Origin of the sequence: Flavobacterium sp. LC2016-23 (genome assembly GCF_009674775.1) — a bacterium.
In the GTDB taxonomy this organism is placed as follows: Bacteria; Bacteroidota; Bacteroidia; order Flavobacteriales; family Flavobacteriaceae; genus Flavobacterium.
In genome coordinates, this window is record NZ_WKKE01000003.1 from 173,014 (window position 1) to 230,684 (window position 57,671).

52 protein-coding genes (2 of these 52 only partly in view) are annotated in these 57,671 nt (G+C 38.4%); 15 read left to right on the top strand and 37 right to left on the bottom strand.

Annotated features, from left to right (window positions below; all coding sequences use genetic code 11):
• A protein-coding gene (locus GJU43_RS03660) for a TonB-dependent receptor domain-containing protein (protein WP_154339474.1) crosses the window boundary here: on the top strand, positions 1-1,827 show its 3' portion. It extends 345 nt beyond the left edge of the window; 1,827 of the gene's 2,172 nt are visible here — the last part of the coding sequence; the start codon falls outside the window, past its left edge; the stop codon is at positions 1,825-1,827.
• Between the two features lie 4 nt (positions 1,828-1,831).
• Positions 1,832-2,626 carry a cation transporter gene (locus tag GJU43_RS03665; protein ID WP_154339475.1) on the top strand — a complete coding sequence of 265 codons (795 nt, stop codon included), beginning with the start codon at positions 1,832-1,834 and terminating at the stop codon, positions 2,624-2,626.
• 318 nt (positions 2,627-2,944) lie between these two features.
• On the opposite strand, the gene GJU43_RS03670 is transcribed toward GJU43_RS03665, so the two are convergent.
• The 14 genes from GJU43_RS03670 to GJU43_RS03735 form a co-directional block, all read right to left on the bottom strand.
• Complete coding sequence (locus GJU43_RS03670) at positions 2,945-3,451, bottom strand: sigma factor-like helix-turn-helix DNA-binding protein (protein ID WP_195760014.1); 507 nt, start codon at positions 3,449-3,451, stop codon at positions 2,945-2,947.
• A gap of 125 nt (positions 3,452-3,576) precedes the next feature.
• A complete protein-coding gene (locus GJU43_RS03675) occupies positions 3,577-4,029 on the bottom strand; it encodes a response regulator transcription factor (protein ID WP_154339477.1) in 453 nt (150 codons plus the stop codon).
• Positions 4,030-4,558: 529 nt separating this feature from the next.
• Positions 4,559-4,999 carry a DUF3872 domain-containing protein gene (locus GJU43_RS03680; RefSeq protein ID WP_154339478.1) on the bottom strand — a complete coding sequence of 147 codons (441 nt, stop codon included), beginning with the start codon at positions 4,997-4,999 and terminating at the stop codon, positions 4,559-4,561.
• An 11-nt stretch (positions 5,000-5,010) separates the two neighbouring features.
• Positions 5,011-5,571, bottom strand: a complete 561-nt coding sequence (locus GJU43_RS03685; RefSeq protein WP_154339479.1) for a conjugal transfer protein TraO — start codon at positions 5,569-5,571, stop codon at positions 5,011-5,013.
• Positions 5,572-5,592: 21 nt separating this feature from the next.
• Entirely contained in the window at positions 5,593-6,486 is an 894-nt protein-coding gene (traN, locus tag GJU43_RS03690; protein WP_154339480.1) for a conjugative transposon protein TraN, read from the bottom strand.
• Positions 6,487-6,509: 23 nt separating this feature from the next.
• On the bottom strand, positions 6,510-7,832 hold the full coding sequence (gene traM, locus GJU43_RS03695; RefSeq protein WP_154339481.1) for a conjugative transposon protein TraM: 1,323 nt from the start codon (positions 7,830-7,832) through the stop codon (positions 6,510-6,512).
• A complete protein-coding gene (locus GJU43_RS03700; protein ID WP_035649981.1) occupies positions 7,819-8,103 on the bottom strand; it encodes a hypothetical protein in 285 nt (94 codons plus the stop codon). The genes traM and GJU43_RS03700 overlap by 14 nt, the downstream gene beginning before the upstream one ends.
• A gap of 20 nt (positions 8,104-8,123) precedes the next feature.
• Complete coding sequence (locus GJU43_RS03705) at positions 8,124-8,561, bottom strand: hypothetical protein (protein ID WP_154339482.1); 438 nt, start codon at positions 8,559-8,561, stop codon at positions 8,124-8,126.
• Positions 8,562-8,573: 12 nt separating this feature from the next.
• Positions 8,574-9,197, bottom strand: coding sequence for a conjugative transposon protein TraK (traK, locus tag GJU43_RS03710; protein WP_154339483.1), 624 nt, complete (start codon positions 9,195-9,197; stop codon positions 8,574-8,576).
• Positions 9,198-9,208: 11 nt separating this feature from the next.
• Positions 9,209-10,213, bottom strand: coding sequence for a conjugative transposon protein TraJ (gene traJ / locus GJU43_RS03715; protein WP_154339484.1), 1,005 nt, complete (start codon positions 10,211-10,213; stop codon positions 9,209-9,211).
• A gap of 3 nt (positions 10,214-10,216) precedes the next feature.
• Positions 10,217-10,849 carry a DUF4141 domain-containing protein gene (locus tag GJU43_RS03720; RefSeq protein WP_154339485.1) on the bottom strand — a complete coding sequence of 211 codons (633 nt, stop codon included), beginning with the start codon at positions 10,847-10,849 and terminating at the stop codon, positions 10,217-10,219.
• Positions 10,850-10,878: 29 nt separating this feature from the next.
• Entirely contained in the window at positions 10,879-13,383 is a 2,505-nt protein-coding gene (locus tag GJU43_RS03725) for a TraG family conjugative transposon ATPase (RefSeq protein WP_154339486.1), read from the bottom strand.
• Entirely contained in the window at positions 13,380-13,712 is a 333-nt protein-coding gene (locus GJU43_RS03730; RefSeq protein ID WP_154339487.1) for a DUF4133 domain-containing protein, read from the bottom strand. Before GJU43_RS03730 ends, GJU43_RS03725 begins: the two co-directional genes overlap by 4 nt.
• 12 nt (positions 13,713-13,724) lie before the next feature.
• Entirely contained in the window at positions 13,725-14,030 is a 306-nt protein-coding gene (locus tag GJU43_RS03735; RefSeq protein ID WP_154339488.1) for a DUF4134 domain-containing protein, read from the bottom strand.
• A gap of 197 nt (positions 14,031-14,227) precedes the next feature.
• Here GJU43_RS03735 and GJU43_RS03740 point away from each other — a divergent pair, with 197 nt between their 5' ends.
• The gene (locus GJU43_RS03740; RefSeq protein WP_229654995.1) at positions 14,228-17,293 is read left to right on the top strand and encodes an AAA domain-containing protein; all 3,066 of its coding nucleotides are present in this window, start codon (positions 14,228-14,230) and stop codon (positions 17,291-17,293) included.
• Between the two features lie 35 nt (positions 17,294-17,328).
• Here GJU43_RS03740 and GJU43_RS03745 read toward each other — a convergent pair whose 3' ends face one another.
• Genes GJU43_RS03745 through GJU43_RS03755 form a run of 3 tightly spaced genes read right to left on the bottom strand, consistent with a single transcriptional unit; the run spans position 17,329 to position 19,151 of the window.
• Complete coding sequence (locus GJU43_RS03745) at positions 17,329-17,964, bottom strand: conjugal transfer protein TraD (protein WP_154339489.1); 636 nt, start codon at positions 17,962-17,964, stop codon at positions 17,329-17,331.
• Positions 17,965-17,967: 3 nt separating this feature from the next.
• The gene (locus GJU43_RS03750) at positions 17,968-18,372 is read right to left on the bottom strand and encodes a DUF3408 domain-containing protein (protein WP_026726958.1); all 405 of its coding nucleotides are present in this window, start codon (positions 18,370-18,372) and stop codon (positions 17,968-17,970) included.
• Positions 18,373-18,383: 11 nt separating this feature from the next.
• A complete protein-coding gene (locus GJU43_RS03755; protein WP_154339490.1) occupies positions 18,384-19,151 on the bottom strand; it encodes a ParA family protein in 768 nt (255 codons plus the stop codon).
• Between the two features lie 698 nt (positions 19,152-19,849).
• Here GJU43_RS03755 and mobA point away from each other — a divergent pair.
• The 6 genes from mobA (at position 19,850) to GJU43_RS03785 (ending at position 26,861) form a co-directional block, all read left to right on the top strand.
• Positions 19,850-20,287, top strand: coding sequence for a conjugal transfer protein MobA (mobA, locus tag GJU43_RS03760; protein ID WP_154339491.1), 438 nt, complete (start codon positions 19,850-19,852; stop codon positions 20,285-20,287).
• A 2-nt stretch (positions 20,288-20,289) separates the two neighbouring features.
• The gene (gene mobB / locus GJU43_RS03765) at positions 20,290-21,579 is read left to right on the top strand and encodes a conjugal transfer protein MobB (RefSeq protein ID WP_154339492.1); all 1,290 of its coding nucleotides are present in this window, start codon (positions 20,290-20,292) and stop codon (positions 21,577-21,579) included.
• Positions 21,580-21,680: 101 nt separating this feature from the next.
• Positions 21,681-23,699 (top strand): conjugal transfer protein MobC, encoded by a 2,019-nt coding sequence (mobC, locus tag GJU43_RS03770; RefSeq protein ID WP_154339493.1) that lies wholly within the window; start codon positions 21,681-21,683, stop codon positions 23,697-23,699.
• A gap of 221 nt (positions 23,700-23,920) precedes the next feature.
• On the top strand, positions 23,921-25,075 hold the full coding sequence (locus GJU43_RS03775; protein ID WP_229654996.1) for a PD-(D/E)XK nuclease family protein: 1,155 nt from the start codon (positions 23,921-23,923) through the stop codon (positions 25,073-25,075).
• A 154-nt stretch (positions 25,076-25,229) separates the two neighbouring features.
• Positions 25,230-26,021, top strand: a complete 792-nt coding sequence (locus tag GJU43_RS03780) for a phospholipase D-like domain-containing protein (protein WP_154339494.1) — start codon at positions 25,230-25,232, stop codon at positions 26,019-26,021.
• A gap of 90 nt (positions 26,022-26,111) precedes the next feature.
• On the top strand, positions 26,112-26,861 hold the full coding sequence (locus tag GJU43_RS03785) for a hypothetical protein (RefSeq protein ID WP_154339495.1): 750 nt from the start codon (positions 26,112-26,114) through the stop codon (positions 26,859-26,861).
• Between the two features lie 115 nt (positions 26,862-26,976).
• Here the strand turns inward: GJU43_RS03785 and GJU43_RS03790 are convergent, their stop codons facing one another.
• A complete protein-coding gene (locus GJU43_RS03790; protein WP_154339496.1) occupies positions 26,977-32,346 on the bottom strand; it encodes an N-6 DNA methylase in 5,370 nt (1,789 codons plus the stop codon).
• Positions 32,333-32,770, bottom strand: coding sequence for a DUF1896 domain-containing protein (locus tag GJU43_RS03795; protein ID WP_154339497.1), 438 nt, complete (start codon positions 32,768-32,770; stop codon positions 32,333-32,335). The genes GJU43_RS03790 and GJU43_RS03795 overlap by 14 nt, the downstream gene beginning before the upstream one ends.
• 479 nt (positions 32,771-33,249) lie before the next feature.
• Between GJU43_RS03795 and GJU43_RS03800 the strand changes: the two genes are divergently transcribed.
• Together GJU43_RS03800 and GJU43_RS03805 are read left to right on the top strand one after the other, a co-directional pair.
• On the top strand, positions 33,250-34,080 hold the full coding sequence (locus tag GJU43_RS03800; RefSeq protein WP_154339498.1) for a bifunctional 2-polyprenyl-6-hydroxyphenol methylase/3-demethylubiquinol 3-O-methyltransferase UbiG: 831 nt from the start codon (positions 33,250-33,252) through the stop codon (positions 34,078-34,080).
• Positions 34,077-34,280 carry a hypothetical protein gene (locus tag GJU43_RS03805; RefSeq protein WP_154339499.1) on the top strand — a complete coding sequence of 68 codons (204 nt, stop codon included), beginning with the start codon at positions 34,077-34,079 and terminating at the stop codon, positions 34,278-34,280. The genes GJU43_RS03800 and GJU43_RS03805 overlap by 4 nt, the downstream gene beginning before the upstream one ends.
• Before the next feature lie 148 nt (positions 34,281-34,428).
• On the opposite strand, the gene GJU43_RS03810 is transcribed toward GJU43_RS03805, so the two are convergent.
• From GJU43_RS03810 to GJU43_RS03840, 7 genes are all read right to left on the bottom strand, one after another.
• Positions 34,429-35,310, bottom strand: a complete 882-nt coding sequence (locus tag GJU43_RS03810) for an ORF6N domain-containing protein (RefSeq protein WP_154339500.1) — start codon at positions 35,308-35,310, stop codon at positions 34,429-34,431.
• Positions 35,310-37,394, bottom strand: coding sequence for a type IA DNA topoisomerase (locus GJU43_RS03815; protein ID WP_154339501.1), 2,085 nt, complete (start codon positions 37,392-37,394; stop codon positions 35,310-35,312). Before GJU43_RS03815 ends, GJU43_RS03810 begins: the two co-directional genes overlap by 1 nt.
• 5 nt (positions 37,395-37,399) lie before the next feature.
• On the bottom strand, positions 37,400-38,851 hold the full coding sequence (locus GJU43_RS03820) for a DUF3945 domain-containing protein (RefSeq protein WP_154339502.1): 1,452 nt from the start codon (positions 38,849-38,851) through the stop codon (positions 37,400-37,402).
• 76 nt (positions 38,852-38,927) lie between these two features.
• A complete protein-coding gene (locus GJU43_RS03825) occupies positions 38,928-39,242 on the bottom strand; it encodes a helix-turn-helix domain-containing protein (RefSeq protein WP_026726936.1) in 315 nt (104 codons plus the stop codon).
• Between the two features lie 245 nt (positions 39,243-39,487).
• A complete protein-coding gene (locus tag GJU43_RS03830) occupies positions 39,488-40,330 on the bottom strand; it encodes an RteC domain-containing protein (protein ID WP_154339503.1) in 843 nt (280 codons plus the stop codon).
• A gap of 174 nt (positions 40,331-40,504) precedes the next feature.
• The gene (locus GJU43_RS03835; RefSeq protein WP_154339504.1) at positions 40,505-41,353 is read right to left on the bottom strand and encodes an AraC family transcriptional regulator; all 849 of its coding nucleotides are present in this window, start codon (positions 41,351-41,353) and stop codon (positions 40,505-40,507) included.
• A gap of 310 nt (positions 41,354-41,663) precedes the next feature.
• Complete coding sequence (locus GJU43_RS03840; RefSeq protein WP_154339505.1) at positions 41,664-42,386, bottom strand: hypothetical protein; 723 nt, start codon at positions 42,384-42,386, stop codon at positions 41,664-41,666.
• Positions 42,387-42,800: 414 nt separating this feature from the next.
• Here GJU43_RS03840 and GJU43_RS03845 point away from each other — a divergent pair, with 414 nt between their 5' ends.
• Positions 42,801-44,414, top strand: coding sequence for a helix-turn-helix domain-containing protein (locus GJU43_RS03845; RefSeq protein ID WP_195760015.1), 1,614 nt, complete (start codon positions 42,801-42,803; stop codon positions 44,412-44,414).
• Between the two features lie 26 nt (positions 44,415-44,440).
• On the opposite strand, the gene GJU43_RS03850 is transcribed toward GJU43_RS03845, so the two are convergent.
• The 11 genes from GJU43_RS03850 to GJU43_RS03900 all read right to left on the bottom strand — a co-directional run bounded on the left by GJU43_RS03850 (position 44,441) and on the right by GJU43_RS03900 (position 51,444).
• Positions 44,441-45,151 (bottom strand): Cthe_2314 family HEPN domain-containing protein, encoded by a 711-nt coding sequence (locus GJU43_RS03850; protein WP_154339507.1) that lies wholly within the window; start codon positions 45,149-45,151, stop codon positions 44,441-44,443.
• An 82-nt stretch (positions 45,152-45,233) separates the two neighbouring features.
• Positions 45,234-46,037 (bottom strand): hypothetical protein, encoded by an 804-nt coding sequence (locus GJU43_RS03855; RefSeq protein ID WP_026726930.1) that lies wholly within the window; start codon positions 46,035-46,037, stop codon positions 45,234-45,236.
• Between the two features lie 51 nt (positions 46,038-46,088).
• Positions 46,089-46,898: a M12 family metallopeptidase gene (locus tag GJU43_RS03860; protein WP_154339508.1), complete on the bottom strand. Its 810-nt coding sequence runs from the start codon at positions 46,896-46,898 to the stop codon at positions 46,089-46,091.
• A 30-nt stretch (positions 46,899-46,928) separates the two neighbouring features.
• Positions 46,929-47,534, bottom strand: coding sequence for a GNAT family N-acetyltransferase (locus GJU43_RS03865; RefSeq protein ID WP_154339509.1), 606 nt, complete (start codon positions 47,532-47,534; stop codon positions 46,929-46,931).
• Between the two features lie 39 nt (positions 47,535-47,573).
• A complete protein-coding gene (locus GJU43_RS03870; protein ID WP_026726927.1) occupies positions 47,574-48,017 on the bottom strand; it encodes a hypothetical protein in 444 nt (147 codons plus the stop codon).
• Between the two features lie 180 nt (positions 48,018-48,197).
• Positions 48,198-49,229 carry a phospholipase D-like domain-containing protein gene (locus GJU43_RS03875; protein ID WP_051234336.1) on the bottom strand — a complete coding sequence of 344 codons (1,032 nt, stop codon included), beginning with the start codon at positions 49,227-49,229 and terminating at the stop codon, positions 48,198-48,200.
• Between the two features lie 134 nt (positions 49,230-49,363).
• Positions 49,364-49,834 (bottom strand): hypothetical protein, encoded by a 471-nt coding sequence (locus GJU43_RS03880; protein ID WP_026726926.1) that lies wholly within the window; start codon positions 49,832-49,834, stop codon positions 49,364-49,366.
• Positions 49,835-49,909: 75 nt separating this feature from the next.
• Positions 49,910-50,158 (bottom strand): hypothetical protein, encoded by a 249-nt coding sequence (locus tag GJU43_RS03885; protein WP_124020479.1) that lies wholly within the window; start codon positions 50,156-50,158, stop codon positions 49,910-49,912.
• A 20-nt stretch (positions 50,159-50,178) separates the two neighbouring features.
• Positions 50,179-50,421, bottom strand: coding sequence for a hypothetical protein (locus tag GJU43_RS03890; RefSeq protein WP_035108209.1), 243 nt, complete (start codon positions 50,419-50,421; stop codon positions 50,179-50,181).
• Positions 50,422-50,561: 140 nt separating this feature from the next.
• On the bottom strand, positions 50,562-50,909 hold the full coding sequence (locus tag GJU43_RS03895; protein ID WP_026726924.1) for a hypothetical protein: 348 nt from the start codon (positions 50,907-50,909) through the stop codon (positions 50,562-50,564).
• A gap of 202 nt (positions 50,910-51,111) precedes the next feature.
• Positions 51,112-51,444, bottom strand: a complete 333-nt coding sequence (locus tag GJU43_RS03900) for a hypothetical protein (protein WP_154339510.1) — start codon at positions 51,442-51,444, stop codon at positions 51,112-51,114.
• 654 nt (positions 51,445-52,098) lie between these two features.
• Here GJU43_RS03900 and GJU43_RS03905 point away from each other — a divergent pair.
• The 3 genes in view from GJU43_RS03905 to GJU43_RS03915 are tightly spaced (at most 12 nt apart) and all read left to right on the top strand, a layout consistent with a single transcriptional unit that may run on beyond the window.
• Positions 52,099-55,128, top strand: coding sequence for a SusC/RagA family TonB-linked outer membrane protein (locus tag GJU43_RS03905; protein ID WP_154339511.1), 3,030 nt, complete (start codon positions 52,099-52,101; stop codon positions 55,126-55,128).
• A 12-nt stretch (positions 55,129-55,140) separates the two neighbouring features.
• The gene (locus GJU43_RS03910; protein WP_026726922.1) at positions 55,141-56,535 is read left to right on the top strand and encodes a RagB/SusD family nutrient uptake outer membrane protein; all 1,395 of its coding nucleotides are present in this window, start codon (positions 55,141-55,143) and stop codon (positions 56,533-56,535) included.
• A gap of 2 nt (positions 56,536-56,537) precedes the next feature.
• On the top strand, positions 56,538-57,671 hold the start of the coding sequence (locus GJU43_RS03915; protein ID WP_154339512.1) for a prolyl oligopeptidase family serine peptidase. Its footprint extends 1,446 nt past the window's final position; 1,134 of the gene's 2,580 nt are visible here — the first part of the coding sequence; it begins with the start codon at positions 56,538-56,540; its stop codon lies off the right edge, out of view.

The window sequence follows — 57,671 nt, forward strand, 5'->3', positions numbered from 1 at the left end:
ACAAGGAGCATACAAAATATTCCTACCCGGATTGAATTTATAGGAAGTGAAGAATTGGTGGAGAAGGGCAATATGAAACCTGGAGATATTCGTATGCTTTTAGCAGAAAGCACAGGTATTCATGTACAGACCACATCGCCAACAAGTGCGAATGCAAGTATTCGTATTCAAGGGCTTGACGGTAGATATACGCAAATCCTTAAGGACGGTTTTCCCATTTATTCTGGTGCATCAAGCGGATTGGGTCTTTTACAGATACCGCCACTTGACCTTAAACAGGTTGAGGTCATCAAAGGTTCGGCATCCACTCTATATGGTGGCGGAGCGATCGCTGGATTGGTAAACCTGATCTCTAAAACGCCAACTGAAGAAAGAGATTTACGTTTTCAAATCAACGGAACATCAGGCAGAGGTTTGGATATTAACGGTTTTTACGGGCAACGGTTCAATAAAATAGGAACTACTATATTTGCTTCGCACAATCGCAACGGAGCTTACGACCCTGCTCAAATTGGCTTTTCTGCCATTCCACAATTTGAACGCTACGTACTGAATCCTAAATTATTTGTTTATTTCAATGATAAAACGAAAATGAATTTTGGCATCAATACAACCATTGAAAACCGTTTAGGAGGAGATATGCTTTACATTAAAGGTAAGGGAGATAACCTCCATCAATATTTTGAGAAAAACAAAACACAACGCTATTCAACACAATTTGTATTAGACCATTTGATTACTCAAAACAGTTCTTTTCAAATCAAAAACAGTGTAAGTTATTTCAATAGAAATATAACCATTCCTGACTATGAGTTTGAGGGATCGCAAATAGCCACTTTTACCGAAGCCAATTATACCAGCAGTACAGAAAAATCGGAATGGGTAGCAGGAATTAATATATGGACAGATAATTTTAAGGAAAAAGAGTTCACTGCTTTTCCGTTAAGAGATTACAACCAAAGTACAATCGGAGCTTTTGTACAAAACTCATGGAAAGCTACAGATTGGCTTAATTTAGAAGCAGGTATCCGTACAGACTACGTTGTGGATTATGGGGCAGTATTCTTACCGAGAGTTTCAGCTCTTTTCCAAATTGCCGAGGGTCTAACATCAAGAATTGGAGGCGGATTTGGCTACAAAACACCTACTATATTTACGGAAGAAAGCGAACGTATACAATATCAAAACGTATTGCCTATCGACGATAAAACCAATAAATTGGAAAAAAGCTACGGTGCAAATGCAGATATTAATTATCGCATTCGTATTGGAGAGGAATGGTCATTCAGCATAAACCAATTGTTCTTTTATACATACTTGGATAATCCTTTATTACTTGAAAAACCATCTACAAATCTGTATCAGTTCGTAAATTCACCGGGCTACATTCATACCAAAGGAACAGAAACTAATATTAAAATCGGTTATGATGACCTGAAATTGTTTTTAGGTTACACTTATACAGATGCCCGACTAAAGCAATACGGAACAAATACCGAAAGTCCGCTAACACCTAGACACCGCATTAATTCTGTACTGATGTATGAAATAGAAGATAAGTGGAAAGTTGGTTTGGAAGCCTATTATTTCAGTCCTCAAAAACTAAATGACGGGACTATGGGAAAGGATTATGTTATTTGCGGATTGATGGCTGAAAAGATTTGGGAGAGATTTTCTCTATATGCCAATTTTGAAAACTTCCTTGATACACGACAAACTCGCTTTGACAGTATCTATACCGGAACAATAAGCAATCCCGTTTTTAAAGACATCTATGCCCCATTGGACGGGTTTGTAGTTAACATAGGTATAAAATTAAAACTCTAAGCAGATGAATAAAACCATATTCAATATAACTAAAATGGATTGCCCTAGCGAGGAGCAATTGATTCGTATGAAATTGCAAAATTTAGATACGGTAAAATCATTGGAATTTGATATTCCCAATAGAAAACTGGACGTTTATCACAATGAAAACCCAGGAACAATTTTATCCGCTTTGGAAGCACTGAACCTAAATACAACATTGATTTCTACTGAAGAAAGCCAAGCAGTCTTTGCAACAGATACAAACAATAAGCAACGGAAACTGCTTTGGACAGTACTGCTTATAAACTTCCTCTTTTTCGGATTCGAAATGTCGTTTGGTATTCTTTCTAATTCAATGGGATTGGTAGCGGATAGCTTGGATATGCTTGCCGATAGTATTGTTTATGCCCTGGCATTATTTGCCGTTGGTGGCACGATAGAAAGAAAAGGCAACATCGCCAAATTTGCGGGTTACTTTCAAATTCTATTAGCTGTTATAGGATTTATTGAAGTTATCAGACGTTTTATAGGAATAGAACAAATGCCCGATTTTAAAACAATGATTATCGTTTCTGTTCTGGCGTTGATAGCAAATGTATTATGTCTTTACCTATTACAAAAGAGCAAAAGCAAGGAAGCGCACATGCAGGCTTCCATGATTTTTACATCGAACGATGTCATTATTAATTCAGGTGTTATCATTGCAGCTATTTTAGTTAAGTTGCTAAATTCAAGTTATCCCGATCTTATTATTGGAGCGGTTGTATTCCTAATTGTGGCAAAAGGTGCGTATCGCATTCTAAAACTTGCAAAATAATAATGAAGGTTAACAGAATTGTTCGTGAGAAAGCATAACACTGCGGATGAATTTCTTATTGAGAATTCATCTTGTTTTGCATATTTATTATTGGGTAGCATATAAAACAGCTACCCTTTTTTCATTTTATTACATGGTTATTGTTTCTGTTGTAGTACTCTGATTGTGATAATTTGGGCAATAAGACGTATTTGATTTCCATAGGATAAGCTCTTTAAAGCAAAATCTATCTCACTTTTCCTCACTTAGATTATATTATACAAACATAGGAGAAGCAAAAGAACGCCGCAATTCGGACAGCTTTTTATAATTGTTATCCTATTTAACTGGGACTGTTTTCCAAACAGAAAAACCCTTAAAAAGATGTTCAATGTGTTCAAACTCAATAAAAGCGATCAGTTCATTTTTACACTTCCCTTTAAATCCCCTGAAACACTGAAAATCCTTGAGGGGGATATTTGCAAGTTCCCCTATGGTAGTAATCCCTAAAGCCTCGATTATAGTGAACATTCTCTTGCTGAAAGGAAAATGGGTATCATATAGCAATTTATTCAGGTCAGTTTCAGCTTTACTTCTTCTTTTTTTAATCCGCCCTGTTTCGTATTCAAAGTCCTCTTTTAACTGCTCTAATTTCTGTTTATAGTGGTCTATATCGTCAAGCAGTTCAGTAACACACTTCACTTTTTCAAATGTCCTTTCATATAATCTACGGACACTCTCGCCGGTGACCCCGTAATTGTCACCCAACTCCTTAAGGGTCATTTTATCTATCAAAAGTTTCTGGAGTATATCATATTCCTTTTCAGAAAGTACCTTTCTGGACATTTCGATATAAAATCTATTGGTACGGTCTATCAGTGTATTAGTTAACATCATTCGTAAGATTGTAGTTAAGTGTCGTCACAAAGTATATATAGTGCCGCACATTAAATTTGTAGCGTGCATCTGAATTAAGCCAAATCGCTGTTTCCTGCTAAGTAGGTTAAGGCAGTTTTACTTATTGTCTCGCTGAAATAATACTCTCCCTGATCCAGCTTGATTACAGCTTTTTTTAGTTTTTCAGGAGCAGAACCTTTCAGTACGTAGCCCCGAACGCCAAGGCTAAGCATTTCGATTATACTTTTCTTATTGTCAAGACTGCTGAAAACCAATATCTTGATCTCTGGGTATCTTTCTGCCATCTGCCTGGCTGTCTGGTAACCATCCATAACAGGCATGCTGATATCAAGAATACAAATGTCCGGCAGTACTTCCTGCATCTGCAAACCCTCGATTGCTTCCTGACCGTTAGCAGCCTGAAGCACCACTTTAAAATTACTATATTCCAAAAAATTTTGAAGGGATATTCTAAGACCTTCATGGTCATCAATTAAGGCAATCGTAATCTGATTCTCTTTTTCCATTATTCCTTATTTAATGTTGAACAAATTATAGAAAATAATGACCCATAATTTGTCGCCATAGGACTTTCGTCCTATATGTAGTGATTAAAGACTTTATTAATACTTCAGAGTAATAATAAAAGGTCTTTATAAATTACTTGTCGATAACTGAAAATATGTTCCTGCTTAGTTAAGTAGCCGTAATCGCCGTTCTATAAAAAATATGGCGCAGACCACTACACTTATCGGAACTGAGGCACTGGTATACCCGACCACGAATAAGCGAGCGCCCACGCCAATGGCATGAGCGTCCTTACTTATTTGTCTCGCGGTCTTTAAAAATTACCAGTTTTCAGTTACCGAGCCCTAAGCAAAAACACTAAATGAGTTTTCTATATTTTGTCCAAAGATAGTAACGTTTGTGAAGTTATCCAATGTTTCTTTAACAGAATCCATTAATAATTGACAATAAAACAACCCGAAGATGATCTCCGGGTTGTGCTTAAAAAAATCTAAATTTTACTGTTTATATTAAACTAATATTGTACTCTTAATCGCTACTGTTAAATTCAAAACTCAATTGTTTTTCATTCCCAAAGTTATCTGAAATCCACACTTCAAAAGACTGGGAAACGGTGGAGTTTGAAGTGTAATACAGTCTGAACTGTTCTGTTGGTATCGAATATAAATCATTTGGCTGGTAAGCCGGTTCATTGTAATAACGTAATGTGCCCTGTCCGTCGAATTGAAAATAGCGAATAAAATAGTGCGTACCTGTGTAATTACCTGTAGGCTCTATTGTTAACCTTATTTCTACGGTATCTCCAATGGCAATTTCCTTGGGTACGGGCATAACATTTACCTCAAATGGGAACTCATGCTGTATTTCCAGTTCTTCCTTATCACAGGATAAGAGTGTAGCAGAACTTAGCAGGACTGCCAGCAATATCGGCAGTAACCCTATTCTCAACTTATTAAAAAATGCTGTCATCGTTTTTCGTTTTAAAAATTAAATCTTAATCCCACACCTGCGGATGGACGGAGCTGTTTCAGGTCAGTACCCCACAAAACTTTTGTACGCCCTTGCAGGACTAGTACAAATCGGTCAGATAGGTATGTTTCAAAAGACAGCCGTCCGCCAGCACCGTAAATGAAATTGTCTTCACTTACAATTTTCGCCCCGTCAAATAAAAGCTCTTCGCCTCGATTGATACTTTCATACCCGACTACACCTGTTATGGCTGCATTGAATATAATGTTCTTACGGGTATCACCCAGCAGCAAGAAACTGTAGCCGCCTTCTGCGGTATAGGTCTCCTGCGGAATGCGGAGGTCTTTATATTGATAATATTGGTGTGCATATTCTAAAGCCCAAAGCTGGTAATTCCCGTTTTTACCATTTACGATCATAGCCGCATTAATGTAAAAATCATTGCCGATTTTGTCATTGGATAATACACCTGAATTTACTTCCAGTCCTTTTTGTTTAGGCAGCATACGTTGTGCCTGTGCAATTGTGATACTCATCAAAACGAGCATTACTGTATAGATATACTTTTTCATTTTCTATTGCTTAATGGATTACTAAAACTTCAGATGCATGTCGCTAATTAATCGGGCTTTTATCAAATCCGAATTTTCCACCTGAAGCGTCTGATGCCTTCCGCCGTTCTTCTCAAAAATCTCAATCAGCAATACCTTATCATCGGCAATGGTAAACTGGTCCAAAAGGAATACGTTTTTTTCGACTTCTTTACCGCCAATCACACCCAATGGCTTGTAACTGCGAAGCGGTATCATCGGTCTTTCCTGTATCACGGTGCGTTTGGCTATTTTCTTATCTACCACCTTGAAATTCATAAATTCAATCTGGAAGGGAACATTCGTGCGATTATCCAGTTCGGTATGGAAATAGTATTTACCGTTATGGATGTAAATTCCTTTGAGAATAAACTGAATACCGAAACTTTTTGCCCCAATATGTTTTACAAAACGTTTATCCTTTTTATAGATCGTTTCCAGTATCAAACCTGCCAGGGATGGCGAGTTGTTCCCCAGCTCTTCAAATAGCACATCTTGTCCGGCGGATCTGTCCACCGCCTTTTGCATTGCCAGAAGGTTGTAACTCAATGTAGATGGGCAGGCACTATAATAGGCGTTGAAGCTGTAAAAACGGCCGTCGTCGGTAATCACCGAAAAATTAGTTTCAGGCTCAAAGTCCTTTACCGAGGCTTTTACGCGAAGCACATTTTCTGCGTCTTCTGCTTTTCCTGCAATTATGTACTCACTTCCCAGATCCACGTAACGTATTGCGCTTGGGAAAATCAGATGAGAAGTCTTGTCGTAAGTAACCTGCATTTCGTACGATTCTATCCTGCCCAGGGCAAGCGAAGTTTTTGCAGTTTCCTGCGCAAAAGAGGCGGCGGAAAAGCCGATCATAAGGGCACCTGCCCAAAAGGTTTTTAAATAATTTTTCATTGTTAATTTATTTTAGTTTATTATTATTTTTTAGAGACAAGAAATACCTGATAGCCAGCTTTCAGGGTAACTTTTGGCGTTTTTACTTTTTTGGAGAAATAGCCTGAAATGCCCTGTACAACACCTCTGCTCAAATCTGCCGCAACCTGCTGTCCTGCTGATTGGGTCAGCATCAGGCTCGTTCCTGAAGTCTGGCTCATATTACCGGCCATCTCAGTAAGGGCATTCATTTCAGGAGAATACGGGACGTACAAACCCTGCTGACCGTCAAGGTCATAAATGGTTATGTCTACCGGGATAATATTACCATCGAGTTCTATGGAAGTAATTTTCATCTGTAAACGACCTCCCTGAAATTTAGCGATTGCCGTTAAGAGCGTTCCCTGCGGGATGGTGCGGTTAGGTGTTTGGGCAGGTTCCAATAAACGCAGGCGCACGCCGCTTTCACCAATAATGGTCTGCGTTTCCTGTATGCAGGCTTTCACACTGTTTTTGGGTTGTGCAATCTGCTGTACAGATCCCGGAGTATAAAAATTCCTGTTTTTATTTGCGCTCCAATCCGCTAAAAAAGTACTATCTGAAGGCTCTCTGTACAAAGCCGAAACGGCTTTTTTTCCTGCAGGGGCAAATGCCACAAAATACTCTTTCTGCGTACTGGCAGAAGCTGTACTGCCTTTGTTGGGGGAAGCTTCACCATTATTTGTACCTGTCGGAAGATATTTTGCAGCCATCTGATAGGACTTTTCCATGAGTGCCAGCTGGTCATCTACAGTCACGCTTTTGGGAACGTCTTTATCAGCCAGCTTTTCTTTCAGCTCATCAAGCTGTCTGCGGAGTTCTTGCGTTTCATTATTGTCATCCTTATAAAAGGAGCCAAGCGCACTTTGAGAATTGTGGTAACTGTTTAATGCCGGATTAGATGATCTTCCCGGATTATTACCGTAACCCATGCTTTGATCTTCCTGCTCAGCGAGTGTATCCTGATTGTCTTTAGATGAACTGTCCTCATTCCAGTAATCGGAAAGCGTGGTCAAGGCATTACGTTTTTCCTGGTCTTTCTGCTCCAGCATTTCCTGCTCATATGCTTTCTGTTTGTCGGCCTGCATGCCGGCTTCGCTGGCCTGCGGGACGGCATCGTTCAGCCCGATATTCTCGATTTCCTTCTTGTCTGAAGACGGTTTAAATATCAGGTACATACATCCGAGAAAAACGATTCCCATAAGTATGAATATTACCGGTTTTTTAAGCTGTTCTTTGCTGCTCTTTTTATCATCGGGCAGATTGGATGCTCTGGATTGGTCAGCTTCTTCAACCAGAACGCTGACCCTTTTTTCATTTTCTTTCATAAATCTTTTCTTTTAATTTTGTTGATAATGTGTCCAGTTGGGAGGCAGGACTTTCTTTTTTACGGACAGGGTTGTCAATATGCTCGATGACCATCCTGTTATCAGATTTTGCCATGTCGTAGCACACTTTTAAAATAACCACGACGGTAAGCAGCAGGTACGCTAAAAAAAGGCACAGCGTATATCTTCGCTGTCTGTCTAAGGATAAGGCCCGCCAGCTTTTATCCTGCTTGTCAAACCACTTGTCAATATTTATTCTTATTGTTTTCATACTTTAAAGATTATGGGTTATCACATTCTAAACCCTCTTTTTCGCGGAGCAATCTCTTCTTTAGGTTTTTCTGACACCTGGGCAATAGCCTCCTTTATTGTCGGAACCGAACTTGCTGTAAGGTTTGTCAGTTTAAATTCCTTCATTAATTGCCCGTAGCGGTCTGTTCTTTTTATATACATTTCTGTATCCCCTAAATCGAATTTCCCGTTCTCGTATCTTACCCGCATATTGCACTCAACCTTTGGCATGTCTTCGCCATTCCATTCGAGGTAGGTAGATAAATGCAGATAATTCGCTGATGATGGAGCATTAGTACCATTTTCCCAAGTCTGTAAAAATCCACTGATGCTATCCTTTAGTTTGCCTGGACAACAGCTCTCAGTGTGGAAATAACCGTCATATCCCTTATCTGTCAGGGATTTTGCGAATGCGTCTAAATCAAGTAAGAGTTTCATATCACTTAATTCTTAGCGTTCAATGACTTCAATGTCCTTATTTTCCACCACGGAAAATTTTTCGATATTAAAGCCCTGCGGGTTATTGTCCGAACGGACGGAGTTAACAAGGAAACAGGACGTAATGAGGTTACGTTTTGTCACATTGCTCGAACGGATGATAAACTGTTTGGCATAGGTGCGTACGGCATATGGATAATTCTCAAAATTGCAGGCTACGCTGTCAATTTCGATACGCTGCTGCACATTGCCCGATATGATACGGTTGTAATACCCTTTTTCCGAAAGGTCTTTGTAATAATCAAAGGCACTTTTATCGGCAAGATTAAATGCCCTTTTCATGTTGCTTTCAATGGCATTTTTGTCCGGAGCGAGCGTAAAGAACAGTTCATGGAACCGCCTTACATGTTCCCTTGCTTCCACAGGACGGTTGATGGACGCATCCTGTGCAAGTGCCAGCATGAGTGATTTGCCATTGTCCAATACATAAATTTTCTGCCTCTGCTGCTGCGCAAAACTGTAAGATTTCCATATGGCATATCCTGCAATGCCTGTGCAGAGCACAGCAAACACGATAGCATATAATCTTATCTGCCTGAAACTGTTTTCGATATTTCTTAGCGTTTTAAATTCCATTTTCTTTAGTATTAGTTATTTTGTTTGCTCATCAGCCTGCCGCCGATATTTCCTGCTGCTGAACCGGCTCCTGCTCCGGTAACATTTCCTGCTTTCATCGCTGTCTGATTGACATTGCGGGTAAAGTTCCCTGCTCCGCCGGCCTGGATAATCCAGCCTGTCACTGTTGGAATAGTGAAGTAACCCACGATTCCGATAATCATAAATATGATATACACGGTATTTGAAGTGTCGGGAATGAATGTCGGATCAGAGAGCATTTCGATGTCACGTTCCAGTATCAGGGATTGAATCCTAGCGAGCATCGAGCTGAAGAGGTCCGCTACAGGAAGCCAGAGGTAGACACTTATATATCGTGTGAACCACTGATTAAGCGTAGACTGAAAACCATCCCACACAGAAATAGCAAAGGCAATCGGGCCAAGTATGGAAAGGACGATAAGAAAAAATGTCCTGATGGTATCGATCACCAATGCCGCCGCCTGAAACAGTACTTCCAAAAGATTACGGAACCATTCTTTCATGGCCTTCTCAATCTTATACTCCTGACGATCCATGTACATACCTGCCATTGTCCCGATGTCTGAGGGCGACCAGCCGAGTTCATCCAGCTTCTTGTCGAACTCTTCATCCGAAACCATATAGGCAGTTTCTGGATTTCGTACCATTGCTTCGTATTCCAATTGGTCTTTCTGCTGCTGTAGTTTGTTCAGGTCCAGCACCTGGTCTTCGAGTATAGCATGTGTTCCTGTAACTATAGGGCTTAGTACCGCATTTACGGTTCCAAGGACAATCGTGGGAAAAAACATGATACACAATCCCAAGGCAAAAGGCCGCAGGAGTGGAAACATATCAATAGGTTCGGCACGGCTTAACGCCTGCCATACCTTTAATGCTACATAGAACAGCGCGCCCAGTCCGGCCAGACCTTTAGCTACTCCTGCCATATCACCTGCAAGCGGCATCATGTCATCGTAGAGCGAACGCAGGACTTCGTGAAGATTATTCCATTCCATCCTTTACCAGTATTTTTGGTTGGAGGTCCCATAGAGTTCAAGTACACGCTTAGCGTCATTTTTCTTTTTTGCTCTCAGGTAGCTGACAGAAATATTCTTGCTGGTATAGTAGCGGACAAGACTGTGATACTCTTTAACTTCTTTATAAACGCGGTCGATAACGTCCATACGCTCTTTGTCATTTAGAGAAAGATTCGATGCATTTACTATCTGCTTGAGTTCCTTCAGAAGTTCGGTACTCTCATTGAGCAGTGCTGAATAACCGTTTCCAATAGCCGCAAGTTCCTGCGGTGTAAAATTGGGGTCGTTCATCATCTTGCCGAAGTTGGTAACATACATCTCCGACACGTCGCCAACCAAAAGCACGGTCTGCTGCACTTTACGGGCATCTTTCACAAGGTTGCTTACGGCTTTGAGTTTGTCGTAATACTCTTTTCCCTGATTGTACACTTTCTCCACCTCCTTGAAATTTTTAACTACATTGGATACCGTAGATGAAGTCTGTACGATTTCATTAGCGCTGTTGAGGATACCTGAAGCCAGATTGGTAGGATCTGTAACCACCCACTGGGCTTTTACCGAGGGCGCTGCGGCAAGCATAATTGCGGCATACACCATGAACATTAGTTTTTTCATTTTTCTTAAATTTAAACTGTTAATTATTATTACTGATTTGCTTTCTCGCGTCTCTGCATAGCAATATGCTTAATGGCGAGTTCCACATTGCCGTCCAATTCTGATGCGAGCTGCATCACTTCCATTTTTTCTGTTTCTTCAGTGGTATAGGCGAGGTACTCCTCAAGGCTCACTTCTGTAGCATATACTGCTGAATCCGTACCACCCAGGCCTATCCATACTTCCTTGTAAAGGCGCGAAGCATCATTATTCATATTGATAGAAAGTACCTGTGCTTTTTCCTTATCGGTTAGACCGAGCATCGCCTGAATGTCATCGAACTTGTTCATGTACTTGCGCTGGTCGAGCAGGATTTTACAATCGGAGTTGTTGATGATACTTTCTTTTACAATCGGAGACTGGATGATGTCATCCACTTCTTGCGTAACGACTATTGCCTCGCCAAAGAACTTTCTCACAGTCTTAAACAAATACTTGATGTATTCTGCCATTCCTTCCTTGGCAATGGCTTTCCAGGCCTCTTCAATGAGGATAAGCTTACGGATACCTTTGAGCCTTCTCATCTTGTTGATAAAGACCTCCATAATGATGATGGTCACGATGGGAAAAAGAATTTTGTGGTCTTTAATGGCATCAATCTCAAAAACGATGAATCGCTTGGAAAGCAGGTCTAACTGCTTATCGGAATTGAGCAGGTAATCATACTCTCCGCCTTTGTAATAAGGTTCCAGTACATTAAGGAAATTGGCAATATCAAAATCTTTTTCCCTAACCTGTTTTTCCTGAAGCACCTGGCGGTAATCGCCCTGAACATATTCATAAAAGCCATTGAAAGACGGATATACCTCATCATGCTTAATGCGTTCGATATAGCCGCTGACGGCATTGGACAGAGCCACTTCTTCAGATCTTGTGGGCGGCTCGTCATCCCGTTTCCAAAGGGTAAGAATGAGCGTTTTGACACTTTCCCTTTTTTCAATGTCAAATACGCCATCATCGGTATAGAAAGGGTTAAAGGCAATGGGATTGTTTTCGGTGTAAGTAAAATATACCCCGTCTTCACCTTTGGTTTTGCCTTTAATGAGTTCGCACAAACCCTGATAGGAATTACCAGTATCGACCAGCAACACATGTGCGCCCTGTTCATAATACTGCCGTACCATATGGTTAGTGAAAAAAGATTTACCGCTTCCCGAAGGCCCTAGTATAAACTTGTTCCGGTTGGTGATAATCCCACGCTTCATGGGCAAGTCTGAAATATCCAGATGGATGGGTTTGCCTGTGAGCCTGTCCGCCATTTTGATACCGAACGGAGAGGGCGAGTTATGGTAATTCGTTTCTTCAGTAAAGAAGCACAGCGCCGGTTCAATGAAGGTGTAAAAACTTTCCTCGCTTGGAAAATCACCGGCATTGCCCGGCATTCCAGCCCAATACAGCGTAGCTACATCGGTAGTGTTGTGTCGTGGCTTGCATTCCATAAGTGCGAGTGCACTTCCGCTGTCATTCTTTAGCTGTTTCAGTTCTGCCGGATCATCCGACCACGCCATGATGTTGAAATGTGCGCGAATTGACGACAACCCAAAAGAATGGGCCTCGTTCAGATATTTTTCTATCCACTCTTTGTTGATCTGGTTGGCACGGCTGTAACGCGCCAAAGAGTGCATATTTCTTGCTGATTTTTCAAACTTTTGCAGGCTCTCTTCGCTGTTATCCAAAAAAAGGTATTGATTGTAAATGTGATTGCAGCTTAGCAAGAGTCCAACAGGTGCAGCAAATGATAGTCGGCAATCGCTTCGGTCTGTAGAAAGTTTTTCATAGCGTGTATCTGCCGAAACGGTTCCGGGCAGGTCATCCGTATCGGACAAGGTGTGCAGGCACAGCCTTTTGTTTCCGACACGCACCTCTTCGGCGCCGAGCACAATGTCCTGCATCGGTGTCGCGGCTTCCCTCGATAGTGTAAGGTATTGTTCCAGTAATCCCTGTTTTCCTTCCGCGCCAACAATGTCTTCTTCACTAAGGCGGTTCAGCTTGATAAAACCGCTGTCGTTTATGATGCGCTCAAACTGTGCGACGGCTTCCATAAAACGGTGGATCGCTTCCTTGTCCCTGATTTCCTTTGGAATGAGCGAACCTTTGCATAGCGAAGAAAAATTGCTCTGCATGCGTATCCTTTCCTTAGTGGTCTTGGTCAGGAACAGGTAGCAGTAATGATTCAGGAACGGACGCTCATTAAAATGACGCTGATAGGATTTCGCCAAAAAACTTTGGTCATCCTTTGCCAAATCAGGGGCGTAGTTTTCCTTGATATACCAATCCTGTTTGTGGATTACCGTAAAATCAGGCAAAGTCTTGATAGCCTTATGCCAGGCGGAATGAATGGCTTCATATTCCGCAGATGCAACTGTAAAAAGTTCCGGCAAACGCACTTCAAAGCAGGCCGTAATATCCGCATCCTTTGACAGGATGCAGTTGTTCTCTACTGCCAGCAATGGAAATTTATTTTCCAGTGTTGTTGTCTTTGCTGTGTTTCTCATAAGGCATCGGGTTTTGTAGTGATTCTTAGGTAGCGTTGTACAGTCTTGCGGCAGATGATGTAGCGCGGATGTCTTTTCTTCGCGCCCACTTTCATAAGTCCGTGCTCACCGTACTTTTTATTTAGGGAGAAAGTCTGCCAAACGATAAGAGAAGCACCGCCGGCTCCCAGAAACAGGCAGATAAAGGAGTTAACTCCAGCCATGTATAGTATCATGACTAGGATAAGGGTCCCGAGCAATCCGCCGGCAAAAATGAAGAGGTATTGTGCTTTCAGCCCCTTAAACTCCACGGTTCTCCCAATGCCCTTGTTGATGTTATAATTACTCATAAGAACCAAGAATTAAAGGAAGAAGGAACGCAGGATGGTCGCAGCAACAATTAAGAAGATACAGGCACCGAACCAGCTTGCTGCGGTCTTGCTTGTATCGGGATCGCCGCTGCTGAATTTGTTATATACCTTAACACCTCCGATAAGGCCTACCACCGCTCCGATGGCGTAAATTAATTGGGTTGCGGGGTCGAAATAAGACGTTACCATTTGGGTAGCCTCATTGATACCTGCCGAACCGTTTCCCTGTGCGAACGCACCAATTCCTGACAGAATTGCCACTGCTACCAGCACGATTTGTTTTGTTTGTTTTTCCATGATTTGAATGAATTAGATTATTACTTTTTCCTGCTTTGTTCAGGTTTTTAAGCAAATCTATTGGAGAACTAAAGACATTATAATGACCTGTCTTTAAGTGGAATAATTTGGCCGGAAGTGGCCGTTGAAAAGTCAAAATGTAGTATATTAGCTGCTTTAGCTCACTCAAAAAATATATGGGAGAGAATAAAAAATAATTGAGTGAAAAATTGAAAAAACAAGATATACTACAATTTTGGAGGAATGTCGAAATATTTAACCTTCCTGATTTTAATAAAGATGCTGCCCTCATAAACAATGGGGACGCACTGCCTTGGCAACCCGAAATAAAGCCAGCTAAGAAAAATTACAAATGGCGTTATACATTGGTTTTCGGAAGAATTGAGAAAAAGCTAATTCTTGACCATCTTAACACTTTACTCAAAGCGGAGACATCAAATGATTGGGAAGAACCAATACAGGGGTTCAGTTGTCTTTCTGCATTAATTTTAGATGCAGAGGGCCGTCCCCAGCATGATAGTTATGTTACAGCAAGCTACACATTTGGTATTAAAGCTTTAGAAAGCAAAAAGAATCTTTCCTCAGTATCTGCAGATTTAGAACAAGCAAGAACGGATTTTTTAGAGCGATACAACATTCCAGAGATTATACTTGATGATGACGTTCCTGCTAAAGGAGATGTTGTCTATTGGAATCATCTGAATAGAGAAATCAGTTATATAAAACAACTTAGCCAATGGTGGAAGGAAGAGATTAGAGTTTATCTCTTAATAGAAGAAGTGCCTAAGGATAGTGAACCAAATTCAAGTTTTTTAAATAGTTTTTATTTAGAAGACTTAAATTATTTATCTAATCTCGAAGAAAAGAATTTTGGTACCTCTTTACGGCAATACCTGACACTGGAACCCGTTATAGCGAAGCGTAGAGATTTAATCCAAAACAAACAATATTTTTTTGATACTTTTAATCCAAACCAAATTACCGCTGGTAGATGGCCATCTAACGTAAAAAATGGACTGTATGCGGCACAAGCCGGGGCTGTAAATACTATATTTTCCAACTTGCGAAATGCTGATGGACTGCAAGGAGTGAATGGACCACCTGGCACAGGAAAAACAACTCTTCTATTGGATGTAATTGCAGAAATTATTGTCGAGCGCGCTAAAATAATCTCTGAACTTGGATGTGAGAATTTATTTCAAAAAGGATTTAAAAAAATTGAAAAAGAATCCGGTTATACACTATATACCTACAATCTTGTACCCTCACTCCAAAGAAATTTTGGGATTGTAGTCGCCAGCAATAATAATGCAGCTGTTGAGAATATTAGTAAGGAACTGCCATTCAAAGGCAAAATAGATGTCGCCGTTTTTCCTGAAGCGGATTATTTTTCAGAATGTGCCACTACACTTATAGATAAAGAATGTTGGGGGATATTAGCTGCCGCTTTAGGAAATTCAAAAAATAGAAATACTTTTAGAAAAGCATTCTGGCAACCGGAAAAAGACAAAGGTATTATTGGGTTTCATGACTTCCTTTACGAAGTTTATAAAGATTCAGAAAACGATAAAACTCATATTCACTATGCTTCATTTGAACATCAAAATAAGAATTTTAAATCCTTGATAAAGGAATTTGAAGAATTCAAAAAAACAGCAAGTTCATTTCATGAGCAGTTGCCGATCTTTATTGAAAACGAAAGAAAAAATGTTCTGATAAAAGCTGAAGCAAAACAAATAGAAAAAAAATTATCCCTTTTATCTAAAGAAAAGGATATCGTTGATGATAAAGAAAACAAAATTAAAAACGATGCAGATCGAGTAGTATCTCTATTACATTTGCATACTCAACGTAAACCTTCCTTTTTCTTCTTTCAAAAATTATTTAAGACTAGTAGTTTTATGGAGTGGAGTATGGAAGCAGAAAAAATTTCGATTAATCTTAAGTCTATTAATGCTGACTTGGAAGAAATCAGAACACAGATAGACAAGAATCAAAAAGAGACCCAAGTTCTTCAATCGAAACAGAGTGAATCTAAAAGTACTTTATCCCAGATAGCTAATTTTTTTGTCGCATATCAGAGGCTTCAAGATGAATTGACAAAGAAGTATGCAATTGAGCCAGAAAATCTTTTTAATACTACATTTTACCAAAAAGACTTAACAGGTGTTCATCTTCTAACCCCTTATCATTCCCCTAAAATTGCTAAACTTAGGAGTGATATATTAATAACAGCTTTGCATTTACATCGAGATGCTATCTTAGCAAATGCCAAGAATATTAAAAACAACTTAAATGCCTATTTTGAAATGACTGCCGGCTGGGTCAAAGTAGATGCAACTATCGCCCAGAATTTATGGGACACCTTTTTCCTTTGCGTACCTGTGGTTTCTACTACCTTGGCGTCAGCAAGCCGACTTTTCCCGAGTACCGACCAGCAACAAATAGGCTGGTTATTGATAGATGAAGCTGGACAGGCGACTCCACAATCTGCAGCAGGATTGATCCATCGGGCTAAACGTTGTGTTATCGTAGGTGATCCTTTGCAGGTTGAGCCTGTCGTTACAATGCCCGAAAAATTAGTTACAAAATTGAGAAATGAACATTCCGTTTCAGTTGATTGGTCGCCTTATAGAACATCCGTACAACAATTAGCCGATAGAGTTTCACTTTCTGGAACCTATATGAATATAGGTGATACTGATGAAAAGATTTGGACAGGATTTCCTTTAAGAACACATAGGCGCTGTGATGACCCGATGTTTTCTATTGCAAACAAAATAGCTTATAGTGATCAAATGGTAAAAGCCATTGACACAAACTCTACAGAAACATTCATTGGACCATCTTGCTGGTTTACTGTTAGTACAGCTCCTACAATAATCAATAAGCATGTCATAAAAGAGGAAATTGATCTTTTAAAGCTAAAAATTACAGAGCTGAGAAATATAGGATACGAGGGAGAGATTTATGTAATTTCACCATTCAAATCAATAGCTTCCTACTGTAATGAAATATTGAGAGGTCAGCCCAAAATATCGTGTGGTACTATCCATACTTTTCAAGGTAAAGAAGCGGATATTGTCTTTCTTGTACTAGGAAGCGATCCTAAATCTTCAGGAGCAAGAAACTGGGCATCACAAAAACCGAATATGATAAATGTTGCGCTTACCAGAGCTAAGAAAAGATTTTATGTGATCGGAAATAAGAAACTCTGGGCTTCGTGTAACTATTATAGTACAATGGCTAAATTATTAAATTAGAAAAAAGTTAGGAAATTTACTCTTTCCTAACTTTTTCACACAAACTCCCAAATATCAAAATCACCCAAATCATTTTTCCGCAAAGTTGAAGAACTGGAATCAGTTTCAGAGAGACTGCTGTCCAACAGCATGGCTATTTTTCTAGAAGCACCCTCTATGGAATTTTCCAAAAGGCTGAATAATTCAGTACCCTGTATTTTTTGAACTATTACAATTGCCGTTTCTTTTTGGGCCTGCTCCAATTTTTCTTTCTGGAGTAACACCCCTACGGAGCTTAGTTCATCATAGGTAACCCCCTGGGCAAGACTGTCATCACCTGCGGATATTCCGTACCTGTTCCATTCTTCTTCTTCCTGTTCAAAATCAGGCATATTACTGAAAACTTCGTCCAGCTCTTCCTGCGGAATTTGAATACCTACGTTTTCATTTTTGTCGTATTCAATGTCTAAATTATAGGGATTTATCTCAGTTTCCTCAATTTGGCTCTCAGTGGCATTGTTTGGAATTGAAAGTCTTCTTACAGGCTTGGGCTGACCCATAATATCCGGCAGGTTTGGGTTAACTTTTTCCTCTTTCGGCTGCTGTTGCTCCGACCTTTTCTTAATGACAATCTTGTCCTGCAAAAGCAGGACAATGACTATCAGCAGGCATATCACAATTACATTTTCCATAGCTTATAAAATGGGTTTAAAACGTTCGTTGAAATAATCAGTAATATCATCTCCAAACTCCTTAAAGTGATGTTCAAGGATGTTATCAATATATGAGTACAGTGTTGTCTTTTCTTCCCTCGTTAATTGCACAATGCGGATTAACCTTTCGTGATATTCGGGACGTATGTAAACAACCTTTCCATTACGACCTGAAGGAAACCGATTGACCATAAATATCTCCTCATAATCCACCTTCTTTGAAGAAGCAGTGCGGACTTTTTCTTTTGGTTTTGGTTCCTTTAGTATTTCTTTTTGCTGATTAGCTTCGGGTACAGTAGAAGACTTATTACCACTCATGATGTTCATGATTAACTCCTCATCAACAGCAGGTTTATCAAAGTCTTTTCTTCTTTTATCTATGGACATCCTTAAGTGTTTTAGAGATTAACAATTTTTAAAAACTCCTCGACAAACAAATCTATTCTAGTTGCTTTCATAAGCTGTGGTTCGGCAGGTAGCAAACTTGACCGAAATACACTGTTGAGTGTATCATCCGTTTCTTTCCTAAAACGTTTACTATCCATTATTTTTGAGGTCATTACAGATAAATCAAGCTCGTTAATAACACTTTGATAAGCCTCGTATATTCCTGTCTTTTCTCGACCATCTACCTGGTTCCAAAACATCCACATTTTTTGATCCTTATTACTCTCATCTGTTTCGGGTAAACCAAGGAATGCTTTAGTAAAGCTCAATGTACTTTCCATAACTAGACGGTCAGCACTGATTGGAGAAAAAATAAAATCCATTCTTCTTAAGGTAGTAAGCACACCTTTTGTATTGGCTGTACCAGGAAGGTCAAAAAAAATTATATCAGGCTCTATTGCAGATTCATTTATGTATTCCAAAGCCTTTGACAAGGCATCCTCCGCTTTACAACTGATAATCGGATATGCCTTTTTATTGATACTTTGATACAACTTCATTGCAGCTCTTTTATGGTAGTTATTCTGCATAATCGTTTTCAAATCTCTCTCTCTCATATTGGCTAAACTGTGTTGTGGAAAATCACAATCTATTACAACTACATTAAATCCTAAACGATAATGCAATACACTTGAAAGTAGTGCAGTCATAGTAGATTTTCCAACACCGCCCTTAGGCGTTGAAAAACTGATTTTTAAGGTTTTCATTTTTCTTTCCATTTTTTAAATGTTTATTGTTACACATTTTATTTATTTGGTAGGTTTAAATATTGGTGTATTTGAATAGTACCTATTTTCCGTATGCCTGTATTCCCTTTTTGAAAATTTCCTTGATTGTTGTTTGCTTTCATTACAGCTTGGTGAGTAATAATTTTTAGCAAATGGTAAACGTTGCAATCGGTAAATTGCTTTACCACTTTTATGCTTTTACATTTTTAAAGTTCTACGCTTTTAAAACCTTATGCTTTTATTCCAAAATATCTGTATTCAAATACTCCTTTCTCATTTACCTGTACACATTTTTTATAACCTGCATTAAAACTATAAAGCAAATAAAGCGATTGAATTAGCTCCTTATTGTTGTGTGGTAGTGTTTGGCAATCAAAGGCAGAGTTTGTCTAGTGATTACATTACAATATTCTTACAGACAGATCTTTACTTTGTAAAATGATTTTTATTAACAGATTTATGCGAAGCATCTTGACAGAAAGGAAACTAAACAGAACGGCATCGAGCCGTTTTTCCCTGTTACACTTAATCCGTCCCGAAGGGCGGATTTTTGTGTTCAACGGAACACGGCAAGTTGTGTTTTGAGGCACTCGAAACCGAGTTCGTGCCTCAAAACAACTTGCCCTGCCGAGAGCTGAAAAACACCTTCCGAAGTCAGGGTTTTGTGTAAGGATTAAAATGGACAGGTTATGGACGAAAACAATAACAACAAACGCAATAAGGGTGGACGTTCGCCAAAAGACGACCCAAGCATCCACCGCCACGTATTTCGACTGACGGATGAAGAAAATGCCAAACTTTTATCGCTTTTTGAAACATCGGGAATGCCCAATAAAGCAAAATTTATCATTTCGCTGCTTTTCAGCAAGGAGATGAAATCGGTTAAAATTGACAAAGGGACAGTTGATTTTTATATGCGATTGACTTCATTTCACAGCCAGTTTCGCTCGGTAGGTGTAAATTATAACCAGATTGTAAAGCTGTTGTACCGTCATTTTTCCGAGAAAAAGGCGGCAGCTTTTCTCTATAAATTGGAAAAACAGACTGCTGAGATGGCGCTATTATGCCAAAAAATCATTCAGATAACCGAAGAATTTGAAGCAAAATATGTGAAAAAAAATTCTTAGAAATGATAGCAAAAATCGGAAGAAGCGGAAATTTATACGGGGCATTGGCATACAATCAGCTAAAAGTAGAGAATGAAAACGGGCAGATTTTGTTTGGCAATAAGATGATTGAAACCGCAAGCGGTCATTATTCCGTTGCGCAATTAGCTCAATCTTTTGCCCCTTATCTAATAGCCAATCGCAATACCGAGAAACATACTTTGCATATTTCGCTCAATCCTGACCCGAAAGATAAAGTAAGTGATGACAGGTACAGGGAAATGGCGGAAGAATATATGAGGGAAATGGGCTATGGCCAGCAGCCTTTTGTGGTGTTCAAGCATACCGATATTGACCGTAGCCATATTCATATTGTATCGGTTTGCGTGGATGAGCAGGGCAAAAAGATTCCAGACAGTTTTGAGAAAATGCGCTCTATGAATGTCTGTCGTGAACTGGAAAAAAAACATGGATTGATACCCGCAACTGATAAAGAGTATAGACAGAACGACAAGGTTTTCCGTCCGGTAGATTATCGCTCAGGTGATGTCAAAAGTCAGATAGCCTCAGTAGTGCGTCACCTGCCGAACTATTATCAATACCAAACTTTGGGAGAATATAATGCTTTGCTTTCTCTTTTTAATGTTACCACCGAAAAAGTGCAGGGCGAGTTGAAGGGAAAAATGCAGCAGGGTTTATTATATATCCCCTTAAATGCAAAAGGCGAAAGAGCCGGACATCCGTTCAAGGCGTCTTTATTCGGAAAGAATGCTGGACTACCGACTTTGGAATTAAACTACGCGAAATGCAAAGAGACTTTAAAAGACCACCCGGCAAAGCCAACCATTAAAGCTGCAGTTACCATTGCTTTACAATCAGCAAATGATGAGCTGGCTTTTAAAAAACAGTTAGGCGAACAGGGAATTAACGTAGTAGTACGCAGAAATGATACAGGACGTATTTACGGAATCACCTTTATAGACCATAATTCTAAAACAGTATGGAACGGTTCACGATTGGGAAAAGAGCTTTCTGCTAATACCTTTAATGATTACTGGAACAATAATATCAAACCGGAAATTATAGAGCCTGTGGAAGTGCAGTCAAAAATGACAAAATCAAAAGATGCAGATCTTCCTGAAGAGGAACCTCATCATTTATTCGACTTCCTGATTACCGCTGAAAAACACGAAGACGGTTTGATTGAAGCACTAGGCGGTTTGCTCCCTGAAGCACAGGGCGAAGATTCCCAGGAACAGGATTTTGCCAACAGAATGAAGAAGAAAAGAAATCGCCAAAGAGGTCAGAAATAGAAATCAGCCAAACACTGCCCCGCAACGCCATTGACTTCCACATTCTTATAGTCAACCTGCACAGCTTTTAAATTCACGCCCGAACATTAAAAATTAAAATAATGCAGGGAGAAGATGATTTAAGAGGATTAGCCAAAATTATGGCTTTTATGCGGGCAGTAAGTATCCTATTGGTATTGATGCACCTTTATTGGTTTTGCTACGGTTACTTTATAGATCGCGGATGGACTTTAGAGCTAATCAACAAAATATTAGGCAATTTTCAGCGTACCGCGGGATTGTTTTCGCATACTTTATATACCAAAGTATTTGCCCTGGTATTATTGGCACTAAGCTGTTTGGGTTCAAAGGGAGTTAAACACCAGAAGATAACCTGGACCAAAATTTATACTGCTTTGGCGATTGGGTTTGCATTTTTTTTTCTGAATACACCTTTATTAAAGCTATCAGTAACTACCGCCACAATTCTTTATATTCTTACCACTGGTTTAGGGTATATTTCTTTAATGGTAGCCGGAGTCTGGATGAGCCGATTGCTTCGTAACAATCTCATGGACGACGTTTTCAACAATGAGAACGAAAGTTTTATGCAGGAAACTACATTGATGGAAAACGAATATTCTGTCAACCTTCCCACGAAGTTTTATTACAAAGGAAAATGGAACAATGGCTGGATTAATATAGTTAATCCTTTTCGGGCAACGATTGTGCTGGGTACTCCGGGTTCGGGAAAATCTTATGCAATCGTAAACAATTATATCAAACAACAGATCGAGAAAGGTTTTAGTATGTACATCTATGATTTCAAATTTGATGATCTTTCTACCATTGCCTTCAATCATTTAATGAAACATCGGGATAAGTACAAAGTGCAGCCTAAATTCTACGTTATCAACTTTGATGACCCACGCAAGAGCCACCGTTGCAATCCCCTTAATCCCGATTTCATGACAGATATCTCAGATGCTTACGAAGCTGCTTATACAATTATGCTGAACCTCAACAGGTCGTGGATACAGAAGCAAGGCGATTTCTTCGTCGAGAGCCCGATAATCCTTTTGGCAGCCATAATATGGTATCTGAAAATCTATGATGACGGCAAGTATTGTACATTCCCACACGCTATTGAACTCCTGAATAAAAAATATTCTGACGTATTTACCATTTTAACCTCATATCCCGATTTGGAAAACTATTTGTCGCCTTTTATGGATGCATGGCAGGGAGGCGCACAAGATCAATTACAGGGACAGATTGCATCTGCAAAAATTCCTCTATCAAGAATGATTTCGCCACAACTATATTGGGTCATGACAGGCGACGATTTTTCATTGGACATCAACAACCCTAAAGAGCCTAAGATATTATGCGTAGGTAATAATCCTGACCGCCAAAATATCTACTCTGCTGCACTGGGATTGTACAATTCACGTATCGTAAAACTCATTAACAAAAAGGGTCAATTGAAGAGTTCGGTTATCATAGACGAGCTGCCCACCATCTACTTTAGAGGGTTGGATAACCTTATTGCAACTGCCAGAAGTAATAAGGTGGCAGTATGTTTGGGCTTTCAGGATTATTCTCAGTTGACAAGGGATTATGGCGACAAAGAGAGCAAGGTAATTCAGAACACTGTAGGTAATATTTTTAGTGGCCAAGTGGTCGGCGAAACTGCAAAAAGCCTTTCGGAGCGATTCGGGAAAGTTTTACAGAAAAGGCAGAGTATGAGCATCAATCGCAACGACACATCGACTTCAATATCTACCCAATTGGACAGTCTTATACCGGCTTCCAAAATATCCACCTTGACACAAGGTTTTTTTGTTGGATCTGTATCGGACAATTTTGATGAACGTATCGAGCAGAAAATCTTCCATGCTGAAATTGTCGTGGATAATGAAAAGGTTGCCTCCGAAACTAAAGGATATCAAAAAATACCGGAAATCTTATCTTTTATTGACGAAAACGGGAAAGACAATATGAAGGAGGCAATCGAGGGCAATTACAGGCAGATAAAAACTGATATTGTACTGGTAATCGAAACCGAATTGGAACGTATAAAGAATGATCCCAATTTAAAGCATTTAGTACCAAAGGATGGTCATAAAGGAGATAAATAAAGCAAATATATGCACAGGTTATAAGCTGGCGAAGCAACCTTCTTATATTACAACCTTTTCAATGATTTATAAAAAGGGTATATTTACCACTAAAATAAACATAAAAAATTATTGAACAAATCCAACACGAATTAGTTGTATTTGTGACATTTAGTGAACATTACATACAAGTTCTGCGACATCCACTTAGACAGTGCAGCATATGGGTCAATAAATTTTACATGAAAAAAGATAATTCTATGGATATAGTAAACTTGCTAAATCAAGTCACGATTATAAACAAAAAAAATACAGAAATTTTAGACGCAACTGGTGGTCGATTTAATATGTTTCGGATATGTGGCGTTAATCATTATGAAAATACTCATTCTGCAATTATTTCTGAGTTTTTAAATCCTGTTGGAACACATGGATTAAAATCGAATTTATTAAAGTGCTTTATTGAATCACTTGGCGATTTTTTTGCAGTTAAAAATTTCAACGTTGAAAGCGCAAGAATTCATACCGAGCACTCAACACGACATGGGCGCATTGACATTCTAATCGAGGATAATCAGCATAATGCTATAATCATAGAAAATAAAATTTATGCAAAAGATCAGCCTGAACAATTAAAAAGATATGATAAGTATGCGCAAAAATATCGAAATGGCTACCAAATACTGTATCTGACATTATTTGGAGATCAAGCTTCTTTACAAAGTGGAGAGGGAATATCATATTTATCAATTTCATATAAAGACCATATAATTAAATGGTTGGAAGAATGTGTAGCAATTTCGTCGCGCCATCCTATTGTAAGAGAAACAATAATTCAATACATTAATCATATAAAGCAGCTAACCCACCAAGATATGAGCATAAAAAACGAAACTGAAATTACTGAAGTTCTATCTAAAATAGAAAATTTACGTGCTGCTAAAGTAATTTCACAAAATTACTCTGCAACGTTTAATTACCTTTCTGAAAAATACTTTAATCCTAAAATGAGAGAATTTGCATCGCAACAAGGATTGGAATATCAATTTGAATACAGCGAGGAATCATTTATAAAATTTTATTTAACAAAGTCGAGTTGGCATGGTAAATATTGGATAGGATTTACTTTTGAATCTAACAGGTGCTTCTACGGCCTATGTAATAATCCTAATGTTTATAGGATTCCCGACGAAACTAGAAAGAAAATTCACGAAGAGTTAGAAAGTTTAAATGTTGGTTCTTATAAAGAAAGTAATTGGTGGCCTTTCTATTCTTATTTTACAAATCTAACTCTCGATGTTTGGGAAAACGACATTATTAAGGACGACTATTTCTTCGATGATTGTAAGGAAAAAATTAAGCAGCTAATGATAGTAATAGAAAAAATAGGAATATAATTTCAATGGGCGATCGCTTAAAGACCGCTAACCAAAATTGCCGATTTTCGGTAATCGGAAGTTTCTTTTACACTTAGAACGTCGATCTTGGTAGAGAGAATTCAGTCCCCTTGGATTGGCAATTTCGATTAGGTGAAACCTTAACTACAACTTTATGACAACAGCAATCTTTAAAAGCATCAAAAAAAACATTGAATCGAATATTTATTCGGCGAAAGAATCGATTGTGGTTTCTGTTGCGTGGTTTACTAACAAGGATCTTTTAGGACAATTAAGCGACAAACTCGAAAATGGCTGCTCAGTTGAAATAATAATTAGTGATCATTTTGAAAACACAAGATTGTCTTTTGAAAGTTTTATTAAAAAAGGCGGTAAAGTTTTTATTTTACAAACACGAAGTGGAAAATTTTTACATGATAAATTTGCTATTTTTGATGGGGTCAAATTAATTGCTGGCTCTTATAATTGGACATATTCTGCGGAGCATTATAATCATGAATTTGTTATTCAAAGCGATGATTCACAACTTTTAAAGCAATTTTCTATTCGTTTCCGAAACCTTAAAGAAATCGTTACTAACTACGACAAATTAATTTTGAGTACAAATGACGCGCTTTTATCAGAAACAAAAGAAGATTCATTTTTAATGTTAGAGAATGAATTGCATGACGAACTAATTGCTTCTGTGGATTTATCAATAAAAGCTGGTGCAAAAATTAATAGATCAATTATCCTAAATCAGATTTACGATTATGGGGCTATTGGCGCCGCAAATCGTCTAATACAAGAAGGCACTGAGAAATTACATTCAGGATTAATAAAGATGTTTCATATTAACAGACTCGATCTCACAATTGAAAGTATAATTCAAAAGGATAAATATAGAGTTTTATTTTCTGACGAAATACTTTTAAAAGCCAAGCAAAGATTGGCACAATTACAATAAACAAAGAAAATTATATCTTAGCAGAGAATTCTGCTTCTTTTCCGCAAATGAAGTATGCAAGCAAAACTTTAGCCGTAATATGATTAGACTATGATGCATTATTGGACATTTCTTGCAATATTAATATCGCATTTTGGATTTTCTCAATGTGAGAATATTGACAAGCTAAAATTAGGTGGAACATATTTGTCCAAAACAAATAATTATATTCCTTTCGAGGTAAAATATAAAGATAGCATTTATCATGATAGTGTCAGCTATCCAAATGATATGTATGAAATCAAAAAATATTCAGATTTCATAATTTCCAAAGCAGAAGATTATATTGTGATGCGAGCCAATAGAAGTTTTTATAATAAATTGAAACTTTATGGAGTTGAGGTTAATTATCCTGAGTCGAACAGAATAAAGAATTATGATGATCAATCTTTATATGAACTTTCTAATTTTGAAGTTACGTACTGGATTATTTATACTTATGAAAATGATAAATTTCGATATGCTTTTGGTTTAGAATTCAATAAGGACGGAAAAATGATTTCTGAAAACAAATTTCCTGATTACGCCAAAAATAAAAATTTTGAAAATTTTATAAATCCATGCAACGCTTTACAGTTGGTAGAAAACAAAAAGCGGTTTAAAAACAAAAAAGTGGATTTCATCGAATTGGCTTATTTAGACGAAAGAAATTCATTTTGCTGGCTCATTCAGGAGAAATTGGAAATTGAAAAACTTGGCATTTCAAAATACTCGCTTGATATGTATTATATAAATGCAAATAGCAACAAACTAGAGACCATTAAAAAGAAAAAGGGAAGTGTGATTGCATGTGGAATTTAAGTATTAAACTTGGTTTTATTATTTCTACCACCCTAAGTAAATTAGCTAGCTTTAAAAATGTAATTACTTAACAGCAATTGCCTTAAGTATTTCATCCGAAGTTAATTAGCTGTTTTCAAGCCTTTAAGCGCGCAGCAGACCTTTCCTGCACCTGAAAACCATCAACCTCAATTGTTTCGTTCTGCTCTTTATATTCGGGAGTAATAGATAATTGTATTTTCCTCTCAATAGCAGCAAGTTCCGTTTTGAATTCACTCAATCGGCTTTCCTTAGACCACGTACCGTTAATCACTTCCTGAAGAACAGGCAGGTCTTTTTGTATTTCAACAATCTTCTTTTTTTCCTGTTCGATATAGCCTGGTAATTTCTCCAGTGCGTTAAAGAAGTTCATAGCTGCCAGCTTTTCATCTTTGGCGATGATACCATTGTTGTAGGTATATTTAATTTTGCCCTCTCCTTGTATCAAAAATCGGTTTACCCGTATATCCACTCCCTCTTTTTCGGATATTTCTGTTTTGACCAAAAGCGTAAATCCGTACAGCGTACCGATTTCTTCATACTGTCCTCCGGTACGGGCTTTCTCTGCAAGCTCGTTGAGCTTGGCACCGATTTGTTTATTATCAGCATTGGAAGGTAAACTGTCCAATCGCAAAGGATTTTCGATAGTACCGTCCGAACATTTTTGTATGCGCTCTTGTAAGTTTTCCCAATCAAGGCTCATTCGGTTAAAACGGGATTGGGCACTTTCAAGTAATTCCGTAAAATCCTGCAGCTTGTATTTGGCACTGAACTTAGAACGGTTAAACGCCTGCTTTTCGCTTTCCAACCCTCCAATCTGTTTTTCCAGTTTGGCTTTATCCAACAGGTCGGTATTTCCCGAAAGAATGGCCACGTATTCCGAGAAGTTCATTCCTGATTTTTCGTCCATACTGCCTTCGTCAATAGTCCGTTTGCCCAGATTGTTGTTTTTTAACTGGTCTATAAATAGCTGTTTATTGTACAACAGGTTAAACTTATAGCTGTCCAGTGATTTTTCTACTGCATAGATAATGACATCTACTTTGTTATCGGCAAAGAACTTAGCAATCTCATTGCCTTTTCGGACTGCCCGTCCGTCGCGTTGCGCAAGGTCACTTGGTCGCCACGGCGTATCTAGATGGTGAACGGCAATGGCTCTTTTTTGTGCATTTACACCGGTTCCTAACATACTTGTTGAACCAAAAAGTACACGGATTTTTCCCTCGTTCATTCCCTTGATCTGTTCCTTACGCTGCTTATCGGTCTTGGCTTCCTGTATAAACCGGACTTCATGTGCAGGTATGCCGTGGTCTTCCACGAGCTTGCGTTTGATTTCGGAATACACATTCCATTCTCCCGGCTTGTAAGTTCCCAGATCCGAAAAAACGAACTGCGTTCCTTTCTGTGCGTTGTATCGGTTGTAATATTTGGCAATGTTTACCGCACAATGCGAAGCCTTGTTATCGGGGTGGTCATCATATAGGCCGTTTACCATACGCATATCCAGCGACATCTTACGGGCATAATCTGTGGCAATGAGCATTTTCGCTTTCTCTTCCGATTGGGATAGCGGAGCTCTTCCCAGTAAAGTAGCATTTCCCGATTTGGCAAACTCCATTAGCTTTTTGATAAAATCTTCCTGGTCTGGAGTAGGTGGTATATTATACAATACCTCGTTCTTATTGGGCCGGTCAATACCTATATCTTTTGCCGTGCGGTAATCCGTGATTTCCGAATAGAATTGGGCTAGCTCCGGCACTTTGATAAAGTATCGGAAACGTTCTTTCGCTACAATATTGTTAGCCACCGAAAATTCATAATCAGTCGTTTTCCTTGCATAGATAGCCGCCCACGCATCAAAAGAGTGAATGCCTTGTTTTTCCATTGCTCGTGGTCGCAGGTATTTGAACAGCAGGTACAGCTCAGTTAATGAATTGCTGATAGTTGTACCCGAAAGAAAGGTTGCTCCCATATCAGTATTGATGCGTTCCTGAATAGTACGGATAGCAAACAAAAGGTTCATTGCCTTTTGGCTTCCGTCCACATTACCCAATCCGGCAACCCTTGTATGTCTTGTGTTGAACATCAGGTTTTTAAATTGATGGCTTTCATCCACGAACAAATGGTCAATGCCCATCATCTTAAAGTCCACTACATCATCTTTGCGGTTTTCAATATCGTGCTGCAGGGTTTTGAGTTTGACCTCAAGGTTTTCTTTCCGCTTGATTACTCCGGCAAGCATCCCCCTTGTAACTTCCTTGCCTTGCGATTGCAATGCATCTATGTTACGCTCTACGCTGTCCAATTCTATTTCGAGTATTTCCTTTTGTATTTCGGGCGATTGCGGTATCATACCGAATTGGTCATGTGTCAGGATAACACAATCCCAATCGTTATTTTTAATATCCCCGAAAATCCGCATCCGTTTTTGCGGCGTAAAGTCTTCTTTTCCAGGAAACAGAATTTTAGCGTGTGGATAGGCAGTACGGTAAGCTTCGGCAATTTCGTGAACATTGCTTTTTAGCCCGATAATCATAGGCTTATTGGCTAGTCCCAAACGCTTCATTTCCTGTGCAGCCGCGCACATTACGAGCGTTTTTCCTGCGCCTACTTCGTGGTCGCAGATCGCACCGTTGTTAAGCTTTATCATCCAAACGGTGTCCTTTTGGCTCGAATACAAATCTTCGATGCCCAATGCTTTTCGGTCCAGTCCCGGAAAATCCTGATGGCTTCCATCATAGTTTGGTCGGACGAAACAGTTAAACGTATCGTTGTATTGCCCCGTCAGCCTGTTCTTAAACTCATCGTTTTGGGCGTGAAGCCAGTCGGTAAAGGCGGCACGGATTTCATCGATCTTGGTGTTGGCCATTTGTATGGCTTCCATATCCCGTACCTTGAACTCCTGGTCGCCAACCATTATTTTTTTGGTAATGTCCGGTGTGGTATTGACAAGGGCGTGTTTGAGAAGAGTAATCCCGTCAAAGTTCCGGCTTTCGGCTTTGACAGCATATTTTTCCCATATATGCAAATTCCCCTGATGGCATTTTACCGAAAAGTCATCGGAGCTTTCCGAGTAATTTATAAGTACATCTGCATCGAAAAGATGTGAAGCAAAACGGGCATAAAGGCCTGTAGGTATCCAGCGTTCGCCCAAATTAAAATCGAGTTCCTCAAATTCGATACGTCTTGGTCGGGCTTCATCCAAAACGGTGAGGCTTGCTTGGGCTTGGCTGTCTTCAGGATTGTTTTCGAGGTAGGCTTTGACCTCTTGGGCTTTTTCAACTACGTTGCCTGCAATCCAGCGTTCGGATATTTCATATTCCTTTTGAAGGGGATTGTAATAAATACGACCGTGTAATGCTTCTTTCAGGTCGTCGTCCGTCATACTGCTGATTTCAGACATATAGTCCAAATTCACAGTTCCGTATTTGTTCAGCGAAGCAGCCAGCGCTTCTTCGGGATTATCCGTTGCTATTGCTAAGGTGGAGAAACTTACAGGACGGCTGAATATATCGGCCTTATGTACAACACCGCCAACGACACGTTCCAAATAAGGGATTTCCTTGCCGGAGTTATCCGTTTTGATGAGCTTGATATTATCGGCATTATTAAGGCTGCCGTACCTTTTGACAAAAGAATCGTAAAGGCGGTTAAGGTTTTCCCTTTCTTCTTTTTGTTCAGTCTGAAACGTTGCCTCCTTATTGTAAAGCTGTTGGTAAACATCACGTACAGCTATGTACGCTTCGGCTCTTGCTTTCTGTAAAGGTGGCAGATGCAAAGGGTGGAAAACCGCCACGCCCTCTGATGTATCTACATCTTGCAGATGACCGACCCAGCCATTATTTGCAACAAGGCAGTCGTTACGATGGAACGATTGCACCTCGCTACTGTACGGAGCAGGTTTGGGAATAACTGACGTATCAGTTGGATTATTACCGCTTGTACTCGAAAACAGGTCGTCGATAGCTTCCTGTTTTTTATCTTCGGCTGAGGTATTTCCATTGGTAAGAGTTGGCGTGTACGGTTGCTGCATCGCACTGAAAAGGTCAGTTTGGCGACCTATCGCACGGCTGTTTTTTTTAGTACTTTGCTTTTTGACTTTGGGAGTTCCTTTATTTGGAACAGCTAACATTACAGGTTCGTCCACATTTTCAAACAGGTCAAAAATGCTTAACTGCTTTAATTCCTGCAGGCTTTCCCGATTGGTTACAGGAGTTGGTACAGATAGCGACTTTTGTATAATGCTCACGGGTTCGACAACTGCTGGTGTAGCCGTTGTTTGAGTAGGGGTCTTTGTTGTAGGTCCTGCGTTACTTTCTCCTTTATACAAACCAAAATTCAAATGCATTCCCAAATCGTCGGAAAGCATTTGCTTCAAGTCTTTGGCAATTCCCTCAAGGCCGTCTTTATGCGTATAGATTAATGCAGGTTGCCCATAGGCGTCGGTATCTAATTTACGTTCGGTATGCACAATTCTTGTACTGTCCTGAAAGAGTGCATTGCCCGGTGTGTTGTATTCTGTCTGCATGCTTTGGCAAAACAGATCTTCCCTTTGGGTCAGGCCTTGCTTTGCCCTATTCTTTTGCAGGATAATCAAATCACTTCCAACTGCTGTTCCGGCGTAATCTGTAAACAGGTTGTTGGGCAAGCGAACAACCGAAATCAGATTATTATCCTGCATGAGCGTCCTGCGTATAGGCTCATTGTTCTGGCTGTTGAGAATGCCCTGCGAGGTAATGTAAGCCAGCAGACCACCCTCACGGAGCATATCAGTACCTTTGAGAAAAAAGTAATTGTGAACGCTTCGGGCTGCCTGTACTTTTGCACTGTCCTTGCTTCGTGAATAGGAAAGGTCGAAAACGGAAGTGTCTCCAAAAGGGATGTTACTGGCTATTACATCATAGCTGTTTTGTTCCTTTTCGGGGATTTCTTCAAAACCGGAAATACGGATATTGCTTTCAGGATAAAGCTGTTTTAAGATCTTGCCTGTGAGCAGATCTTTTTCGTAAGCAGTAACATTGGCTTTTTGATTTTCTGAAAAGGATTGTATGAATGAGCCGACACCGGCAGAGGGTTCGAGGAATTTATCAATGTTCAGACCGCTTTCACGCAAGGTTACGGAAATCGCATTAATGACCTGTGACGGAGTATAAAAAGCCGTCAGAACGGAGCTTTTCATACTATCAACATATCTGCGGTATTGCTTTTCGTCTTCTAAATTTTCTTTGAGTAGCTGGTGGAGTTCGCGGGTGATCGGGAAAAGGTCGTGTTCGGTTTTTCTCCAATTATTGATGTCAATTTCATTCGCTATAGGGTTCAACACGAATTTAAGACCGCCAAATCCGCTGTATTGCATCATTAGAAGTCTTTCGCCTACGGTGGCTTGTCGTTTCTCCTTTTCCAGTTTAAAAGCAATTCGCAGGGCATCAATGTTCTGTTGGAGATGCTGCTTTTTACTGAAGCCCATGTTTCTGTATCCATATTGAGATGGTTCCCGTTATTTCGGTATAGAGCAGGTCAAACTCATAACTGTACGCGAAGTCATCGGTTAGCTCGTATCTGGAAAAAACAGGCGTGCAGACAGGAAACATTTTAAGGGCAAATGGTTGCAGTTCCTCGTCTGCCATAATAGTATCAAACTCATTGCAGACAACCTGAAAAACAGTGTCAAACCTGGAGAAATAGAGGTTTTCAAACAGGATGTAATTTGCTATTTCACTGCATTGCTCAATAGTGTTTCCCGAACTAAATGCGCCCTCATAAGCATTGGCTGCCCACGAGGAACGCTGTTCAATAAACTTTTGGTCATTAGTTTTTTCGGGGAAGCTGATATTTAATAATTCTTGCAGTCGTAATCTGAAATACGATAAGTCTTTTCGCTGAGTATCCATACTGTAATTTTGTTTAGAATTGGCATGATGCCTAAAATTATAGCACTAGATAATAGCCTTTACTGAAGTTGAATGCTTTGGCTTTGCGTGGCAGGATTTGGCGCAAAGAGATTAGTTGTGAAAAATTTAATTTGTATTTTTGTGGTTGACAAATAAGCTTTCAAGCTTGCTCATAAAATATACGCATTGCTTATATTTAAGGCTACCTTGCAATAAAAAAACTTGAACTCTGAAAAAATTAATTCAGAATCTCTATCTTTGTAGTCTGATTTACTAATTAACATATTATCTGTGTCTTTCTCAAAAAGACAAGCTCGACAAAACGAGCTATTAATGCATAGAATCTTCTAATTCTTTAATGCACAGATAATCGTATCCAGTTATTTTATCCAATCTTAAACAAAAACAATTGATTACAAATCGATTGCTTCATCACTTTGCATTGTGTCCAATATGTGATGATAATACAATGATTAAAAATGAATAGTAAACAGTTAATAAGCAGAAATATAGAAGTTTTTTATAATAATGCATCAGAAGAAACCAGACTTGATAAAGGAATGGGCATATTTGAATTTGAAAGAATTAAATCACTCATAGAAAAATATATTCCATCTTCGCATTCAATAATAATAGATGTTGGTGGTGGTACAGGAAAGTATTCAGAATGGCTTGCAGAAAAAGGACATCAAGTTCATTTAATAGAACCAGTACCAAAACATATTAGATTAGCCCAAAATAGAGCGAATAAATTAAAAAATAAATTTTCCGTACAATTGGGCGAATCTCGAAAATTAGATTTTAAAAATAATTTTGCCGACTTAATAATACTTCACGGACCACTTTATCACCTTCAAAAAAAAGAAGACAGAGATTTAACCATTTGTGAAGCTAAAAGAGTTCTAAATAATAACGGAATTATATTAGCTTTTGCCATTAATTATACTGCATCAACTTTGGTCGGTCTTTTAAATGGTCTAATTCATAAAAATTCATTTTTTGAAATGTGCAGAGAAGAATTAACATCAGGAATACACAATCCACCTGATGATTTCCCTTGGCTTTTAGCAGAAGCATATTATCATAAACCTGAACAACTAAAAGACGAGTTTATAAATCAAGAATTAACCCATATTAATACTTATGCAGTTGAGGGAATGGCTTGGTTGGATAAAGAATACTTTGCAAATATGATGAATGACAAAAAGAAAAAAACATTATTAGAACTTATTAAAATCACAGAAAATGACAGTTATCTTTTACCTTTTAGCCCACATATGATGATAGCTGTTCAAAAAAATAACCTATGAAAATTAAAGAAGTATATTATAAAGCATTAATCGAAAATAATGGTCAACTAAATGAAATTGACCTTGGTGAAAAATTTGGACTTAATGAAGAAGAAACAAGAGAAATAATTGTACAGCTTCTATCTGAACATAAAATCGAATATGTCGAATATAGGTCTTGCAATTACAGATTGAACAAACTCAATAAAAGAAAAAAATAACTGTAGCTAACACCTTAATAATTACTTGTTTTAATGCTAAACAAAGGGAATTACTGTTTTGCTACATCTGATTTTTCTTCAGAAAACACTCGTACAACTTATTATTAAAGATCAATTCAAAACTAAACCCTCTTAATAGTCAGAGGGTTTATTGTTTATACAAGATTTGTAACATCCTTCCAACCTCAATATCCATTCTCGAAAAGGCAAACCATTTCTTGCCCAGGTCTTTGAGTGATGCTCCGATATGGTAAAGCTCCGTATCGTCAATTATCATAAAGCGGTCGTGAGCATTTGAAAATAATTCAACTTCAATGCGAGGATATTGGCTGTTGTACCGTTGCATATCCAACCGTAATTGATTGCTTATGCTTTTGGTATAAATTGTTGCGGTTACATTGTCGCTTCGCTTGCCCAATAAGGTTAATACCGTGTCATCCACATAATTATCCAGCAGGATGATGGAGCTTTGAGCACTTCGGATAATATCGGACACAAAGGCATAGGCATCAAAAATCTGCCCATTGTAGAAAATCCCTTTTTCGCTGTGGAGCTTATCGCTTTCCAAAGCCTTAAAAATCTCTTCAAATTTTTGGTCGGATTCGGATTGCTTCATTTCAATGTTATCCAAACGATAAAATAGGGAGGCATTGCTGATAAGCACTCTTCGCATTTCCACAAAGGCTTCCATAATTTCAACACTGACTTTAACGGCTATATCAGAACGAAGTATAGCAGAAGCCATTGCGACCCCTTGTTCCGTAAAAACATAGGGTAAATAACGTCTTCCGCCGTAGCTTAAACTTGAGGTTCCAATTTGGAACCTCAAGTTTTCAATGTCCTCTTCGGTCAGTTGAAAGCAGAAAGAAGCAGGAAACCTTTCAATATTTCTTTTTACGGCTTTGTTGAGGTTCTTTGTTTCCACCTGATATAAGGAAGCGAGGTCGCTATCCAGCATCACTTGCTTTCCACGTATGGAATAAATCAGATTTCTGATTTCCATTGTGCTAATGGTAGGCTTATTTTCCATTACTTTTTGTAGATTTTATTTTTGTCAAACTCAAAGGAAGTTTCGGCTTTGTCATTCAATACGATATACGCATCGAATTTTTTACCTGCCTTGCTTTTCATTCCCTTGATAAGGGAAGTTTTGCCTTTATTGACAAGGTTTTCAATATCGGCAGTGCCGATTTGTACGCCACACACGTTGCGGAACTGCACCCAACTGCAAACTTCGTCAGGACATTTGACAATCTTATCCCGGATAACGAGCTGTTGGCTTTTACATTTCGGGCAAATGAGTTGTGGTAGGTTATTTTGAGCAATGGAAGTCTGCAACAATTCAGTGGTAATAGATGAGGCATAAATTTCCATTTCTTTTTGAAATGCCGTTGCATCCGTTTCGTTGTTCTCGATTTTCTGCAATGCGAGTTCCCACTGGGCTGTCATTGCCACATCTGCTATTTTTTGGTCTTTAACCAATTCATATACCTGCAGTCCTTTTTCTGTTGGTATCAAGGATTTATTATCCCTTTGGATATATTTACGGGTAAACAACGTTTCAATTATCGCAGCTCTTGTCGCCGGGGTTCCGATACCAATATTTTGCAAGACTTTGCGTTCGTCTGCATTTTCAATTTCTTTTCCGGCACTTTCCATAGCCGACAAAAGGCCTGCTTCGGTATAAAGTACAGGCGGTTTGGTTTTCTTCTCCAAAACGCAAGCTTCTTTTATTTTAAGATCATCTCCTTTTTTCAACTGGGGCAAATCCTGTACCGATTCTGTATCATCATCGGAGAAACTGCCTTTAATGGAACGCCAGCCCGCTTCTATAATCTTACAGCCTTTTGCGGTAAAATCATAATGCAATACCTGTAAACCGACATCCGTTAACTCTTTGACGCAGGCCCCGGAAATGGCTTCGAGTAATCGAAAGGCAATCATATCATAAACCGCATTTTCCTTTGCATTAAGCGCTGATGGGATTTTATCAGTAATTAATAATCCATGATGGTCCGTAACACGCAAATCGTTCACGATACGTTTATTAAAACGACCCCATTTCACTTGAGATAGGGTTTGTTTAATGTTTTCTCTGTTTTGTAAAGCTCTTACAAGAATGGGAATTTCTGCCCACATATCTTCAGGAATGTATTTGCTTCCTGTACGTGGGTATGTAATAAACTTTTTTTCGTAAAGACTTTGGGAAATGTTGAGGGTTTCTTCAGCAGAAAGGTTCAATTTTTTGTTAGCTTCTTTCTGCAAGCCAGTAAGATCGAACAATAAAGGTGGTTGTTCAGTAACGCTTTTGGTTTCTACCGATGTAACTACTGCCGTTTCGCTGCGCTGAATGGCTTTAAGCGTATCGCCGCTAAGTTTTTTGTCTTCCCATTTGATTTTTGAGGTACTTTTAAAATTTATAAGCTCTTTGTTATGTGACAATTGTACCTGCCAATAATTTTTTACAGCGAAACTTCTGTTATCCAAATAGCGTTTGCATATTAAAGCCAGTGTAGGTGTCTGCACTCTTCCGAGTGAATAAACCCCATTGGCTGCTGCTATCGAGAGTGCTTGTGTAGCATTTATACCTACTAGCCAGTCGGCGCGGCTTCTGCCTTGCGCGGCCTGATATAATCCGTCAAATGCTGTCCCACCTTTGAGATTGTCAAAACCTTGTTTAATGGCTTTTTCAGTAAGCGAGCTAATCCAAAGCCGTTCAAAGGGTTTGTTGCATTTCAGGTATTCGTAAATGTACCTGAAAATGAGTTCGCCTTCACGTCCCGCATCGGTGGCTACGATAATGCATTTGCTTTTGTTGAAGAGCTGTTCAATGATTTTCAGTTGCTTTAATGCACTTGTATCTGCAGAGTAGCCTTTATCTTTTTTGACCTTTCGGACAGTCAGTAAAAAAGGGTTTGGGAGTATAGGCAGTGACGCTTTGTCAAATCCCGTGATCCCGTAATCTTCGGGCATGCCCAATCCAATGAGATGGCCTAGTGCCCAAGTAACAAAATAGCCGTTACCTGTCAGGTAACCGTCCTTTTTCTCGGATGCGCCCAATAAGCCGGCTATTTCCCTTGCTACGCTTGGTTTTTCTGCAATTATAGTTTTCATACATCTTACATTTTACGTCCTTTGGATTTGGCAGGTGCGTCAGGTTCTTCCTGTTGTTCCTGCTGCTTTCTGTTGTTGGGATTTGTTTGACCGGATTTCAAGGGCTCCTTGATATTCTTGGTTGCCTCATTGGTTTTGCCTTCTGAATTGACCGCCGTCTGCGTTTTATGTGCTTCAGTAGGTTTTGCCTGTTCCTTAATCTTGTCCGGATTTTGGAAAGAGAAATCCGTTTTATTGGTTTGCTTGTTGAAAGTGATATAACCATTATATTCCTTTCCCTTCTTATCAACCAAGCCACTTACATAAACCGTCTGCCCATCTTTGAACTTTTGGTATTGCTCTTTATCCAGCTCTTTGTCCCTGAAAGTTTTCGGAACTTCCTGCGATTGGTTTTGCTGATTGTCCTGTGTTTGTTTGTTGGTGTTGCTCCTGTCGAACTGGAACTCTACAAAACGCTTGTCGGCATTGAATTGTACGGTTGCATCGAACTGAGTTCCTTTCTTGGAAGTCATTCCTTCTAAATAAAGTGGCTTGCCCTCCATTAAGGTTTGCTTCTGCTCATCATTAAGTTTTACACCTTTGAGCTCATCAGGGATTTTTATAAACTCAGTACGTAATGCCACCAGTTCATTGGTAAGTCTGTCCACACTTATAATGGAAGGAATGGTCTCGTTTGGATTTTTTATATTGACAAGATTAACAACACGCCCCATATTTCCTGTTTCTAGCAGGTTGTTCTTGTCTGCCTGACTGAAGCTATGCCCAAAAAACTCAAAGTTCAGGTTGGGCTCTTTTCGAATTCCGTGAATGGCAACTACTACCTGTCCGTCGTCATTCGATTGCAGCGATAATCGGGCGTCCATTCTCGTAACGGCGGTTCCCAGGTTTAGGCTTACAGGTACAAGCTCATTTGTCTTGTAACCTTTAAGTAGCGGATCGAGCAAGTTCATTTTTTCAAGTTTCTCTTTACTTAATCCCAAGTTGTTCATGGTTTCCCAATCAATCTGTTCCGGTTTGTATTTATACTCACTTGTGTCCGGTGTGCTCTGCGTTGTTTCCATATTATTTTTATTTTCTTGTTTATGATTCTCTTGTGGTGTCTTCACTTCGTGCTGCTTCATCAACTTATCACCTTCAGGACTTGGTTGATCTACCTGTTTTTGCATTTCTTTTGCCAACTTAATACTCAGTGGTGCAGGAATTTTAAAGAAGGAAAAATTGGTGGGGTTCTTAAGCTGGCTGAAAAAATTGGAAAAGAAGTTGGAAAATAAATCCCCTTGCTTATCGACACGCATGAATTGGTTCTGGTTTTTCTTTGAAGGTTCAATGGTTTCCAGTTTTCCATTTTCATCAATGCCCTTTACAGCCATGATTTTCATTTTCTCTTTATCCAGCACCAATAATATCTCCGATATTTGTTCGGGAGACTCTGCTTTTTCTGAAATTTGTTCACTCATAGTTTAAAATTTTTAAATTAATTCCCGAAAGTAAAAGAGGTCTTTGCTATCTGGTGTTAACTGGCATCCGATGGCCTTATTTGTCACTTGCTGGCTTTCTTTTAGGCACCGGGGCCGTAAAGCTTTCCCTGACCAACTGATGTATATCTGAGAGCTTATAATAAATTTTTCCGCTGATTGTATAATATGGTAGCTTGCCTGACGAGCGGTATCTTTGCAATGATCGTGCACTTATCTTGAGCATCTGAAGGACATCCTGACTGTCCAGTAACTCTTCTCCATCAACAGCAGTACGCTGATTCTTACTTGTGTTTACCACATCCATAAGGATGTCGAATCTCTCCATGATTCGGTCCATCCACGCCGTGAATTCCATTCTATCGATATTCATAACCGCTACTTTTGGTTTAACACCACAAAATTGACACATGAAAAAATTATTTTCTGCCAAGTCTTGCCCATTGGCAAGGAAGATTTTTTTAGCAAATCGTTCTATAAAATGGTGGGATATCGAAGTCTGGGATTGAGCGTTCATTACGATAAGTAAGGGTTTTGCCTTTTGCCAATGGGCAGACATGGGCAATAAAAAAGCAGTGCTGTGGGCACTGCTTTAAGTAACAGGGGCTGATATAAAACCTACAGCTCCTTATCCATATACTGCTCAAGGGAAGATTTGAGCTGGTCCAGGAATAAGGTACGATTGGAGGCCCTATCTTTCATGCGATGAAATGAATGATGAATATCTCCAAGCGGTACACGAAAAAGTATTTGAAATACAAGAGTAATTTTGCGAATACCAATTTTTCCATGAGATATTACTCCCGAAGCGTAGAGCGCATAAATGAGTTCGATGAGTGCATTTTTAGAGTCGGTCCAAAAAATATCTTTAGTTGACTCATGATTATTCAGCACAGAACCTGAATGTTCCTCAGGATTTATCTTCGTTATCAGATAGGTATAAATTAATTCGTTGGCCATAATCCTGGCAACTTTAGAATCGTAGTATGTAGAAAACTGGTGGTCGATTTCAAAAACGTAACTGTTGAGTCCGTCCCTGTAATTAATTTTTCCTCTCAAAAAATATTCCTCATCTCGGTCTATTCTCCCTGATCTGTAATAGCGATAAAAGTGACAGCCGCAGACATCTTCTTTAAACTCCTGTTTAAGTGACTGAAGCTGGTTCATGAAAAATTTCTGGTACATCTTGCCGTTCTTTACCGGACAGATGGTTTCAATTCTGAATACTTTATTATAATACATCAGTTGTCCTAAAATATAGGGCTTAATGTCACGGAAAAATTGTATCTCGTCGGCTTCATTTGCGAAGCCCTCTTTTAAGATTTGTTCTCTGGTTGTATGCAGCATCTCATTCAAATACAGTGTCATTTGATAAGCCTCATCAATCAGATGGGAGGTTTCTCGCGAAATTTGATCTTCCTTACTATGGATTTCGGAAATAATTGTACTCAGTGGTTTCATAGCTCATATGGTTTTAATGTAATACCTTTCAAAAAAACTTATGGACTATATAAACATTACTGTGCTTACTGTACAAATCATGCTATACGATTAAGATGGGGCTATTCACAAGCAAAACCAATTATGAAAAGATATTACGGTTCAGTAGATTTACAGTTGGATTAAAAGAACGGATTAAAATTTTAGGTTTAAGCGGTATTGGGTCGGCGTTAATTTGGTATGTTTTTTAAAAAAATGGCTGAAAGATTGGGGATTTCTAAAATTTAAGTGCTCACCGATCTGGGTAATGGTAAGGTTAACATCTGCCAGTAGTGTGTACGCTTCAGATATAATTGCCATTTCAATATAATGTTTGGCAGACATTCCGATAGCATTCCGTACAGCCTTACCCAAGTGCCCCTTGCTGACAAATAAAGCGTCCGCATAAAAGCTTACATCATGGCGTAGTCTGCAATGCTGCTGCACAAGTGCCAGAAAGCGCGTACTAATTTTTTCAGTGCGGCAGTAAACATCAATTATATTTTCACCATGCTTGTAGCATATCCCGCTGAATTCATAAAGGATAAGATTGAAATAAAGCAGTACCATTTCTTCCTGAAAAATACTATCCCTGCTACTAATTTTTTTCTTAAGAAATCCAACAACCTCTATCAGATAAATTATTTCAGCCTGTGTAAGCGAAATTACAAAAGGTGAATAGCTGGTAAGAATCTCTATGTAACCGATACCGGATTTTGAGAACCTGTTGGTAATGGCAAAATCCTTTTTACAGGAGATAAAGCTGACCTTTAGCGACGGTGTCTGTTTAATGACTTCAGCCGTACTGGGAACTGCGTACATATCTCCTTGGGAAAGACGGACCGTTGATGGACCATCCATAAAATATATTGTGCCGGATACTATCACAAGGAGAGAAAACCAGTCTGGATTCATCAGGGTTTTGCGTGCCTTAAAAGATTTAAAATCTATAAGATGATAGACTTTTAATTCCTTTTGCCAGCGTCTATTTTTTAAGGTGTCCAAAATGTTAGTGTTTTATATTAATAAAATGCCGCTCAAAGCGTTTCATCGCTTAGTCAGCTTTTAGTACAACATGCGCACAGAGCAGTAAAAACAAATAGGATATTGCATAGTGCAGGAATTAGAAAAACATACACAAAGTCATGTGGATCGGAACTCTTAAGTCCCCCGTCAGCGAGATAACCCACCATTTCATCATAGCTCAGAAGATCTATGATGAAATAAAGGCTACCTACATTCAATGTTATGAGCAGAAATCCTGAAGCTATAGCAACAGTTCGCTCATAACGTTCCAGCAGAACAATAATCCAGTTCACAGAGTAGGGTCGTTGCTTTGATATATCTCGACGGTTAATGCCATTTTTAGCCCCAGAATCAGGTTTTGCTCTGCACCGCTAACCGTCGCAGCTATACTGGTAACGTTGGTCTCCCAGTCTTTGTCTTTTCTTTTCTTCTCATAGGCTGTATATCGGGCAACTGAAGTAGCAGTTAGGATTATACGTTTATCCTCATCAGAGAATCCAGTATTGGCAAGAACGCCTGCCTCATAGGAAACAATAACCGAATGGATATCATCATATGGATCATTAGCAACTAAAGGGAGGTTATTTACAAATGTTATAAAGTTTGCCTTGGCACTTACTCCCATTGTACATGCTGTCAGCACATCGGTAATAGCATTTTCGTTATTTACTATCCATGTGATTTCTGACAGTCTTCCGGACAAATTATAATCGCTGGATAATGGCATCAGCTCAGGGTGGGCATCTGAAACCGAATCAATTAAAATAGCTATCTCTTCAATAGACTGGGAGTTAAAGTCGGTATCGCCGATAATCTCTAGGATTTCATTATGCATACTTCCTGCGGTATCGAAGGGATTCGCTGGATTACCAGGTCCAATGCCTGATTTTTTTGCACTTTCATTTCGATACGCAATTTCCGTAGTCTTACCTGTAAAATCATCTGTATAATCATCTGAACAGGCAACAGTGAATAATGGCAGGATTGCCAACAATACTTTTAAATTTTTCATGTGTACTAGTGTTAAATGTGACTGATTACTTTTTTTTTCGTCAGTTCATTTTTCACCTCGAGGGAAAGCAGAACGGTGCTGGTTTTAAGCCAGACTTTGCTTTTGAATTCAGAGCAAAACTATTTGCTAAATGCAACATTTACAAATGGTTGTCTGGACATTTACAGTATTTTTACTATCGTTTTTCAGAAAATCGACACAGCTTTTTTGTGTCCGCTTTGTAGGTTTTTCCTGTTTTTATAGTATATTTGATATATTCATCACTATTTCGTTTGCCCCAACTCTCACTATCATACTTATTGTATTAAATGGGGGTTCCTACCAATGAAAATAGCTTAAATCTAATCTATGATTGTAAGATATTTCCTTGCAATATCTTTATGCTTTAGTTATTGTATACACGCACAAAAGCATATGATTCAAATTCCTGATTCGTTAAAGAGTAAGGATTTCGACTATATATTTGATCGTATCGAAGATGGTAGTATAAGTGATGGTGCTAGATCAGTATACCTGATCTCATTTCTAATAAAGGCCAAGTCGGAGGAAAACTGGGAGGAACTTTCCAATGGCTATAAGAACTATATCTACTATGCCCCAGACCAGTCAAAACTTATCTACGCCGATAGTATGGTTTGGGCAGCTAAAAAATCAAACAACGATGAAATTATAGGATCAGCATACCTGTCAAAAGGCGTTGCTTACTATAGTCAAAAACGTCTCAAAGAGGCAATGGATATTTACTTAGTCGCCGACTACTACATAAAAAAAACAAATGATCCATACCTCATTCACAAAACCAAATATCAAATTGGGCAGATAAAACTTTATTTGGGATATTATAACGAAGCGATCGCACTTTTTAAAGAGTGCATCAGCTACTTTAAAGATTCCAATGTCAGGGCATACTTAAACTCTCTGCATGCATTGGGAGTCTGCTATAAAATGGTTGGCAATCATGGGCTTTGTACTGCTACAAATGAAATAGGTATAAGTGAAGGAATCAAAACCGGAAACCTCGACATGCAGTCCTACTTCATATTTTCAGAAGGAGTCAACCAATGCCTGATCCGCAATTATGCCATAGGCATTGAAAAGCTGCAAGATGCATTGCCAGACATTCTGGACAATAAGGACTTTTCCAATGAAATGGTGGGATACTTTTATATTGGAAAATGTTACTGGGGATTAAACAATAAGGAAAAGGCTCTGAGATACTTTAAAAAAGTTGACCAAATCTATATGAAACGGGATTTTATGCGTCCTGACCTGAGGGAAGCATATGAGTTTATGATTACTTATTACAAGGACAAAAATATGATCAAGTTGCAGTTACATTATGTTGAGAAATTACTCGAAATAGATAAGAAACTGCATCATACCTATACCTATCTTCAAGGAAAAATCCGTAAGGAATATGAAACTAAAGAGTTGCTGGCTGTTCAGCGTACGCTTAAGGGAAGGCTGGATCGGCAGAGCTATAAGAATCAGATATTGTTTTCTATCATTGGAGTAATGTTCATTGTCATAGTATACGGGATAGTTAATTATTTTAAAAATAAGAAGGAGGCTAGGATTAAGTATGAAGAATTGTTGCAAAAAATTGAAAACTCAGAAAAGAGTAAAGACAATAAGATAGATGAGCACGATTTTTCAATGAGCAAAGATGCCGAAGACGCAGTTTTAAGCAGTTTGAAGAAATTTGAAAATAGTAAAAAGTTCCTTGAAAAGGATCTTAATCTTACTAAGCTGGCAAGCTACTTCAAGACCAACACTAAATATTTATCACTAATAATTGTTCGTCACAGAAATAAAAAATTCAATGAATATATTAATAGCCTTAAAATAGATAATATTGCCAAGAGGATTCGTAAGGAAAAAAATCTGCAGAATTATACCCATGAGGCACTCGCTGATGAAGCGGGATTCAGCAGTACCAGAAGGTTTGTAAAGGCCTTTGTAGCCGATACTGGAATAACGCCTAAATATTTTATTGAAGAATTAAAGAAGGAAGATTTTAGCGGATAATTTTTACCTTGTCGGCTTTGCAGGGATTATAATTTTTCCTTGTTAGAATTATACTCTTGATGTAATGTGTCTAACATCCGCAAAATTATTCCAAAGCACGCCTCATTAGTTTCCGCGAACTGCAATTTTACTTTTTCTGTAAACTTTTTTAATGCCTGAGATCGTACATATTTTAATTTCTTGACCTCTTCAGCTGAGTTCCTTTCTATGTAACGTTCTGTTAACGTCGTATGATACAAAGTTTGCAGTCTATAAAGCTCTTTATTAGCGTAGGAATGTCTATGAACCACTGAATTTCTGTCGTTGTAATAATGGTTTAGAATTTGTTTAACTTCCAAGTACAAAGTTTCAAGTGTTGAATCTTTTATTCTTGGATTACCAATGATTTTCTTATAATTGACTTTGCTCTCGTCAATTTTAAGATAGTATGCCATATTTATAAATTGAAGCAGCCTGTCAGTTACAGATACAACCCTGATCATATAATTTTCTACATTGTAAGTTAGATGATCGCCTCTGCTTATCGTATTTTTTTTATTATAGCCGAAATTATTTAAAAGTCCCACAGCATTATCCAGCTGGGATAGAAGTGATAAAAAGTGGACAAAATAAAATTGGGTATTATTTACGTAATATTCCAATTCGGTATAATTCTCTTTGTCGATATCCTTCAGGGTTAGGTCATCTCCAATTTCCAATGTAAAAGTATGGTTGTAAATCTTATCTAAACTGTTCATTTATCATTTATTTAGGATAGTTGCATGACGTTAGGCAAAAGTTTTGGTTTTAACTTTTGGTGAATGAAGATGAATTAATAATCTAAAATCCATCGTCAGGATATTTTATAAAGTCAACATGTTTCAGGCAGTTGCAAAGTGCATACATTATATTGGTCAGACGTTCATTGATTTTTAGAAAGACATAATCATTCTCTCCTTGCATTTCCAAAAATTCACCGTTCTTAAAAATAAAGGTAATGCGATCAAACTTGTAAACATAATCTTTCCCCTTATAATAGCCTGCTGAATGGGAAACGCAGTTTCTGAGCTTTGAACAGAACTCGATAAATTCTAAATCGCTCTTTGCATCTTCAGGATAGCAATCCTTATTAAGCTTGGATAGATATCTGAATTTTCTGGAAAGGGGAATAAAGGTGTTTTTCTTTAATTCAGATAATAGGTGCATTTTTTCTTCATCTGGCAAATTTTGACATAATCTGAGGATTTTAGAATTTAAGTCCTTTACCATACCTTCTAAATCTGCATCCGTAACAATATCTTCAAAACAAAATGAGAGTGTTGTTTCAAAATTGGTAAATGTATCTACAAACAGCTTTCTGTTTAACTCATTATGGTAAGCCCCTGAAAGCAGCTCATGATCAGCTATTTCATAAATTCTAGTTACGTGAGGCTGCAGTTCCAAAATGCTTGAATCAAATTTTATGGTTCTGTTTTTTATTTCCTGGCTGATCTTAAAGAATATTTTGCCATGATAAAACTCGTTGATAATGGAGTACAGGTTCTCAAAGTATGCCTTACGGACATCATTTTCCCTAAATTCAACGGTACGGATTATTGATTTAATTTTTAGGGTCAAATCATGAAGTTTGTTCAGATTTTCCATATTATTTTCTTGACCATGTATAAACTAAAATTTGTATATCTTGTTTTCATCTTATGAATGGAGCAATTCAGGGTACAGCTCACCTATATATTTTTTATCTGTTGCGGAAAGATCATAATTAAAAGGAAATGATTGTTTGTTTTTTGTAAATTCTGGCGGAAGATAATATCCCATTATGGAATCTCTATCCACTTCGGAATATCGGATTGTGGTTTTATCATATTCCTGAAAAACATTTTTATCAACATCTGCTTTTGACCAGCCATGTGTAAAAGCATAATAATTATACACTACATTTTTGTCCCAGTCCATTTTTATATCCGGGCTTTGGTGCTCGTGGATCAGTCCTAATGCATGTCCGAATTCATGTAGTACGACCTGCTTATATTCAGGCTCCGGCAGGCTGTCGCTGAGCCACCCAAAATTTATGGTTGCTTTATGTTTATCAACACCCAGTGCATCTGTGCCAATATAGGACCAGCTTCCCGTCGCATCGTAGCCAACCCTTATTTGAGCTTCATCTCTATTATCTGTTCTTTCAAATTTTATGCTGCAGTGCTCGCTCCAGATCGAGGCGTACTGGAGTACTCTCTGGTCTCTTGCCTTATCGCTGACAAAAAAGAATACTTTTAATGTTTGGTTTGGACGCCAGAGTTTTCTGGTCTCAGCAGCCATTTCACTAAGATTTGTGAAATCACCAATTTGTGTTAAGAGATGCTGTTTGTGTTGGAATTTTTCCAGGACTATTTTTTTCTCATTGCTCAAAGATTCAACTTTCAGGTTGTCTGGTCTTTCTTTGAGCGCCAACTTCATTTCCGGGAAATTATTCTGGGTAAGTTTCTTTGTAAATTGTACTTTCATAATGTATTTATTGCCTGTTTTGAACTGGTTCTACTTTTTGTCTTCTAAGGATGTAGCGGCTGTAATTTCAACGATTTCTTCAAACTCTATAATTTCAGCTCCTCTGTTGACCATCCGCTTATAAAATCCAGGCACCATTTGAACTAAAAACAGCCTGTAATTATGTTTGGAGGCTATGATGAATATTTCCCTTATAATTTTTTTCCCATAGCCCTTATGCTGCAGGCTGGGATCTATCAGGATGTTTGAGATTTCAATATTTTTTGATTCCCGATTTATTACAAGTCTGATCAACCTGCCACGGCTGTCCGTGGCTGACGTTTTCTCTTTTGTATAAAAATCGATCTCGTCTTGTGCGTTATAGTCACTGTAGGTGTAATTTTTCGACATCAGGGGGTTCAAATCAATGAATTTATAAATTGCATCTACAATATGATCATTTATAAAGTATTCATCCTTGCCGTCGATATGCTGGGTAATTTTTCCATCTTCAATGACATAAAAATTTCCATTGTCAAATTTCACGGTGGTAGAGCCGTCATCTTCTTTTCCCCTGTAGTGACCATTATATCTTAAAAGTCCATCGATTTCTTTTCCTCCGTGCAGATCCTGATCATATTTTTCTTCTATCGTCATAATTATATTTTTGTTTTTTAAGGTGGAAGTAAATAGTACTTATTTCAATTCTGCCAGGCGGTCCTTGTCCTTTTGGGAATAATTTCCCCATTCTCGGTCGTTGATTGAAAATAAGCCATCATCAATCTTATTTTGGTAATCATCTACCAGCACTTTTCTAATTGTATCAATAGTATCTATTTTAGAAAATGAATTGTCTGTTATATAGAGGTTTCCAAAATTTGTGTAAAGTTCAGCTGGCGATTCTTTATCGAAAATACCGATTACATACTCTCCTATATTCCCGCAGCTCTGGATTGAAATTTTTATCGGCAGGGATTCATCAATAATTTCAGATACAAATTCTTCCACAGACATTATCTCATCTTCCGGTGAAATTATTGACGTTGCTCCAAGCAGAAAAGGAATAGTCAGGCCATTGCTGAAATAGCCTTTGCCGTCAAAATGAGACAGCACTTTTAACCAGGGGGATTGATTTTCCATATATAGTTGTAGAGGTTTTATGACGTATGCCAGTTAGTGTATATATTATTTATTTATTATCTATAAGTTATTATCATTCAATATTGGAAAAACTGCCTTTAGTACATCAAAAATTTCTTTGGGCTCCGATAATGCGGCCACTAACATCCTTGATTCAGATAGCTGCTCACTCACTTAACATCAATTTTCTTTCTTATAAATATTTTCAATGGTAGTTTCATTCAAAAAAGGTGCGAAATTATTTATCCAGATATAATCTTCAATTACAATGTTAATATTCTTTAGTAATATCTCGCGAAGTTCCTGGCTGGTATAGATGGTTTTGAATTTTCTTGTATAATAATTCGTGAGCGCAATTTCATTGCTTTCAACGTCATTGGCAAAACTTTCGTAGTCAATTTTTTCGCTGTCGAAATTAGCAATTTCCTGAAGAGTTTGATAATTGAAGTTATTGATCTCGCTTAATTGATAATTTAGAATAAGTTCTTTTGTGATAGGCAGATTAAATTCCTGGGATAAATTGGAATCCAAATCTGGATACCCTTTAGACTTTTTATCACTAATCGTATAAATTAGTTCTTTGTGTAGCTTAAATTTTGGGTTGAAGATCAGACCAGGCTCATAACTTATTTCGTTGTAAAGGCCATTTTCATGAGTAAAGCAATAGCCCAAATTAATTTGGTCTTTTAACTTCAAAAATAATTTTTGAGAAAAAGGATAGTACGTTGATATGAGTTTGTTAGCAAACTCAAAATTTTCAGACAGCACTTCTACATTTGGATCAATGTAATTTTTATCGGTAAAGAATTTAAAAATTCTCGTATAGAAGCCTGCAATGCGGGTATCTGTTTCAACAACGATATTTTCAAAATTTTGATTGGCCTTATTTGTATAATTGTAGGATCCTGTAATAAATGTCTCGTTGTCTATAATCGAAAACTTGTTGTGGTTAAATTTTGAAATGTGCTGACGCCTCACCTCAATCCCGCTTTCTTCAAGATTGTCCAGATGTAAATCAAAGAAGTACTTTTGGTTGACATCATTGTTATCAACCAAAATCTGAATATCCAGATTTTTGAATTTCTTTAAATCAATTAATTTTGATATTATTCTTTTATTGGTAAACCAAGCGACAACAATTGTTATTGAACTCTTTGCCTTATCAAAGTGTTCAAGAATAACCTGCTCAATGTTTTGCGTGAATACTTCCATATTTCTGTTAACGTTGCGCCTGTAAACGAAAACTGCTGGTGTAAGTATACTTTGTTTTCTCCTCCATAATAAATTTTGCAGTAAAACGGCCTTACTTTAAAACTTAAAGCTACTTTACTGGCGGATAGTTTATATTATAAATTTAAGAATAAGGATTTGAATCTGTTTCTTTCAATTTCTTTCTCTTCCTCTTCGGAATCTATATTTCCTTCAAGAAGAACCTCACTGTAAAATAACTCCATCTTTCTTAATAAATTTTCTAAAGCCATTTGCTCTGAAGGTGTAAAATACATTTTATTCTTTAAGATAAACCCACGTAATGTCTCTATTTTGCCATCTATCTCATATAGTTCAATGGGAGTGTTTTTACTCAGAACCGTTCTAATTGAATCAATAGAAACGTCCATCATGTTGTCTTTATCTACACAATCAGGATTTATATAGCTAGGGTTGACTTTTACTCTTAGTGATGTAGGCCCGACCCCATGTATTTCAGAATGTAAATCCGTATAGTTCCCGCAATGTGAGGTTTCAAATGTAATTTCATCGCCTTTGAATGCTCTGAAGAAATCCAGTGTTTTATCTAGTGTCAAATTATTAGCCATTATTTTGATGTATGTTTTTATTGGAATGAATAAAATTTAAATATGAATTCACGATTTTATATTCGCAGATACTTTCTAATTTTTGAAAGCACTAATTGTGAAAATTTCTCCCTGCTGGTCGAGTGATCCTATAGGAGAATAATTTTTTTGTGATAGGACAAAGTGCAGAAAGTTAGTTACAGTTACTCGTTCGTTATCGTCAGCAGTGCCTGCTTCTATATTACGAATTGAATTTGCTTCAGTCATGTTTTCAGGCAAAAGCTGAATCTTTACTACAAACCTTTTATTACCCAGGTTATTTTCATCAATTATTTGAAACTTCATAAGTTGTCGTTTAGTTGTTATTAGAGCATCCACTTAGCAAATGCAAGAGCTATTATTCCTAGAAAGATAAGAAGACCGCCTGCAAGGGTTAGCAGATTCTCCCAAAAAGGGGTCAGCAGGGAACTTCTATAATTTTTAAAACCTTCTCCTCCCAAAGAATTTCGACGATAGAATCTCCTTCTGCCAATAAAAAGTTTAAGGGCAATTCCTATAATTAGTGCTAAAACACCGAAAATAATGAGTACAGCATTATCTCTATTCATATAATCTCCTTTCTAAATAAACTACGTTTCAAAGCCTAGATTCTGGCAGTAATGAACACTGGGTTCTAATAACCAATAAACGAATTTACAAAAAAAATACATTGGGTTTTAATAAGTAAGAAGCGGTAAATCAGATGTTTCTATGAAAATGCTAAGTTTGTCATTTCGTTAATCATGGAGATTAATTCATCCACGGTCTGTGAATTTATTATATCAGACTTTTTTGAATTTTCCAGGATTTTAAGAACTTTGCTTTTCCCGTAGATTATAATTTGATCTCCCTGCCCTGGCGTATAATTAAAACCTCCATTGCTGAGACTTATATATTCAATTTTTGCAGGAAATTCAGTTTCTAAATCGAGTAAAACATATTCTTTCTTTCCTAACTGTAGTCGAATCTCACGGGCCATTTTCTCATCGCCCTTTAGTTCCGTTAGATACAATTTTGTGGTCTCCCTTTGAATTTTATTTTTTGATTTCCAATGCATGTCTTTTGCGTCTAGGTTTTAATTCCAGTGTTTAAGAACCAAAACTACAAAACAGCTTTTTTCTTTTTTTACGGTTTTCCGTAACCTTGATTAAAGATTGCAAAATACTTCATTTTCTGATGAAAATGTATGCGTATAAATACGTGTTTTTAGCACTATCTTTTGTGATAGAGAATGCTTATTGAGATTAAAAACGTAGCTGTTAAATATTATTCGTGCTTTTAGATTTGGATACAAAATCGTCATTGATTTTTGAACCGTGCTTTTCTTCAATAATTTTAAAGAAATCGGAAAGAGAAATCTTTTTATAAAAGCACATAATTGCTAGTGTTGACATAGGAATTCTATAGCCATCGACATCTCTTATCTTCGTGATAATATGCCTATGGACTCCTAACTCTTTACTTTGTTTATTTATTGATTTTTTCGGGTCAATCCAATTATTGGAAATAAAATTGCATACAAATTTATCAAGTAAAAATACTTTACCTGTATCGTCTAAATTTATTTTATTATTTCCGTTTTCCTTAGTCATAGTAGCAAAAAAAGAAATTATCTATAAATATTATTGTCACGATAGTGACAGGTTTGTAATATTTTAGTATGTTTGTAATTGATTATATATATTTGCGATACTTCTAATAAAAATATTTGAAGCATTCGCTTTGAACCCGCATCGGAAAACTGGTAATTTTTGTACGCGCGGGAAGATAAGTGCAAATGCTCACGCCTTAAAGGGCGTGGGCTCACTTATTCGCGCGTATGGGTATACCAGTACCTCCGATGCAGTAAGATGAGTACCCACGCTTCTTTTTTTGGTTATAACTCAACTTCTCAAAGCTACTTCACTATTGAAAGATCGCAGCGTCTTTGTTTAACCTATAATTGGTTTGCTTATGGTGTAGTCTTTACTTTTTATTTATAATGCCTGGCCCTGTACTGGTATCCTGCTGAATTAGTCGGGGGAATGGTCGGGCTTATGCTATCAGCTTCGCCATTTACATTATCTGCAGGAGCGCAGACCTAAAATCCAATAACAGCTATTAACGTATTGAAATAATCAAAAAACCAAGTTATGCCTATGGTGAATTAATTAACAAGAAAAGCCTTCTAATACTCGTAGTGGAATATTCGTATAGAAGGCTAGAGAAAATCAAACTATTGTTCAATTTTAATCCTTTCTAAATTTATGAAAAATCTTTCATTTAACAAGGGCAGGCCTACCTGTCTTTGTATTTTTATTTTTGCCGTACTGCTTTCTAATCATAGTAATGCCACTGGACTAACGTTCAGAACCTACACGAAGCAGTTACAACATCAAATTACAGGTACAGTTACCGATGTCACTGGACCACTTCCAAGCGTGACGGTCATTGTCAAAGGAACTACAACTTCAGCCGTAACAGATGAAAAAGGCAATTTTTCAATTACGGCTAATTCAACAGACGTACTCATCTTTTCATTTTTAGGTTATGCCACACAGGAAATAATGGTTGGAAACCAAACTTCCATAATTGTGATATTAGCAGAAGACAGTACACAGCTTAAGGAGGTGACCATCAATGCAGGTTATTACAGTGTAAATGACAAAGAAAGAACCGGAAGTATTGCCCGCATTACATCCAAGGATATCGAAACTCAACCTGTAAACAATGTTTTGGCAACCATGCAGGGAAGAATGGCTGGTGTGGAGATAACACAGAACACAGGAATTGCAGGAGGTGGTTTTGAAATTCAAATCCGTGGACGTAACAGCATTAGGTCTGATGGCAATGCTCCTCTCTTTATCATAGATGGTGTGCCGTATTCATCAGAAGCCATCGGCTTTAGCGGGACTATGAGCGTGCTGAACACTTTTACAAGTCCCTTAAATAACCTGAATCCTGGCGATATACAAAGTATAGAAGTACTAAAAGATGCCGATGCCACTTCTATTTACGGATCGCGAGGCGCTAATGGTGTCGTACTGGTTACAACTAAAAAAGGTAAAGCAGGACAAACAACGGTTAACGTAAATTTTTCAAGCGGAGTGGCACAAGTAGCACATTTCATGGATCTTCTTAATACGAAGCAATACCTGACAGTTCGAGCTGAAGCATTTCAAAATGATGGCATTACTGAATATCCCGAGGGCGCTTATGATATCAACGGAACTTGGGATCCTAATCGTTATACAGACTGGCAGAAAAAATTATTAGGCAATAGTGCCCAAATTACAAACCTCAGTGCAGGTATACAAGGTGGCAGTGAATATACCCAGTTTTTACTATCTAGTAATTTTAATCATGAAACCACGGTCTTTCCGGGCGACTATGGATACAAAAAGGCTAATGTAAGAACAAGTATCTCACATCAGTCCAAGGATAAACACTTCCACTTGGATTTTTCAGGCGGTTATACAGTTCAACATAACAATCAGCCCCTTGCAGATCCAACACTCGAAGCAATAACCACTCCGCCAAATGCACCTGAAATGTATGATGCGCAGGGTAACATCAATTGGGAGAACAACACCTTTGAGAATAACCCTGCAAGAAACTTTCTGGGAAGCTCACAATCACAGACGTATGATTTGATTGCCAATATCCAGTTATCGTATAAAGTCTCGCAGGATATTACCCTTAAGACTAGTTTAGGCTATACGGACCTTAAACATCACGAGGCATCCGTTTATCCTTATACTATCTATCTGCCAAATTATGGGCTTGGCGCTGAATCTTCGGCCATTTATTATAATGATGTGGCACGTCGCTCCTGGATTATTGAACCTCAACTTAATTGGAAAAATTTATGGGGCAGGCTTCAGACTGACTTACTAGGAGGAGCCACTTTTCAAAGACAGGATAACGAGCAGATTGCCATGTCAGCATTAGGTTTCGCCCATAACAGCCTGATGAATAATCCCGCAGCAGCAACCTACCTTACAGTATCAGGCAACGATGAGTCCATATATAAATATCAGGCCCTTTTTGGACGTCTAAATTTGCAGTTGGATAATCGTTATATTGTAAATCTTACAGGAAGAAGAGACGGTTCTAGCCGCTTTGGTCCGTCAAATCGTTTTGCATGGTTTGGGGCAATAGGCGCGGCATGGATTTTCTCAAGCGAAGATTGGTTTGTTAAACAGGATGTCCTTAGTTTGGGAAAACTCAGGGCTAGCTATGGAATCACCGGCAATGACCAAATAGGTAATTACCAATATTTGGACAGTTATGGTACCTCGGGCAACAACTATCAGGGAATTCCGGGATTGCAGCCTAGCCGCCTGTACAATCCAGATTTTGGATGGGAAACCAATAAAAAATTGGAATTTGCCTTAGAAACTGGATTTTTACAGGACAAAATTCAATTCACTGCCGGCTGGTACCGTAATCATTCTTCGAATCAACTCGTAGGTGTGCCTATGCCTGGAACAACAGGCTTTCCTTCACTTCAGGCTAATCTTGATGCCACCGTAGAAAATAAAGGCATCGAATTGACACTACAGACGACTAATATACAGACCAAAGATTTTAGCTGGACCACGGATTTTAATTTCACATCAGTAAAAAATAAACTGCTATCCTTTCCGGGATTGGAAAATTCCACTTATTCTAATCAATATGTAATTGGACAACCCCTGAATATCATTAAGCTATTTCACTACACAGGGTTGGATTCACAATCAGGAATTTACACTTTTGAAGATATAAATGGCGATGGTTCTATAAATTCTCCAAGTGATAAGCATGTTTTGCTTAATCTCAATCCCAAATTTTATGGCGGCGTGCAAAATCAATTTCGGTATAAGAATTGGCAGCTTGACTTTTTGCTTCAGTTTGTAAAGCAGGACAATATTGATCCAAGAAAAATTATTGGTGTTCCGGGAGAAATGGGCAATAGATCGACACAAATTCTCGATCACTGGTCTGTTCCTGGAGATAGCGGTGCTGTGCAGCTTTATACAACAGGAGTAAATTCGGATGTAGAAAGTGCTTTCTTTAATTATGCAGCCAGTGATGCTGTAATTACAGATGCATCTTATATACGTTTGAAAAACCTTCAACTCTCCTATAACCTGCCTGCCAAATGGATAGGCAATACCAAATGCAGGCTTTATTTACAGGGACAGAACCTCTTGACCTTTACGTCTTTTAAGGGACCTGATCCTGAGTTCCGTGCTGTTGGAACATTACCTCCACTTCGAATCCTTACTATCGGCACACAAATAAGTTTTTAAAATATAGAAAAAATGAAAACAAAATTTTATAAAAACACGATGATAAAGGCTTCCTTAAGTCTTATCGCCATATTGCCCCTTATGGGAGGATGTGATAATTTTACCGAGACTGGCCTCACCCCAACGCAGCTTGACACGAATGCAGTATTTGAAAATTCAAGTACTGCTACAGCTGCCCTAACGGATGTTTATGCTCGCATAAGGGAAGCAAGCCTGCTTTCGGGAAAAAACAGCGGAACAGGATACCGCCTTGGTCTTTATGCTGACGAGCTCACCTGGTATGGCAGCACTGCTATTCAAACCGCATTTTATAATAATAGTGTACTTCCTTCTACAGCCGGTCTTGATGTTATGTGGAACAATACCTATTCACAGATTTATGCTACAAATGCTGTTATAGTAGGGGTAGCTGCTTCTCAAACACTGCAAGAATCCGACAAACAGCAATTAATAGGTGAAGCCCTTTTCATACGTGCTCTTGAACATTTTTATTTAAATCAGCTTTGGGGAGAAGTACCTTATATAACCACAACAGATTACCGCATCAATCGTATTGCAAGCCGGGTATCCCAAGCAGAATTCAACCAGAAATTAATAGATGATTTAGAGCAGGCTGCACAATTACTCCCCGATGCATATATCGACATTGATAGGGTAAGGCCCAATTCATTTGCCGCCCGTGCATTACTGGCAAGAGTATACTTGTATGCACAGCGCTGGGCAGAAGCGGCAAACGAGGCTTCAGCTGTCCTGAACCAGACTGAGCTTTATGTATGGGACACTGACCTGAGCCAAGTATTTTTAAAAGATAACGCTACCACGATCTTGCAGCTCAAACCAAGAAATGAAGGATTAAACACAGACGAAGCTTCCTCCTTTTACTTCAATTCAACACCCACTGTGGTAAGCCTGAGACTCGATTTAATTGCGGCCTTCGAAACAGGGGATCTTCGCCTAAGCAACTGGACACGTAAAGTCACCAATAATAACGGTACATGGTACCATGCCTACAAATACAAAGAGCGTACAAATACTGGGAGTTCTGTTGAATATTCAAAAATATTACGCCTCGCAGAGCAATATCTCATTAGGGCTGAAGCCAGGGCGCGTCAGGGCGAGCTTATTGGAGCACTTGAAGATTTGAATGTAATTAGAAATACAGCTGGTTTAGGAAATTGTCTGGCTGTATCTCAGGAAGAAGTTATTCAGGCTATCCTGAAGGAAAGAAGGGTCGAATTGTTTACCGAGTATGGCCATAGATTTATGGACTTAAAACGTTACAACCAGCTTGATGCTGCTTTGGAAACAGTAAAACCAGGATGGGATGCTACTAACAGGCTCTTGCCCATTGCGGAAAGTGAGTTAAGCCTGAATCCGAATCTCAAGCCCCAAAATCCGGGTTATTAATTATGAAATATTTTAATCAAAATAGCGTCATACTACTTTTTTTACTTTTCGTAATTTATGCAAGCTGTCCCGCACAGGGGCTGCCTCTTAAAAGACAGCTGACAGAACAGGATTATAACAAGTGGGGAATGATAAAACCTGGCCCAATTTCGAAGGATGGAAAATGGGTGAGTTGGTCCGTGCATTACGATGAAGGGCAAGATACTCTTTTTGTTGCAGCAAGCAGTGGCAGGAAATGTTACAAATTTGCTGCAGGCCGACAAGGCAATTTTCTTGGAAATGAAATTTTTTACTTTCAGAACACAGGAAAAAACAGCTGCCTTATTGAGCTAACTTCCGGTAAGCATCACAATATTGGACAAACTGGCAAAACCGCTGTTTGGGAATCATATCTTGTTGCTGCTAATCCTGAATTTAAAAGTATAGAAGTATGGAATAACGAGGGCAGTAAATTAAAAGAGATCAAAGACATTAAGCAATTTTGCGTTTCCTCTACAGGACAGGCTTTTGTTTATATAACACACACTAATGAAAAGAGCTTGCTGCATCTATCATTATTAAACTCAAAGAAAAAAAATTCTGAAAGTGAAATCAGTTTAGGCGAATATCAAAATCTAACTATTTCGAAACCTATATGGTCTGAAGACAATAAATCTGTATCTTTTTATTGTAAAACCGAGCGCGACACGACAGTATTTTATTTTGACGTTAACGGTAATGAGTTAAGGCAATTAAATAGCAGCCATCTTTCAAACGAGATGAAAATCGATTTTGACGGAAATCTAAGCCTGACACCACGAGGCGAAGTACTTGCTACAATACGGGATGCTGCATTATCATCAATTGAAACCCCAATAGTGGAAGTATGGAATACTTTGGATAAGGTAATATACCCTAAAGCTATAGAAACCCATAATTGGAAATATGCCCCTAAAACTTTACTTTGGAATCCCAAGACAGGCAAAATTCAGCAACTCACTACTACGGATTATCCTCAAGCCGCACTTGTCGCCGGTGGGAAATATGCTTTGCTATGGAACACGGATCACTATGAACCTCAATTTGAATGGGTTTCTAATATTGACCTGTACTTATTGAATGTAGAAACAGGAGAAAAAAAGATTCTTCTAAAGAAT

Excerpts from the sequence above, each read along its gene's own strand:
- GJU43_RS03680 (WP_154339478.1), bottom strand. The coding sequence starts at position 4,999 with ATGACAGCATTTTTTAATAAGTTGAGAATAGGGTTACTGCCGATATTG.
- GJU43_RS03750 (WP_026726958.1), bottom strand. The coding sequence starts at position 18,372 with ATGTCCATAGATAAAAGAAGAAAAGACTTTGATAAACCTGCTGTTGAT.
- GJU43_RS03900 (WP_154339510.1), bottom strand. The coding sequence starts at position 51,444 with ATGACTAAGGAAAACGGAAATAATAAAATAAATTTAGACGATACAGGT.
- GJU43_RS03875 (WP_051234336.1), bottom strand. The coding sequence starts at position 49,229 with ATGGAAGTATTCACGCAAAACATTGAGCAGGTTATTCTTGAACACTTT.
- GJU43_RS03850 (WP_154339507.1), bottom strand. The coding sequence starts at position 45,151 with ATGAACAGTTTAGATAAGATTTACAACCATACTTTTACATTGGAAATT.
- mobC (WP_154339493.1), top strand. The coding sequence starts at position 21,681 with ATGCAGGGAGAAGATGATTTAAGAGGATTAGCCAAAATTATGGCTTTT.
- GJU43_RS03705 (WP_154339482.1), bottom strand. The coding sequence starts at position 8,561 with ATGAAACTCTTACTTGATTTAGACGCATTCGCAAAATCCCTGACAGAT.
- GJU43_RS03790 (WP_154339496.1), bottom strand. The coding sequence starts at position 32,346 with ATGGGCTTCAGTAAAAAGCAGCATCTCCAACAGAACATTGATGCCCTG.
- GJU43_RS03780 (WP_154339494.1), top strand. The coding sequence starts at position 25,230 with ATGACAACAGCAATCTTTAAAAGCATCAAAAAAAACATTGAATCGAAT.
- GJU43_RS03840 (WP_154339505.1), bottom strand. The coding sequence starts at position 42,386 with ATGAAAAATTTAAAAGTATTGTTGGCAATCCTGCCATTATTCACTGTT.
- GJU43_RS03775 (WP_229654996.1), top strand. The coding sequence starts at position 23,921 with ATGAAAAAAGATAATTCTATGGATATAGTAAACTTGCTAAATCAAGTC.
- GJU43_RS03855 (WP_026726930.1), bottom strand. The coding sequence starts at position 46,037 with ATGGAAAATCTGAACAAACTTCATGATTTGACCCTAAAAATTAAATCA.
- traJ (WP_154339484.1), bottom strand. The coding sequence starts at position 10,213 with ATGGAATGGAATAATCTTCACGAAGTCCTGCGTTCGCTCTACGATGAC.
- mobA (WP_154339491.1), top strand. The coding sequence starts at position 19,850 with ATGGACGAAAACAATAACAACAAACGCAATAAGGGTGGACGTTCGCCA.
- GJU43_RS03670 (WP_195760014.1), bottom strand. The coding sequence starts at position 3,451 with ATGTCCAGAAAGGTACTTTCTGAAAAGGAATATGATATACTCCAGAAA.
- GJU43_RS03685 (WP_154339479.1), bottom strand. The coding sequence starts at position 5,571 with ATGAAAAAGTATATCTATACAGTAATGCTCGTTTTGATGAGTATCACA.
- traM (WP_154339481.1), bottom strand. The coding sequence starts at position 7,832 with ATGAAAGAAAATGAAAAAAGGGTCAGCGTTCTGGTTGAAGAAGCTGAC.
- GJU43_RS03910 (WP_026726922.1), top strand. The coding sequence starts at position 55,141 with ATGAAAACAAAATTTTATAAAAACACGATGATAAAGGCTTCCTTAAGT.
- GJU43_RS03745 (WP_154339489.1), bottom strand. The coding sequence starts at position 17,964 with ATGGAAAATGTAATTGTGATATGCCTGCTGATAGTCATTGTCCTGCTT.
- GJU43_RS03880 (WP_026726926.1), bottom strand. The coding sequence starts at position 49,834 with ATGGCTAATAATTTGACACTAGATAAAACACTGGATTTCTTCAGAGCA.
- GJU43_RS03815 (WP_154339501.1), bottom strand. The coding sequence starts at position 37,394 with ATGAAAACTATAATTGCAGAAAAACCAAGCGTAGCAAGGGAAATAGCC.
- GJU43_RS03735 (WP_154339488.1), bottom strand. The coding sequence starts at position 14,030 with ATGGAAAAACAAACAAAACAAATCGTGCTGGTAGCAGTGGCAATTCTG.
- GJU43_RS03885 (WP_124020479.1), bottom strand. The coding sequence starts at position 50,158 with ATGAAGTTTCAAATAATTGATGAAAATAACCTGGGTAATAAAAGGTTT.
- mobB (WP_154339492.1), top strand. The coding sequence starts at position 20,290 with ATGATAGCAAAAATCGGAAGAAGCGGAAATTTATACGGGGCATTGGCA.
- GJU43_RS03825 (WP_026726936.1), bottom strand. The coding sequence starts at position 39,242 with ATGAATATCGATAGAATGGAATTCACGGCGTGGATGGACCGAATCATG.
- GJU43_RS03820 (WP_154339502.1), bottom strand. The coding sequence starts at position 38,851 with ATGAGTGAACAAATTTCAGAAAAAGCAGAGTCTCCCGAACAAATATCG.
- traK (WP_154339483.1), bottom strand. The coding sequence starts at position 9,197 with ATGGAATTTAAAACGCTAAGAAATATCGAAAACAGTTTCAGGCAGATA.
- GJU43_RS03860 (WP_154339508.1), bottom strand. The coding sequence starts at position 46,898 with ATGAAAGTACAATTTACAAAGAAACTTACCCAGAATAATTTCCCGGAA.
- GJU43_RS03665 (WP_154339475.1), top strand. The coding sequence starts at position 1,832 with ATGAATAAAACCATATTCAATATAACTAAAATGGATTGCCCTAGCGAG.
- GJU43_RS03810 (WP_154339500.1), bottom strand. The coding sequence starts at position 35,310 with ATGGAAAATAAGCCTACCATTAGCACAATGGAAATCAGAAATCTGATT.
- GJU43_RS03870 (WP_026726927.1), bottom strand. The coding sequence starts at position 48,017 with ATGGAAAATCAATCCCCCTGGTTAAAAGTGCTGTCTCATTTTGACGGC.
- GJU43_RS03700 (WP_035649981.1), bottom strand. The coding sequence starts at position 8,103 with ATGAAAACAATAAGAATAAATATTGACAAGTGGTTTGACAAGCAGGAT.
- GJU43_RS03895 (WP_026726924.1), bottom strand. The coding sequence starts at position 50,909 with ATGCATTGGAAATCAAAAAATAAAATTCAAAGGGAGACCACAAAATTG.
- GJU43_RS03785 (WP_154339495.1), top strand. The coding sequence starts at position 26,112 with ATGATGCATTATTGGACATTTCTTGCAATATTAATATCGCATTTTGGA.
- GJU43_RS03830 (WP_154339503.1), bottom strand. The coding sequence starts at position 40,330 with ATGAAACCACTGAGTACAATTATTTCCGAAATCCATAGTAAGGAAGAT.
- GJU43_RS03890 (WP_035108209.1), bottom strand. The coding sequence starts at position 50,421 with ATGAATAGAGATAATGCTGTACTCATTATTTTCGGTGTTTTAGCACTA.
- GJU43_RS03845 (WP_195760015.1), top strand. The coding sequence starts at position 42,801 with ATGATTCAAATTCCTGATTCGTTAAAGAGTAAGGATTTCGACTATATA.
- GJU43_RS03720 (WP_154339485.1), bottom strand. The coding sequence starts at position 10,849 with ATGAAAAAACTAATGTTCATGGTGTATGCCGCAATTATGCTTGCCGCA.
- GJU43_RS03805 (WP_154339499.1), top strand. The coding sequence starts at position 34,077 with ATGAAAATTAAAGAAGTATATTATAAAGCATTAATCGAAAATAATGGT.
- GJU43_RS03755 (WP_154339490.1), bottom strand. The coding sequence starts at position 19,151 with ATGGAAAGAAAAATGAAAACCTTAAAAATCAGTTTTTCAACGCCTAAG.
- GJU43_RS03905 (WP_154339511.1), top strand. The coding sequence starts at position 52,099 with ATGAAAAATCTTTCATTTAACAAGGGCAGGCCTACCTGTCTTTGTATT.
- GJU43_RS03725 (WP_154339486.1), bottom strand. The coding sequence starts at position 13,383 with ATGAGAAACACAGCAAAGACAACAACACTGGAAAATAAATTTCCATTG.
- GJU43_RS03675 (WP_154339477.1), bottom strand. The coding sequence starts at position 4,029 with ATGGAAAAAGAGAATCAGATTACGATTGCCTTAATTGATGACCATGAA.
- GJU43_RS03800 (WP_154339498.1), top strand. The coding sequence starts at position 33,250 with ATGAATAGTAAACAGTTAATAAGCAGAAATATAGAAGTTTTTTATAAT.
- GJU43_RS03795 (WP_154339497.1), bottom strand. The coding sequence starts at position 32,770 with ATGGATACTCAGCGAAAAGACTTATCGTATTTCAGATTACGACTGCAA.
- GJU43_RS03730 (WP_154339487.1), bottom strand. The coding sequence starts at position 13,712 with ATGAGTAATTATAACATCAACAAGGGCATTGGGAGAACCGTGGAGTTT.
- GJU43_RS03865 (WP_154339509.1), bottom strand. The coding sequence starts at position 47,534 with ATGACGATAGAAGAAAAATATGATCAGGATCTGCACGGAGGAAAAGAA.
- traN (WP_154339480.1), bottom strand. The coding sequence starts at position 6,486 with ATGAAAAATTATTTAAAAACCTTTTGGGCAGGTGCCCTTATGATCGGC.